This window comes from Silanimonas sp., assembly GCF_044377035.1.
GTDB lineage: Bacteria > Pseudomonadota > Gammaproteobacteria > Xanthomonadales > Xanthomonadaceae > Silanimonas.
Genome location: NZ_JBILJW010000001.1, coordinates 54,267 through 108,471 on the forward strand (window position 1 = coordinate 54,267; position 54,205 = coordinate 108,471).

The 54,205-nt window shown below is 69.9% G+C and carries 53 protein-coding genes and 2 tRNA genes (2 of these 55 only partly in view); 24 read left to right on the forward strand and 31 right to left on the reverse strand.

All coding sequences use genetic code 11. The features are described from left to right. The 4 genes in view from nagZ to ACIQ6S_RS00315 are tightly spaced (at most 25 nt apart) and all read left to right on the forward strand, a layout consistent with a single transcriptional unit that may run on beyond the window. A protein-coding gene (gene nagZ, locus ACIQ6S_RS00300; RefSeq protein WP_397606587.1) for a beta-N-acetylhexosaminidase crosses the window boundary here: on the forward strand, positions 1-696 show its 3' portion. It extends 312 nt beyond the left edge of the window; the window shows 696 of its 1,008 coding nt (coding positions 313-1,008); the start codon falls outside the window, past its left edge; the stop codon is at positions 694-696. Positions 697-705: 9 nt separating this feature from the next. Beyond that, positions 706-1,263, forward strand: a complete 558-nt coding sequence (locus ACIQ6S_RS00305) for a hypoxanthine-guanine phosphoribosyltransferase (protein WP_397606588.1) — start codon at positions 706-708, stop codon at positions 1,261-1,263. Continuing rightward, the gene (locus tag ACIQ6S_RS00310) at positions 1,260-2,006 is read left to right on the forward strand and encodes an S-methyl-5'-thioinosine phosphorylase (protein ID WP_397606589.1); all 747 of its coding nucleotides are present in this window, start codon (positions 1,260-1,262) and stop codon (positions 2,004-2,006) included. Before ACIQ6S_RS00305 ends, ACIQ6S_RS00310 begins: the two co-directional genes overlap by 4 nt. A 25-nt stretch (positions 2,007-2,031) precedes the next feature. Beyond that, positions 2,032-3,318 carry an FAD-dependent oxidoreductase gene (locus ACIQ6S_RS00315; protein ID WP_397606590.1) on the forward strand — a complete coding sequence of 429 codons (1,287 nt, stop codon included), beginning with the start codon at positions 2,032-2,034 and terminating at the stop codon, positions 3,316-3,318. A gap of 10 nt (positions 3,319-3,328) precedes the next feature. Here the strand turns inward: ACIQ6S_RS00315 and ACIQ6S_RS00320 are convergent, their stop codons facing one another. The 6 genes from ACIQ6S_RS00320 to ACIQ6S_RS00345 are packed head-to-tail and all read right to left on the reverse strand — an operon-like array spanning position 3,329 to position 10,156. Next, positions 3,329-4,381, reverse strand: coding sequence for a diguanylate cyclase domain-containing protein (locus ACIQ6S_RS00320; protein WP_397606591.1), 1,053 nt, complete (start codon positions 4,379-4,381; stop codon positions 3,329-3,331). An 11-nt stretch (positions 4,382-4,392) separates the two neighbouring features. Next, complete coding sequence (locus ACIQ6S_RS00325; RefSeq protein WP_397606592.1) at positions 4,393-6,216, reverse strand: ABC transporter transmembrane domain-containing protein; 1,824 nt, start codon at positions 6,214-6,216, stop codon at positions 4,393-4,395. Positions 6,217-6,248: 32 nt separating this feature from the next. Beyond that, entirely contained in the window at positions 6,249-6,803 is a 555-nt protein-coding gene (locus ACIQ6S_RS00330) for an IMPACT family protein (protein ID WP_397606739.1), read from the reverse strand. Between the two features lie 38 nt (positions 6,804-6,841). Beyond that, positions 6,842-7,732, reverse strand: coding sequence for a hypothetical protein (locus ACIQ6S_RS00335; RefSeq protein WP_397606593.1), 891 nt, complete (start codon positions 7,730-7,732; stop codon positions 6,842-6,844). Next, positions 7,729-8,322: an RNA polymerase sigma factor gene (locus ACIQ6S_RS00340; RefSeq protein WP_397606594.1), complete on the reverse strand. Its 594-nt coding sequence runs from the start codon at positions 8,320-8,322 to the stop codon at positions 7,729-7,731. The genes ACIQ6S_RS00335 and ACIQ6S_RS00340 overlap by 4 nt, the downstream gene beginning before the upstream one ends. A 25-nt stretch (positions 8,323-8,347) precedes the next feature. Beyond that, positions 8,348-10,156: a von Willebrand factor type A domain-containing protein gene (locus tag ACIQ6S_RS00345; RefSeq protein WP_397606595.1), complete on the reverse strand. Its 1,809-nt coding sequence runs from the start codon at positions 10,154-10,156 to the stop codon at positions 8,348-8,350. 88 nt (positions 10,157-10,244) lie between these two features. On the opposite strand from ACIQ6S_RS00345, the gene ACIQ6S_RS00350 reads away from it, so the two are divergent. Then, positions 10,245-10,721 carry a hypothetical protein gene (locus tag ACIQ6S_RS00350; protein ID WP_397606596.1) on the forward strand — a complete coding sequence of 159 codons (477 nt, stop codon included), beginning with the start codon at positions 10,245-10,247 and terminating at the stop codon, positions 10,719-10,721. 218 nt (positions 10,722-10,939) lie between these two features. Here the strand turns inward: ACIQ6S_RS00350 and ACIQ6S_RS00355 are convergent, their stop codons facing one another. Genes ACIQ6S_RS00355 through xseA form a run of 3 tightly spaced genes read right to left on the reverse strand, consistent with a single transcriptional unit; the run spans position 10,940 to position 14,335 of the window. Then, positions 10,940-11,473: a hypothetical protein gene (locus ACIQ6S_RS00355; protein WP_397606597.1), complete on the reverse strand. Its 534-nt coding sequence runs from the start codon at positions 11,471-11,473 to the stop codon at positions 10,940-10,942. A gap of 38 nt (positions 11,474-11,511) precedes the next feature. Continuing rightward, positions 11,512-12,945, reverse strand: a complete 1,434-nt coding sequence (locus ACIQ6S_RS00360; RefSeq protein WP_397606598.1) for an aldehyde dehydrogenase family protein — start codon at positions 12,943-12,945, stop codon at positions 11,512-11,514. Positions 12,946-12,976: 31 nt separating this feature from the next. Continuing rightward, positions 12,977-14,335, reverse strand: coding sequence for an exodeoxyribonuclease VII large subunit (gene xseA, locus ACIQ6S_RS00365; RefSeq protein WP_397606599.1), 1,359 nt, complete (start codon positions 14,333-14,335; stop codon positions 12,977-12,979). A gap of 87 nt (positions 14,336-14,422) precedes the next feature. Between xseA and ACIQ6S_RS00370 the strand changes: the two genes are divergently transcribed. The 3 genes from ACIQ6S_RS00370 (at position 14,423) to ACIQ6S_RS00380 (ending at position 17,754) form a co-directional block, all read left to right on the forward strand. Beyond that, positions 14,423-16,054 carry a hypothetical protein gene (locus ACIQ6S_RS00370; protein WP_397606600.1) on the forward strand — a complete coding sequence of 544 codons (1,632 nt, stop codon included), beginning with the start codon at positions 14,423-14,425 and terminating at the stop codon, positions 16,052-16,054. An 8-nt stretch (positions 16,055-16,062) separates the two neighbouring features. After that, positions 16,063-17,286, forward strand: a complete 1,224-nt coding sequence (ispG, locus tag ACIQ6S_RS00375) for a flavodoxin-dependent (E)-4-hydroxy-3-methylbut-2-enyl-diphosphate synthase (RefSeq protein WP_397606601.1) — start codon at positions 16,063-16,065, stop codon at positions 17,284-17,286. 72 nt (positions 17,287-17,358) lie between these two features. Beyond that, the gene (locus ACIQ6S_RS00380; RefSeq protein WP_397606602.1) at positions 17,359-17,754 is read left to right on the forward strand and encodes an energy transducer TonB; all 396 of its coding nucleotides are present in this window, start codon (positions 17,359-17,361) and stop codon (positions 17,752-17,754) included. Between the two features lie 60 nt (positions 17,755-17,814). On the opposite strand, the gene ACIQ6S_RS00385 is transcribed toward ACIQ6S_RS00380, so the two are convergent. From ACIQ6S_RS00385 to ACIQ6S_RS00430, 10 genes are all read right to left on the reverse strand, one after another. Continuing rightward, positions 17,815-19,854, reverse strand: coding sequence for a M13 family metallopeptidase (locus ACIQ6S_RS00385; RefSeq protein WP_397606603.1), 2,040 nt, complete (start codon positions 19,852-19,854; stop codon positions 17,815-17,817). A gap of 176 nt (positions 19,855-20,030) precedes the next feature. Next, complete coding sequence (locus ACIQ6S_RS00390) at positions 20,031-20,954, reverse strand: DMT family transporter (RefSeq protein ID WP_397606740.1); 924 nt, start codon at positions 20,952-20,954, stop codon at positions 20,031-20,033. A gap of 17 nt (positions 20,955-20,971) precedes the next feature. Beyond that, the gene (gene murB, locus ACIQ6S_RS00395; protein WP_397606604.1) at positions 20,972-22,048 is read right to left on the reverse strand and encodes a UDP-N-acetylmuramate dehydrogenase; all 1,077 of its coding nucleotides are present in this window, start codon (positions 22,046-22,048) and stop codon (positions 20,972-20,974) included. Continuing rightward, positions 22,045-23,094: a quinone-dependent dihydroorotate dehydrogenase gene (locus ACIQ6S_RS00400; protein ID WP_397571989.1), complete on the reverse strand. Its 1,050-nt coding sequence runs from the start codon at positions 23,092-23,094 to the stop codon at positions 22,045-22,047. Before ACIQ6S_RS00400 ends, murB begins: the two co-directional genes overlap by 4 nt. A gap of 27 nt (positions 23,095-23,121) precedes the next feature. Next, positions 23,122-23,418 carry a DUF4190 domain-containing protein gene (locus tag ACIQ6S_RS00405; RefSeq protein ID WP_397606605.1) on the reverse strand — a complete coding sequence of 99 codons (297 nt, stop codon included), beginning with the start codon at positions 23,416-23,418 and terminating at the stop codon, positions 23,122-23,124. After that, complete coding sequence (locus ACIQ6S_RS00410; RefSeq protein WP_397606606.1) at positions 23,415-23,918, reverse strand: hypothetical protein; 504 nt, start codon at positions 23,916-23,918, stop codon at positions 23,415-23,417. Before ACIQ6S_RS00410 ends, ACIQ6S_RS00405 begins: the two co-directional genes overlap by 4 nt. A 105-nt stretch (positions 23,919-24,023) precedes the next feature. Beyond that, positions 24,024-25,556, reverse strand: coding sequence for an aldehyde dehydrogenase family protein (locus ACIQ6S_RS00415; protein WP_397606607.1), 1,533 nt, complete (start codon positions 25,554-25,556; stop codon positions 24,024-24,026). A gap of 20 nt (positions 25,557-25,576) precedes the next feature. Further along, a tRNA-Arg gene (locus ACIQ6S_RS00420) sits at positions 25,577-25,653 on the reverse strand. Between the two features lie 126 nt (positions 25,654-25,779). Continuing rightward, a tRNA-Ala gene (locus ACIQ6S_RS00425) sits at positions 25,780-25,855 on the reverse strand. Between the two features lie 84 nt (positions 25,856-25,939). Beyond that, positions 25,940-27,031 carry a ribonuclease D gene (locus ACIQ6S_RS00430; RefSeq protein ID WP_397606608.1) on the reverse strand — a complete coding sequence of 364 codons (1,092 nt, stop codon included), beginning with the start codon at positions 27,029-27,031 and terminating at the stop codon, positions 25,940-25,942. A gap of 79 nt (positions 27,032-27,110) precedes the next feature. Between ACIQ6S_RS00430 and ACIQ6S_RS00435 the strand changes: the two genes are divergently transcribed. Then, a complete protein-coding gene (locus ACIQ6S_RS00435; protein WP_397606609.1) occupies positions 27,111-28,952 on the forward strand; it encodes a formylglycine-generating enzyme family protein in 1,842 nt (613 codons plus the stop codon). A gap of 23 nt (positions 28,953-28,975) precedes the next feature. On the opposite strand, the gene phaR is transcribed toward ACIQ6S_RS00435, so the two are convergent. Beyond that, positions 28,976-29,497, reverse strand: coding sequence for a polyhydroxyalkanoate synthesis repressor PhaR (phaR, locus tag ACIQ6S_RS00440; RefSeq protein ID WP_397606610.1), 522 nt, complete (start codon positions 29,495-29,497; stop codon positions 28,976-28,978). A 139-nt stretch (positions 29,498-29,636) separates the two neighbouring features. Further along, positions 29,637-30,533, reverse strand: coding sequence for a tRNA glutamyl-Q(34) synthetase GluQRS (gene gluQRS, locus ACIQ6S_RS00445; RefSeq protein ID WP_397606611.1), 897 nt, complete (start codon positions 30,531-30,533; stop codon positions 29,637-29,639). A 102-nt stretch (positions 30,534-30,635) separates the two neighbouring features. Here gluQRS and htpX point away from each other — a divergent pair, with 102 nt between their 5' ends. After that, entirely contained in the window at positions 30,636-31,547 is a 912-nt protein-coding gene (htpX, locus tag ACIQ6S_RS00450; RefSeq protein WP_397606612.1) for a protease HtpX, read from the forward strand. On the opposite strand, the gene ACIQ6S_RS00455 is transcribed toward htpX, so the two are convergent. Next, entirely contained in the window at positions 31,548-32,957 is a 1,410-nt protein-coding gene (locus tag ACIQ6S_RS00455) for a diguanylate cyclase (RefSeq protein ID WP_397606613.1), read from the reverse strand. 118 nt (positions 32,958-33,075) lie between these two features. Between ACIQ6S_RS00455 and ACIQ6S_RS00460 the strand changes: the two genes are divergently transcribed. The 3 genes from ACIQ6S_RS00460 to ACIQ6S_RS00470 all read left to right on the forward strand — a co-directional run bounded on the left by ACIQ6S_RS00460 (position 33,076) and on the right by ACIQ6S_RS00470 (position 37,375). Continuing rightward, a complete protein-coding gene (locus ACIQ6S_RS00460; RefSeq protein ID WP_397606614.1) occupies positions 33,076-34,629 on the forward strand; it encodes a YdiU family protein in 1,554 nt (517 codons plus the stop codon). Positions 34,630-34,712: 83 nt separating this feature from the next. Then, entirely contained in the window at positions 34,713-35,606 is an 894-nt protein-coding gene (locus ACIQ6S_RS00465; RefSeq protein WP_397606615.1) for an acyltransferase, read from the forward strand. 68 nt (positions 35,607-35,674) lie between these two features. Beyond that, positions 35,675-37,375: a M28 family metallopeptidase gene (locus ACIQ6S_RS00470; RefSeq protein ID WP_397606616.1), complete on the forward strand. Its 1,701-nt coding sequence runs from the start codon at positions 35,675-35,677 to the stop codon at positions 37,373-37,375. Between the two features lie 43 nt (positions 37,376-37,418). Here the strand turns inward: ACIQ6S_RS00470 and ACIQ6S_RS00475 are convergent, their stop codons facing one another. Beyond that, positions 37,419-39,554, reverse strand: a complete 2,136-nt coding sequence (locus ACIQ6S_RS00475; protein WP_397606617.1) for a prolyl oligopeptidase family serine peptidase — start codon at positions 39,552-39,554, stop codon at positions 37,419-37,421. Positions 39,555-39,695: 141 nt separating this feature from the next. Here ACIQ6S_RS00475 and ACIQ6S_RS00480 point away from each other — a divergent pair, with 141 nt between their 5' ends. Further along, complete coding sequence (locus ACIQ6S_RS00480; RefSeq protein WP_397572003.1) at positions 39,696-40,415, forward strand: pseudouridine synthase; 720 nt, start codon at positions 39,696-39,698, stop codon at positions 40,413-40,415. Positions 40,416-40,443: 28 nt separating this feature from the next. On the opposite strand, the gene ACIQ6S_RS00485 is transcribed toward ACIQ6S_RS00480, so the two are convergent. From ACIQ6S_RS00485 to ACIQ6S_RS00500, 4 genes are all read right to left on the reverse strand, one after another. After that, entirely contained in the window at positions 40,444-40,821 is a 378-nt protein-coding gene (locus ACIQ6S_RS00485; RefSeq protein WP_397572004.1) for a hypothetical protein, read from the reverse strand. Next, positions 40,814-41,155 (reverse strand): heavy-metal-associated domain-containing protein, encoded by a 342-nt coding sequence (locus ACIQ6S_RS00490; protein ID WP_397606618.1) that lies wholly within the window; start codon positions 41,153-41,155, stop codon positions 40,814-40,816. Before ACIQ6S_RS00490 ends, ACIQ6S_RS00485 begins: the two co-directional genes overlap by 8 nt. Before the next feature lie 17 nt (positions 41,156-41,172). Then, positions 41,173-41,820 (reverse strand): hypothetical protein, encoded by a 648-nt coding sequence (locus tag ACIQ6S_RS00495; protein WP_397606619.1) that lies wholly within the window; start codon positions 41,818-41,820, stop codon positions 41,173-41,175. Positions 41,821-41,900: 80 nt separating this feature from the next. Continuing rightward, positions 41,901-42,305: a hypothetical protein gene (locus tag ACIQ6S_RS00500; RefSeq protein ID WP_397606620.1), complete on the reverse strand. Its 405-nt coding sequence runs from the start codon at positions 42,303-42,305 to the stop codon at positions 41,901-41,903. Positions 42,306-42,559: 254 nt separating this feature from the next. Between ACIQ6S_RS00500 and ACIQ6S_RS00505 the strand changes: the two genes are divergently transcribed. The 5 genes from ACIQ6S_RS00505 (at position 42,560) to ACIQ6S_RS00525 (ending at position 47,366) form a co-directional block, all read left to right on the forward strand. Next, the gene (locus ACIQ6S_RS00505; RefSeq protein WP_297865894.1) at positions 42,560-42,769 is read left to right on the forward strand and encodes a cold-shock protein; all 210 of its coding nucleotides are present in this window, start codon (positions 42,560-42,562) and stop codon (positions 42,767-42,769) included. A 74-nt stretch (positions 42,770-42,843) separates the two neighbouring features. After that, on the forward strand, positions 42,844-43,326 hold the full coding sequence (locus ACIQ6S_RS00510) for a peptidylprolyl isomerase (protein ID WP_397606621.1): 483 nt from the start codon (positions 42,844-42,846) through the stop codon (positions 43,324-43,326). 143 nt (positions 43,327-43,469) lie between these two features. Further along, the gene (locus tag ACIQ6S_RS00515) at positions 43,470-45,758 is read left to right on the forward strand and encodes a TonB-dependent receptor (RefSeq protein WP_397606622.1); all 2,289 of its coding nucleotides are present in this window, start codon (positions 43,470-43,472) and stop codon (positions 45,756-45,758) included. Positions 45,759-45,925: 167 nt separating this feature from the next. Next, complete coding sequence (locus ACIQ6S_RS00520; RefSeq protein ID WP_397606623.1) at positions 45,926-46,408, forward strand: glutathione peroxidase; 483 nt, start codon at positions 45,926-45,928, stop codon at positions 46,406-46,408. Positions 46,409-46,484: 76 nt separating this feature from the next. Continuing rightward, entirely contained in the window at positions 46,485-47,366 is an 882-nt protein-coding gene (locus ACIQ6S_RS00525; RefSeq protein WP_397606624.1) for a GyrI-like domain-containing protein, read from the forward strand. A 21-nt stretch (positions 47,367-47,387) separates the two neighbouring features. Here ACIQ6S_RS00525 and ACIQ6S_RS00530 read toward each other — a convergent pair whose 3' ends face one another. The 3 genes from ACIQ6S_RS00530 to ACIQ6S_RS00540 form a co-directional block, all read right to left on the reverse strand. Then, positions 47,388-48,014 (reverse strand): SOUL family heme-binding protein, encoded by a 627-nt coding sequence (locus ACIQ6S_RS00530; RefSeq protein WP_397606625.1) that lies wholly within the window; start codon positions 48,012-48,014, stop codon positions 47,388-47,390. A gap of 81 nt (positions 48,015-48,095) precedes the next feature. Then, the gene (locus ACIQ6S_RS00535; RefSeq protein ID WP_397606626.1) at positions 48,096-49,037 is read right to left on the reverse strand and encodes a hypothetical protein; all 942 of its coding nucleotides are present in this window, start codon (positions 49,035-49,037) and stop codon (positions 48,096-48,098) included. A gap of 7 nt (positions 49,038-49,044) precedes the next feature. Next, entirely contained in the window at positions 49,045-49,824 is a 780-nt protein-coding gene (locus ACIQ6S_RS00540) for a ferredoxin--NADP reductase (RefSeq protein ID WP_397606627.1), read from the reverse strand. 404 nt (positions 49,825-50,228) lie between these two features. Here ACIQ6S_RS00540 and ACIQ6S_RS00545 point away from each other — a divergent pair, with 404 nt between their 5' ends. From ACIQ6S_RS00545 to ACIQ6S_RS00565, 5 genes are all read left to right on the forward strand, one after another. Continuing rightward, complete coding sequence (locus tag ACIQ6S_RS00545; protein WP_297865901.1) at positions 50,229-50,438, forward strand: cold-shock protein; 210 nt, start codon at positions 50,229-50,231, stop codon at positions 50,436-50,438. 97 nt (positions 50,439-50,535) lie between these two features. Further along, positions 50,536-51,171 carry a glutathione S-transferase family protein gene (locus ACIQ6S_RS00550; RefSeq protein ID WP_397606628.1) on the forward strand — a complete coding sequence of 212 codons (636 nt, stop codon included), beginning with the start codon at positions 50,536-50,538 and terminating at the stop codon, positions 51,169-51,171. Beyond that, the gene (locus ACIQ6S_RS00555; RefSeq protein WP_397572550.1) at positions 51,168-51,581 is read left to right on the forward strand and encodes a hypothetical protein; all 414 of its coding nucleotides are present in this window, start codon (positions 51,168-51,170) and stop codon (positions 51,579-51,581) included. The genes ACIQ6S_RS00550 and ACIQ6S_RS00555 overlap by 4 nt, the downstream gene beginning before the upstream one ends. A 48-nt stretch (positions 51,582-51,629) precedes the next feature. Beyond that, on the forward strand, positions 51,630-53,153 hold the full coding sequence (locus ACIQ6S_RS00560; RefSeq protein WP_397606629.1) for a fumarate hydratase: 1,524 nt from the start codon (positions 51,630-51,632) through the stop codon (positions 53,151-53,153). Continuing rightward, a complete protein-coding gene (locus ACIQ6S_RS00565; protein ID WP_397606630.1) occupies positions 53,150-53,539 on the forward strand; it encodes a hypothetical protein in 390 nt (129 codons plus the stop codon). The genes ACIQ6S_RS00560 and ACIQ6S_RS00565 overlap by 4 nt, the downstream gene beginning before the upstream one ends. Positions 53,540-53,549: 10 nt before the next feature. Here ACIQ6S_RS00565 and ACIQ6S_RS00570 read toward each other — a convergent pair whose 3' ends face one another. Then, positions 53,550-54,205, reverse strand: partial view of a DUF4197 domain-containing protein gene (locus ACIQ6S_RS00570; protein ID WP_397606631.1) — the 3' portion only. 121 nt of this gene lie beyond the right edge of the window; the window shows 656 of its 777 coding nt (coding positions 122-777); its start codon lies beyond the right edge, outside the window; the stop codon is at positions 53,550-53,552.

A 54,205-nucleotide genomic window follows, 5' to 3' on the forward strand; every position in this document is an offset into this window, starting at 1 on the left:
GCCAGCGAGATCCGCGCCATCGGCCTCGACCTCAGCTTCGCGCCGGTGGTGGACCTCGGGCGCGGCAACCTCGCCATCGGCGACCGCGCCTTCCACGCCGATCCGCAGGTGGTCGCCGCGTTCACCCGCGCCTACGTGCAGGGCATGCACGCCGCCGGCATGGCCGCGACGCTGAAACACTTCCCGGGCCATGGCTCGGTGCTGGAAGACACGCACTTCGATGAAGCCATCGACCCGCGGCCGCTCGACGTGCTGGAGCGCGAGGACCTCGTGCCCTTCGTGGCCGGCATCGAAGCGGGCGCCGAAGCGGTGATGCTCGCCCACGTCACGTACCCGGCGATCGCGCCGGAACCGGCCGGCTACTCGCCGTTCTGGTTGAAGGACGTGCTGCGCGATCGCATGGGCTTCCGCGGCGTCGCGTTCTCCGACGACATCGGCATGGCTGCGGCGGAATCGGCCGGCGGCATCAAGGCCCGCATCGACGCGCACCTCGACGCCGGTTGCGACGTGGTGCTGGTCTGCGCCCCGGCGCTGGTCGAAGACAGCCTGAAGGCCTGCGACGGCCGCGGACCGGCCAACACGGCCGCGCTCACCGGCCTGATGGGCCGCGGCGCGCTCGGCTGGCAGGGGCTGCTCGCCGATGCCCGCCGCCCCGCCATCCAGTCCGCGCTTGGCGCGCCCCCGTTCATCGCCTGAGACCTCCGAATGACCCGCCCCCTGCTGGCCGACGCCCTGCGCGATTCGCGCGTGATCCATGACCGCGCGGCCATCGACGCCGCCATCGCCCGCGTCGCCGCCGAGCTCCGCACGGTGTATGCCGATGTCGCCGAGCCGCCGCTGTTCCTGACCGTGATGAACGGCGGGATGCTGTTCGCCACTGGCCTCGCGCTGGAAGCCGGCCTCGACTTCGAGTTCGACTACCTGCACGCCACGCGCTATCGCGGCAAGACCACGGGCGAGACGCTGGTGTGGCTGCACCGCCCGCAGACGGCGTTGAAGGGCCGTCGCGTGCTGGTCGTCGACGACATCCTCGACGAGGGCAACACGCTCGTCGGCATCACCCAGTGGTGCCGCGACCAGGGCGCCGCCGAAGTGCGCGTGGCCGTGCTCTGCCGCAAGGTCCACGACCGCTGCGCGCCTGATGCGAAGGCCGAACACATCGGTCTCGAGGTGCCCGACTACTACGTCTACGGCTACGGCATGGATTTCCACGAGCAGGGCCGCAACCTGCCGGCCATCTACGCGTGGGAGCCGAAGGCATGAGCCGTGCGATCGACTTCGCCGTCATCGGCGGCACGGGCCTCTACAAGCTGGCGGAACTCGACGGCGTCGAGACGCACACCGTCGACACGCCCTACGGCACGCCGTCGGCGCCGGTGCGCGTCGGCGGCTTCGGCCCTCATCGCATTGCCTTCATGGCCCGCCACGGCGAGGGCCATGCGATGCCGCCGCATCGCATCAATTACCGCGCCAACCTGTGGGCGCTGAAATCGATCGGCGCGACCCGCATCGTCGCGGTCAATTCGGTGGGCGGCATCACCGAAGCCTGGGGCCCCCGCGTCATCGGCGTGCCCGACCAGATCATCGACTACACGCACGGCCGCACGGTGAGCCTGTGGGACGGCGAGGGCGAGGCCCTGCACGTCGACTTCGGCGACCCGTACACGCCGGCGCTGCGCCGGGCTCTCGTGGAGGCCGCAAAGGCCGCCCGTGTGCCGGTGGTCGATGGCGGTTGCTACGGCGCCACGCAGGGCCCGCGCCTCGAAACCAAGGCGGAGATCGAACGCCTGCGCCGCGACGGCTGCGACCTCGTCGGGATGACCGGCATGCCGGAAGCCGCGCTCGCGCGTGAACTCGGGCTCGACTACGCCTGCCTCGCCATCGTCGCGAACTGGGCGGCCGGCCGCGCGCGGACCGATGAGGTAATCACCCTCGAGGACGTGCTGGCGAACATGGCCGCCGCCACGGAGCCGCTGCCCGGGCTGCTGCGGGCCTTGAAAGCCTGAGCCTCGATCGCGGCCCCCGACGCGCATGAGGCCACTCGACATCGCCATCGTCGGCTACGGCACCGCCGGCCAGGCGCTGGCGGTGCTGCTCTCGCGCGACGGTCATCGCTTGCAGGTGTTCGAACAGGCCGAGGCCCCGCGACCGGTCGGCGCGGGCTTCCTGCTGCAACCCACCGGGCTGGGTGCGCTCTGGCAAATGGGTTTGCTCGAGGCGGTGATGGCGCATGGCCGGCGCATCGATCGGCTTTTCGGCGACACGCCGCATGGCGGCGGCCATCGCGCCGTGATGGACATGCGTTACGCCGGGCTCGACGCCCGACTGTTCGGCTGGGGTCTGCAGCGCGGCGCGCTGTTCGAAGCCCTGCGTGCCGCGTGGCCGGACCACGACCGCATCACCACAGGCACGCGGATCGAGCGCGTCGACGACGACGGTACGCTGGTCGATGCCCGTGGCCAGCGCCACGGCCCCTTCGATCTCGTCATCGCTGCGGACGGTGCGCATTCCGCACTGCGGCAGGCGACGGCGGGCGTGGCTTCGATGGACGCCGTGTACCCGTGGGGCGCGCTGTGGTGCCTGTGCGAGGACCGCGGTTGGGCGCATGCCCATGAGTTGCGGCAACGCTACCGCCAGGCCCGGAAGATGGTCGGCGTGTTGCCCGTGGGCACGCGGCCCGGCGACACGCAGCCGATGCTGAGCTTCTTCTGGAGCCTGCCGCGCGAGGCTTTCGAGGCGTGGGAGCGCGAGGGCCTCGACGCATGGAAGGCGGAACTCGTTGCGCTGTGGCCGGAAGCGGCCGAACTCGTGGCCGGCATTTCCGAGGCGGGAACGCTCGCCCGCGCGACCTACCGCGACGTCGTGATGGATGGCCCCTGGCATCGCGGCCGCTTGGTGTTCTGCGGCGATTCCGCCCACGCGATGAGCCCGCAGCTGGGGCAGGGTGTGAACATGGCCCTGCTCGACGCGCTCGCGCTGCGCGATGCGCTGAGGACGATGCCCGATGGCGCCTCGCCGGAGGCGAAGGCCCTCGATGCCGCGCTTCGCACCTTCGCCCGCGAGCGCCGCCGCCACGTGGGCATCTACCAGTTCTGGAGCCGCTGGCTGACGCCGGTGTTCCAAGGCGAGCGGGACGCCATTGCCGCGCTTCGTGACGCGCTGTTCGTGCCGATGGGGCGCCTGCCCGGTGGACGCGGTCAGATGCTGCGTGTGCTCACCGGCACGCAGCGGGGTTGGCTCGGACGGCAGGCCTTGCCCGAGCGGCTGCTCGAGGCACTGTCCACGGCCGGCAGTGGGGACCCCGCCATCCCGCGCTGAGCTTCCGCGCTCAGCGGCGGTCGGTCTTCTCGGCGTGCAGCGCGTGCTCGGCGTCGCGCATCACGCGCTCGGCGTTGAGGCCCGCGCGGTCGATCAGTGCCGCGCCGATGCACAGCTCGATGCGCGGCATCGACTCGTTGGTGAGGTTGTCGGCGAGCACGGCATCGATGATGCGCTCGGCGGCGACGGCGGCCTGCAGCTCGGGGTTCGACAGGCGGTTCAGCAGCACGGCGAAATCATCGTCGCCGAGGCGCGCCACGATGTCATGGCCGCGGGTGCAGCGGCGAAGCACGTCGGCCACGCGCTGCAGCACGGTATCGCCCACCGCGTGGCCATGCGCCTCGTTGATGCGATGGAAGCGGTCAAGGTCGATGAACAGCACGGCGCTGTTCTGGCTGGGCGACCAGTGGGCGGCGCTGGTGCTCAGCGCCGTCTGGAAGGGTTCCAGCTTGAGCAGGCCAGTGAGGACGTCGAGGTCGCCATGGCGACGCTCGCCGGCTTCGCGGTGGCTGGTCTGCGAGAAGGCGCTCGCGAGCAGGCGCTCCGGGTCTTCGGGGCGATCGGCGAGCAGCGTGCGCGCGACACTCGCGGCGATGATGCCCGCGCCGATGCGCAACAGGTTCACCGCGGCGTCGGAGTAGCCGTGCGCCGTTCGCCAGCCGGCCATCAGCACGCCAGCCGGCGTGCCGGAGACATCGACGGGAACGGCGACGAGCGCCGCCGACTCGCTGCGCAGGCAGAGACCGCGATCGACGCGCGCGTCGGTCATCGTGTCGGGGGCCAGGGCCACGTTGCGGCTGAGCAGGGCCGAACCGCCGAGGCTGCCGGTCACGCCGCCGCGCGAGCCGACGAGGGTGGCGAAGCTGCCGACGGTGGCGACATGCACGAGTTCATCGCCCTCGCGCCGCTCGAAGGCCAAGCCGTCGGCGCCGCAGGCGTCCTTCAGCTCGGCCAGCAGGCGGGGCAATACATCGGCGGGGCGACCGCGGAGTTCGGCGAGGGCGGCCATCGCGCCGAGGGCGCGGGCCAGTCGATCAGCGTCGGACAGGGAGGCGTCGAACATCGGGGCCACCGTCAAGGAAGTGGGCCAAGCGTAGTCGAAGCCGGGGCGGCGGGCGACGGCCCATGCCCGAACTGGAGCCGCGCCAGCTCGGCGTACAGCCCGCCTTTGGCCTGGAGCTCCGCGTGCGTGCCGATGTCGACGATGCGGCCGCCGTCCATCACCACGATGCGATCGGCCTTGAGCACGGTGGCTAGCCGGTGGGCGATAACGAGGGTCGTGCGCCCGGCCATGAGGCGCTCCAGCGCCTGTTGGATCATGTGCTCGCTCTGTGCGTCCAGCGCCGAGGTGGCTTCGTCCAGCAGCAGCACCGGCGCGTCCTTGAGCAGGGCGCGGGCGATGGCCACGCGCTGCTGCTGGCCACCGGAGATCCGCGAGCCGCGCTCGCCCAGCTCGCTGGCATAGCCCTCGGGCAGCGCGCGGATGAACTCGTCGGCCTCGGCCAGTCGCGCCGCGTGCGCGATGTCGTCGTCGGTGGCTTCTAGGCGACCGTAGCGGATGTTCTCGGCGGCACTCGCCGCGAAGATCATCGGGTCCTGCGGCACGAGGGCGATCGTGCTCCGCAGCGCCTGCGGGTCGAGGGTGCGCAGGTCGATGCCGTCGAGGGTGATGCGGCCTTGCTGCGGGTCATGGAAGCGCAGCAGCAGCTGCAGCACGGTGCTCTTGCCGGCACCCGAGGGGCCGACGAGGGCGACGGTCTCGCCGGGCCGGACATCGAGGTCGAGACCGTCGAGCGCGGCGTCGTCGGGGCGCGTGGGGTAGTGGAAACGCACGCCTTCGAAGCGGATCGCACCGCGCACCGGTGCGGGCAGGGGCGTCGGCACGGCCGGCGTGGTGATCGCAGCCTCTTCGGCGAGCAGATCGGCGATCCGCTGCATGCCGCCGCCGGCGCGCTGCACTTCGGCCCAGACCTCGGTGAGCGCACCGACCGAGCCGGCGCCGATCAGCGCATAGAGCATGAACTGGCCGAGCGTGCCCGCGCTCATGCTGCCAGCGATGACGGCCTGCGCGCCGCTCCAGAGCACCAGCACGATGGCGCCGAAGAACAGGACGATCGCCGTGGCCGTCAGCAGCGCTTGCAACCGAACGCGCTTGGCGGCGGCATCGAGCGTGGCGCGTAACGCATCGCCGAAACGCTGCCGCTCGTAGGCTTCGCGGGCGTAGCTCTGCACCGTGTGCATCGCGCCGAGGGTTTCGCCGGCACGGGTGTTGGCCTCGGCGACGCGGTTCTGCGAGGTTTCGCTGGCCTTGCGCACGCGCCGGCCGCCGAGCGCGATCGGCAGCACCGCGAGCGGGATGCCGACCACCGCGAGTCCCGCCAGCTTCGGGCTGGTAACCACGAGCATCGCGAGGCTGCCCAGCACCGTCACGACGCTGCGCAGTGCCACCGACATGCTGGAGCCCACGACGCTGCGCAGAAGCTCCGTGTCGGCGGAGAGGCGCGACACCAGCTCGGCGGAGCGCGAGCGGTCGTAGAAGGCCTGGTCGAGCGAGAGGAAGTGCCCGTAGAGCTTGGCGCGCAGGTCGACCACGACGCGCTCGCCGAGGATCGACACGAAGTAGAAGCGCAAGGCAGTCGCGAGCGCGAGCAGCACCGCCACGCCGAACATCAGCAGGAACCAGCGGTCGATGTCGCCGCCGGCGCTGAAGCCCTGGTCGATCATGTGCTTCACGGCGACGGGGAGCGACAGCGTTGCGGCCGATGACAGGGCGAGCGCGCCCAGCCACGCCGCGAGCAGGCGTCGGTGGGGCGACAGGAAGGGCAGCAGGCCGCGCAGCGAATTGACGCTCTGGCGCGGGCTGGGCTTGGGCGTGGGGGCCGGTGCGGGATCGCTCATGCCGCCATTGTCGCATTGCCCCGGGCGCGGGCTCAGCGTTCGCGGAAGACCTTCGACAGCCCACGGGTGGCGTCCCGCAGGCGCTCCTCGAAGGCCTCGACGGCGTCGGTCGGCAGGTCACAGGCGATCCGCAGGCCTTCGGCGTCGAACTGCTCGTCGCGCTTCACCGCCCCGAAAGCCGCCAGCGCCGCGTGGAGGACCTGGACGTGGCCGAATCCGACCTGCACGACCAGCGATTCCCAGTGGACGATGGCCTTCCGCGGCGCGGTGCGCAGGGCCTCGGCTGCGGCACCGCCGTAGGCGCGCACCAACCCGCCGGCGCCGAGCTTTATGCCGCCGAACCAGCGGGTGACCACGACGGCGACGCCATCGAGCCCTTGCCCGTCGATGGCAGCGAGGATGGGCTTGCCGGCGGTGCCGGACGGTTCGCCGTCATCGCTGAAGCGGTAGGCGGCGCCGATGCGATAGGCCCAGCAGTTGTGGGTGGCCTCGACCACCGACACGCGCTCGATGAAGGCGAGGGCGGCCTGCGGGGAATCGACTGGCTCGGCGCGAGCGAGGTGCCGGCTCTTCTTCACTTCGAGCATCGCTTCAGCCGGCCCGGCTAGGGTTTCGCGAGGCGCGCTCACTCGTCGTCGCGGGAGAGGCCGTCGATGCCGGCCGCCTGGCCGAAGTCGATCAGGTCCTGGGGCAGCGGTTTGCGCGGATGGCGTTCGATGAAGCCCTCGAGGCTCTGTCGCGCGCCCTCGGTGTCGCCGCGGTCGATGCGCGCGCGGATGCGCTGGATCCACGTCTGCGGACCCGCACTGCTGTCTTCCGCCACCACGGTGGCGGCCTCGACGCCGCCCACGCGCGAGCCGAACACGGTGATGCTTTCGAGGGCGGCGGGCTCCGAAGCGTCGGCGGACCAGGCGCCGGCGGGCGCGGGCTCGGGCGCCATGCGCATCGACGTTTGTTCGCGGGCGCGTTCGGCTTCGGCCGGCGGTGCAGGCGGTGCCGGAGGCGAAGCGGCAGGCGCGCTGGCAACGGCCGCCTGCGGAGCGGGCGCTTCCATCGGAGGCGGTGGCGGGGGAGGCGGCGGTGGCGGTGCGATCGTGCGCGCGGGAGTCGCCGCCACGCCGATCTCCACGCTGATGTGCTCCTCCGGTGCGGGTGGCAGCGGCGCGGCGGGCTGTACGTCGGGCTCGGCATTCGCCGCGCTCGGTGCCATGTCCTCGCGCAGTTCGGTGCCGACGAGGTCGAAGGACTCGGTGCCGAAACCGCCCATGCGCCACACGAGGCCGGCGGCGAAGACGCAACTCGCGGCCACGCCCAGGCCCCAGGCGATGCGCGGAGCGCGGCGTGGACGCGGCTGGGCCTCGTCCTTCTGCAAGGGCGTGGTGACGACGGCATCGCGGGCCATCGCGAGGATGCGCGCATCGAGGGCCGACGGCGGTTCGCCAGCCGGCAGGGCGCGCAGCACGCGGGCGAGCTCGCGCTCGTCGGCGTCCAGCGGGTCGTGGCGGTCGGTGCTCATCGGTTCGATCCTGTCGCGGCTTGCGCCTCGGGGCCATCGCGCTGGCCGCCGAGGCGGGCTCTCAGTTTGTCCATCGCATAGCGCAGCCGCGACTTCACCGTTTCGCGGCCGGCGCCGGTGATCTCGCCGATCGCCTCCAGCGAGAGTTCCTGTTCAAGCCGCAGCACCACGACCTCGCGCTGGTCGGGCGGCAGTGATTCGAGCGCACGTTGCAGGCGGCGGCGCTCTTCGAAGACGGAGAGCGTGTGCTCGGGCGTTTCCGGATCTGCCTCGCGCTCCAAGCGCGCCATGTCGTCCTCGCTGGCCATCGGGCGGTGCGTCGCCGCGCGCCAGTGGTCCGTCAGCCGGTTCGTCGCGATCTGGTAAAGCCAGGTGCTGAACTTCGCCTCCGGCCGGTAGCGGTCGCGCGCGGTGACGACCTTCTGCCACACGTCCTGGAAGAGCTCCTCCGCCGTGGCCTGCACGCGCACCTGGCGGAGGATGAAACGGAACAGCGGGCCGCGGTGGCGCGCGTACAGCGGCTCGAAGGCCTCGGCCTCGCCGGCCGCATAGGCCAGCATCAAGGCTTCGTCGCTGCGCTCGGCATCCATGCGCGGGAGGGTAGGCGAATTCGCGTCATTCGGACACCGCCAGCGCGGGCCGTTCGGCCTCGGGCAGCGTCTCGCCGTCGAGAGCGGCGACCTGGCGAACCATCCGCCGCAGTTCGTCGCGACTCGCCGCATCGCGGGCGTCGGGTGCTGCACCGAAGGCCCCGTCGACCCATCGCACCACCTCGTTCCAGCCGGCGCCGCCCAAGGCTTCGCCGCCGCGTAGGCGCTCGCCGTAGGCCGTCACCGCGGCGGCCCACTGCAGTGCGGGCGATGCAGTGGTGGCGATGTCGGCGCGGCGGACCGGGCGCTCCAGCAGTTGGCTCGCGCCACCTTCCGGGGCCTTGTAGCGCAGCCGCACGGTGGCCAACTCGCCCTCGGCACCGGTGCCAGGCGTGCGCGCTCCGGCGGCGTACTTCAGCGGCGCGTTCCATTCGCCGCCACTGCCCACGAGCGCGATCTCGTACAGGGCGGTGACGTCGTGGCCCGCGCCGATCTCGCCGGCATCAACGGCGTCGTTGGCGAAGTCCTCGCGCTTCAGCTGGCGGTTCTCGTAGCCGACGAGGCGGTACTCGGCCACCTGCGCCGGATTGAACTCGACCTGGATCTTCACGTCCTTGGCGACGGTCAGCAGGGTGCCGGCCATCTCGTCGCGCAGCACTTTGCGCGCCTCACGCGGGCTGTCGATGTAGGCATGGTTGCCATCGCCGATGTTCGCGAGCTGCTCGGCCATCGCGTCGTTGTAGTTGCCTTGGCCGAAGCCGAGCGTCGACAGCGCGATGCCGTGCTTGCGCTGTTCGGCGACGAAAGCCTCGAGCGTGGTCTGGTCCGTGGTTCCGACGTTGAAGTCACCGTCGGTGGCCAGCACGATGCGGTTCACGCCGCCGTCGATCTTCGCCTCGCGGGCGATGCGGTAAGCGAGTTCGATGCCGGCGCCGCCATTGGTGGAACCGCCGGCTTCGAGGCGATCCAGAGCTTCGAGGATGGTGCCGCGCTCGGCACCCGACGTGGGCGGCAGCACGAGGCCGGCGCTACCCGCGTAGACGACGAGCGCCATGCGGTCCTGTGGGCGCATTTGCAGCACCAGTTCGCGCAGGGCCTGCTTCACCAGCGGCAGCTTGTCGGCGTCCTGCATCGAACCGCTGGTGTCGACGAGGAAAACCAGGTTGCTTGGCGGCAGCTCCGTGGCCGGCACCTCGTAGGCCTTCAGCGCGACGCGCATCAGCAGGCGGCGGGCGTTCCACGGCGCCGGGGCCACCTCGGTGTGCACCGCGAACGGCTGGCTTCGCGAAATGGGGGCGGTATCGCCGTAGTCGAAATAGTTCAGAAGTTCCTCCACGCGCACCGCGTCGGCGGGCGGGCGCTGGCCCCAGCCGATCATCCGGCGCAGGTTGCTGTAGCTGCCGGTGTCGACGTCGATGCTGAAGGTGGACACTGGCTGCTCGGCGACGCGCTGCACCGGGTTCGGCGGAACATCGGCATAACGCTCGGCGTTGGGCTCGGCGAGCGCGGCGAAGTTCGCGGCCGGCGCGGCCACGGACGGCGCGGCGTAGCCCAGCGGCGCCGAACGCGCAGGCGGTGCGGGCGGCGGGGCGGGCGCGTAGGCGACGTCGGCGATGGCGTTCGCTTCGGCGCCGCGGATCCGCGTGCCGGTCACGACCACCGATTCGAGCCGCCGGGATTCCTGTTCGCGGCTGCGCTCTTGCAGGACGGCCGGTTCCTCGGGCGGTGGAGGTGCGCTGCCGGCGACGTCGCTCGAGGATTGGCAGCCCGGAAGGGCCAGCAGCACGGCGGTGGCGAGCAGGGTGGGGGCGATGCGGGTGGGACGGGTGGACATGGCGGTGCTCCGGGGTGGGTGACGACTTCAACGCCCGAAGCCAAGGAACGGGGTTGAAGCCGCCCGCGCTCCGGCGCAGGCTTCCCGCATGCGCTTCCTTCTCGCTCTCTTGCCGCTCTGGCTGGCCCTCCTCGCCGCGTCCGGGCTTCAGGCCCGGTCGTCGGAATGCGGCTTCATCAAGGACCCCGATCACCGCGCGGCCTGCCGTGCGGAGGCGGGCGGAAGCAGCAGCGAATGCGGCTTCATCCGCGATGCCGACCAGCGGGCCTACTGCCGGGCCAAGCAGGAGGGCAGCGAAGCGCAGTGCGGCTTCATCGGCGATGCCGACCTCCGTTCGCGCTGTCGGGCCGAGACGGGCGGCGGTGGGAGCCAGTGCGGCTTCATCCGCGATGCCGATCAGCGCGCATTCTGTCGCGCCACCACGGATGGTGAATCGAGCCAGTGCGGCTTCATCCGCGACGATGATCTGCGGGCCCACTGCCGCGCCCGAACGGGCGGTGGCGAAGCGCAGTGCGGGTTCATCCGCGATCCGGATCGCCGGGCAGCTTGCCGGGCTGGAGGTTGAGGAAAACGGCCATTGCGTGATGCGGCGGTCTTCGGTGCGCCCCAGCGGTCTCGATGAGGCTGCTCGATAGCGGACAGACTGCCTAGGCCAGCAGGATCGCGGTGGCGAGAAGGGTGGGGGTGATGCGTGAACGACGGGTCGGCATGGAGGGGCTCCGCTCATTGGCAGGCCCTTCTTGTGTCGGATGGAGCAGCGTTTCGGTTTGCGCCCCGGTTGCGCTAGCCATCAAGAGGTGCACGCCTCTCCTGGACGTATCCATCCAGCAGCTTGGCGATCTTCCTCGCCAAGCGGAGATTCTCTGCCGAGTAGGGAAGTCGGATGCCGGGCTGAGGATGGAATTCCTCCGGAAGGTCATCCGGAACCGTTGGCATCCAGTGAGCCCTTGACGCAGCATCCGGAAACGCCTTCAGGACAGTGTTCCAGTCCTTAGCCTCGAGGGCGTCGTCTCTGACCACCCAATACGCCTCAACGGCCGTTCCGCGAAAGTGCGCGGTCAGCGGTCCAAGAAGCGGGAACAATGCGAAAGCGAGCAGTCCGACAACGAGAGCCCCTCCGCCCGTGATCGCGAGCCAAATGCCGGCGAAAACCATTATCGGCAACAGAGCGCCGACACCCCCCGGAGTGATCCAGAAGCCAGCTTCCACATCCTCTCGCGATGGCGGGAAAGAATGAGCAACGAAGATGGTCAGCGCGATCAGGGTTATCCCGGCACACAGAAGCGAGAACAGAAGTCGCTTGATGAGGCGGGGCATCGCTTGTTTTCCGAAATCGGGGCTGAGGTGATGATCGCCTAGTTGCGTGTAGTGACCAACAGCCGCGTCTCGCTGAAATCATCCATGGCCCACCGCGGCCCTTCGCGGCCGAGCCCACTGTCTTTCACCCCGCCGTAGGGCATGCGGTCGACGCGCACCGTGGGCACGTCGCCAATCACCACGCCGCCGACGTCGAGCGCGTCCCACGCGCGCATCGCGTGGTCCATGCGCGTGGTGAACACGCCGCACTGCAGGCCGAAGCGGCTGTCGTTGGCGCGTTCGAGGGCGTGGTCGAAATCCTCCGCGGCTTCGAGCAGCAGCACCGGCCCGAAGGCTTCCTCGCGATAGAGCGGATGGTCGCGGGGAACGTTCTCCAGCAGCGTCGGCCCGAGCAGGGAAGGGCACTCATCACGCCGTGCTCCGCGGACGAGGGCCGTCGCTCCCGCGGCGATTGCGCTGGCGATCGATGATTCGAGACGATCCGCGGCCGCGGCACTGATCATCGGTCCGACGACGGTGCGCGGGTCGCGCGGATCGCCCTGGGGCAGGGCACGCACGACGTCCGCCAGTTTGTCGCGCAAGGCCGGCAACACCCCGCGATGGACGATCAGGCGCTGCACGCTGATGCAGCTCTGTCCGGCTTGGCCATACGCGCCAGAAACAATCCGCGACACCACGTGGTCGAGGTCGGCGCCGGGATCGGCGTCGACGATGCAGGCCGCGTTGCCTCCCAGTTCCAGCACCACGCGCTTCTTGCCGGCGCGGGCTTTCAGGTCCCAGCCGACCAGCCCGCCGGTGAAGCTCAGCACCGCGATGCGCGCGTCCTCGACGAACGGCGCGGCGTGCGTGTTCGCGCAGGGCAGGATCGAGAACGCGCCTTCGGGCAGATCGCACTCGGCCAGCCACTCGCCGAGCTTCAGGGCGGTGAGCGGCGTGGCCGGGGCGGGCTTGAGAAGAACGGGGCAGCCCGCGGCGAGGGCCGGCGCCAGCTTGTGCAGCACCAGATTGAGCGGGAAGTTGAAGGGCGTGATCAGGCTCGCCACGCCGGCCGGAACGCGCCGGGTGAAGCCACGCCAGCCGCGGGTGGCGGCGTCGCGGTCGAGGTCGAGGGCCTCGCCATCGAGGCGGCCGGCCTCCGCGGCGGCTTCGCGCAACGTGGCCTGCGCCCGGGCGACCTCGGCGCGTGCGGCAGCGATGGGCTTGCCGCCTTCCGCCGTGATGGTTTGGGCGAGCGATTCTGCGCGTTCGCGCACGCGGGCCAGCAGGTGCTCCAACACATCGCGGCGAAGCCATGCGGGCAGGGCGGCCATCGCCGGCCGCGCGGCGTGGGCCGCGGTGATCGCCTGCTCGATCTCGTCGGGGCCGGCCTGCGCGACCTCGGCGATCGTCTCGCCGCTCCACGCATCGCGCATCGGCAGCGAGCTGCCCGTGTGCACCGCCCGGTTCGCCAGCCAGAGGGGGGCAGCCGTCATGCGCACGTCCCGTGGGGGCCACCCGCAGGGTTCACGGCGTGTCTCCATCGTTCGATTCCACCCGCAGGCGCAATCCACCCTCGGCGAGCCGCGCGCGCAGCGTGTCGCCGGCCGCGACTTCATCGGCGCGGCGCACGGCATGACCGTCCTCGCGCTGCAGGATGGCGTAGCCGCGGCCCAGGGTGGCGAGTGGGCTCACGGCGTGCAGGCCGCGGCCGAGTTCGCGAAGCAGGCCCAGCCGCGCCTGCAAACCTCGCCGCAGCGAGGTGTCCTGCCGCGCGCCGAGCAGGGCGAGCCGTTGTCGGAGTCGCTGGAGGCGAAGCGCAGGGGCCTGCTGCTCCAGCCGCTTCGACATCGTCGCCAGCCCGCTGCGTTGTGTCGCGAGCCGACCGGCGAGGGCCGCCGCCAAGCGCAGTCGCAGCGATTCCGCGCGATCCCGCCCGCGCTCGAAGCGGCGCTGCGGGCGCTCGGCCTGCAGCCGGAGCCCGGCGTGGTCGGCGCGCTGGCGGGCCCGATCCAGCGACTCCTGAAGCCGACGTTGCAGGCGCAGGTGCAGATGATAGACACGCGCCTGCATCTCGGCGCGGTCCGGCACCAGAAGCTCGGCCGCCGCAGAGGGTGTGGGGGCGCGCAGATCGGCGACGAAATCCGCCAGCGTGAAATCAACTTCGTGCCCCACGGCCGATACCACCGGTACCGGCGAATCGGCGATGGCGCGCACCAGCGCCTCGTCGTTGAAGCACCAAAGGTCCTCGAGGGAGCCGCCGCCGCGTGCCAGAAGAAGCACGTCATGGCGCCGCGCGGCATAGGCAGCGCGCAGGGTCTGGATGATGGCCGGCGCGGCATTGGCGCCTTGCACGGGCACCGGCAGCAGCTCGACCTCGAGCATCGGCCAGCGCCGCGACAGCACGCTCTGGATATCGCGGATCACCGCGCCGCTCGGCGACGTGAGCACGCCCAACCGGCGCACGAAACGCGGCAGCGGGCGCTTGCGGCTCTCGGCGAACAGGCCTTCGGCATCGAGCTTCGACTTCAGGGCGTCGAAAGCCCGGCGCAATGCGCCTTCGCCGGCCTCTTCCATGTGCTCCAGCACCAGCTGGTAGTCGCCACGGGGCTCGTACAGCGTGAGCTTGGCGCGGACCAGCACCTGCATGCCGTCGCGCGGCAGGAATCGCAGGTACTGCGCCTTCATCTTGAACATCGCGCAGCGCACCTGCGCGCGCTCGTCCTTCAGGGTGAAGTACAGGTGCCCGGAGGCCGGTCGCGCGACACCGGAGAGCTCGCCCTCGACCCAGATGGACGGGAAGCTGCCTTCCAGCAGGTCGCGGGCCAGGGTGTTGAGCTGGTGCGGCCGCAGCGTGGGGCGGCCTGCCGGGCCAGTGGCGCTCACGATGCGGCCCCGCCGGCCTTGCTCCGTGCCATGCGGCGGCCGTGGGCGCGACGGTACACTGGGGGCCTTGGACGGAGGCGATGGCGCATGGGCGAAGTGTATCGACGTTTGGGCGAAACCCTGCCGCCGGGCTTGCGCGCGGAGCTGCCGTTCGGCCCCGACGCGAAGCGCGCCGCCGGCTGGATCGACACCTTGCCGCGCGCCGATGTGGCCGCCACGCGACGCGCCCTTCTCCGTGCGCTGGAGGCGCTGTCGTCGACGCACGCGCTGAAGGGCGCCACGCGCCGCGAGATCGCCGAAGTGCTGCGCCCAGCGATCCTCGACAACGCGCTCTCGACGCAGCGCCTGTTCGCCGGCAAGCCGCTGCCGTTGGCCGGTGACCTCGCGGGTCTTCCGGTCGAACTCGAGCAACTGCATCTTCGCCTTGCCCATGCCTACCGGATGGCCGCGGCCGACCAGTGCGGGCCGTCGGGCAGCCTGCCGTGGCTGCGCGGCGGGCAGGTCGCCGAGGCCGTGCAGCGCGCCGCTTACCACTACGGCGAGGCCTTGCTCGTGGCTTGGCGCGTCTATGCCGATCTTCCCGTCGACGCCTGGCGCGGCCTGCATCGCACCTATCGCTTCGCCGTGGAGCGCGAACTCGAGCGCCGTCCCTCGTCCGATCCGCTGGTGTCCGGGCTGCCGAGCGTCCAGCAGCGCTACGTCGAGCTGCTGCTGATGCACGTGGTGAATCCGCGGGCCTTTTCGCAGCCCGAGCAGGAGCGCGTGTGGGCGATGTGCGAAGCCTTCGCCGCCCGCACGCCGTTGCGCGACACCCCGTCGGCCACCGCGGTCGGCGTGGCCGACGATGCCGATGAAGGCCCCGGCGGCAAGGCGCCGCCGCGCCAGTACCTCGACCTCGTGGGCTTCGCCGCGGCCGTCGAAGCCGCCCTCGCGGCCAGCGACGGCGAGAGCGCGACCGTGATGCCCGAGCACGGCGTGCCGGTGAAGATGAGCGCTGATGGCCTGCGCAAGCTGCGCCGCGCGTTCTCGCACGCGGCCGCGCGGCAGTTCACCCGGCTCGACGCCGGCCACACCGTAGAGACGGTGTTCGGCCTGTCGGGCCTGCACTACCAGGCCAGCGGCGAGCGTGATTTCGACGCCTTCGCGAGGCAGGTGCTCGGCGACGCGTTGACGGAGACCGCGCGGGCCTCGTGGTCGGCGGGCGGCGCGGAGGTCTCCGCGCGTTCGGCGCGTATCCCTGCCCTGGTCGTCGACCAGAGCCTCGGTGGCTACCGGATGCGTTGGGCCCAGGACAACCAGCTGCGCCTGCGCGTCGGCGAGGTCGTCGGCATCCATGTCGGCGACCAGGAAGACCCGTCCGACTGGATGCTCGGCATCCTCCGCTGGTTGCGCTACGAGGCCGATGGGCAAGTGATGGCTGGCGTCGAGCTGCTCTCTCGCGCGGCCACGGCTGTCGCGTTGATGGGCACCGGTGCCGCGAGCCGCGCGCCGCTTCGTGCGCTGGAATTGCGTCCTCCCTATGGCGGCGGCGACTGGCTGTATCTCGCCGGCCAGCGCCTGCCGCAGGGTGAGCCGCTGCGCATCGGGCGGGAGCAGGAGCCCGTGGACCAGCTGCTCGACCGCCGCCCCGAAGGCCGCCTGAGCGACCTTCGCCTCGTCCAGACCCTGGGCGACTATTTCCTTTACCGCTACGCGCCGGCGACCGCCGGGCATTCCTGAGTGATCCGATGAGTTCCGCTGTTCCCTCGCCGCGTCGCCGTTCCATTCCCGTCCGTGTCGGCAAGGTCGTCGTCGGTGGCGACGCCCCCGTCGTCGTGCAGTCGATGACCAACACCGACACCGCCGACATCAAGGGCACCACGCAGCAGATCGCCGAGCTCTGGCGCGCGGGTTCCGAGAAGGTGCGCATCACCGTCAACAACGAGGAGTCGGCCGCCGCCGTGCCGCACATCCGCGACCGGCTGGCGATGATGGGCATCGACGTGCCGATCATCGGTGACTTCCACTACAACGGGCACACCCTGCTCGAAGCGCATCCCGCTTGCGCCGAGGCGCTGGCGAAGTACCGCATCAACCCCGGCAACGTCGGCTTCGGCAAGAAGAAGGACACGCAGTTCGCCTCGATCATCGAGAAGGCGCTGCAGTACGACAAACCCGTGCGCATTGGCGCGAACTGGGGCTCGCTCGACCAGAACCTCGCCGCCGTGCTGATGGACGAAAACGCGAAGCGCGCCGCCCCCTGGGACGCCGCCCGCGTGCTGCGCGAGGCCCTCGTGCGCTCGGCGCTGGATTCGGCCGAGAAGGCCGTCGAACTCGGCCTGCCGAAGGACCGCATCATCCTTTCCGCGAAGGTGAGCGGCGTGCAGGAGCTGATCGCCGTCTACCGCGACCTCGCGGCGCGCTGCGAGTACCCGCTGCACCTCGGCCTCACCGAGGCCGGCATGGGCAGTAAGGGCATCGTCGCCAGCACGGCGGCCTTGTCGGTGCTGCTGCAGGAAGGCATCGGCGACACCATCCGCATCTCGCTGACGCCGGAGCCCGGCCAGTCGCGCACGAATGAAGTGATCGTCGCGCAGCAGCTGCTGCAGACCATGGGCCTGCGCGCGTTTACGCCGATGGTCACCGCCTGCCCGGGCTGCGGCCGCACCACCAGCACCTTCTTCCAGGAGCTGGCGAAGACGGTCGAAGAACACGTGCGCGAGAACATGCCGGTGTGGAAGCTGAAGCACCCCGGCGTCGAGAACCTCACGCTCGCGGTGATGGGCTGCGTGGTGAACGGCCCCGGTGAATCGCGCCACGCGAACATCGGCATCTCCTTGCCCGGCACCGGTGAAGCGCCGAGCGCGCCGGTGTTCATCGACGGCGAGAAGGCGATGACGCTGAAGGGCGAGAACATCGCCCGCGAGTTCGTCGGGATCATCGACGACTACGTGGCTAAGAATTACGCTTGAGATCCCCCCCATCATCGCGAGCGTTCAAGGATGCGTAGCCCGAACACCCCCCGAGTCGTCGCCTTGCTGTCATTGATCGCCCTGCTCGCGGGATGTGCGTCCTCCGGGGCGCCCTACGCAGGCGGAAGCCTCCGCGAGGACGAGTTCAACGCGAGGATGGCGTCGCAGGGAACGGAGTACTACTGCGCCAGCGGCGATTGCGACACGGCGCCGCGTCTCATCCGCGGACGTGTCCCGGAGTTTCCGGCCGTCGCTGTCCTCGAGCGGCGGGGAGGCTTCGCGTCCGTTGCCTTCGTGATCGCGAAGGATGGCTCGACCCGGGATATCGAGGTGCTGCGGGCGTCCGAACCCGTGTTCGGCGAGGTGTCCAAGCGCGCGGTGAAGCTATGGCGCTTCGAGCCCGCCACGAAGGACGGTGAGCCGGTCGACTTGCGCGTCATCCAGCAGTTTCCCTTCACCATTCGCTAGCCCGCTGAAAACGGAACGGCCACCTCGCGGTGGCCGTTCTCGTTCACGCGCCGCGGCGGATCACCAGATCCGCACGCGCTCTTCCGGCTTCACGTACAGCGCGTCGTCCGGCTGCACGTTGAAGGCCTTGTACCACTCGTCGAGGTTGCGCAGCGGGCCGTTGATGCGGAACTGCGGCGGCGAGTGCGGGCCCACCTTCACCTGGTTGATCATCGCCTCATCGCGGTACTTCGACTTCCAGATCTGCGCCCAGGCGAGGAAGAAGCGCTGGTCGCCGGTGAGGCCGCCGAGTACCGGCGCGGGCTGGCCGTTGAGGCTCATCTGGTAGGCCGTGTAGGCCATCGACAGGCCGCCGAGGTCGCCGATGTTCTCGCCGAGTGCGAGCTGGCCGTTCACGCAGTGGCCTTCGAGCGGGCAGAACTGGTTGTACTGCGCCACCAGTGCCTTGGTGCGCTCCTCGAAGCGCGCGCGGTCCTCGTCGGTCCACCAGTTGCGCTGGATGCCCTGCCAGTCCGACTTCGAGCCCTGGTCGTCGAAGCCGTGGCCCATCTCGTGGCCGATCACGCCGCCGATGGCGCCGTAGTTCACGGCCGGATCGGCGTTCACGTCGAAGAAGGGCGGCTGCAGGATCGCCGCCGGGAACACGATCTCGTTGAAGGTCGCGTTGTAGTAGGCGTTGACGGTGTGCGGCGTCATGAACCACTCGTCGCGGTCCGGCACGGTGCCGAGGCGGCGGTTCTGGTCGTTGGTATAGAACTGGCGCAGGGCCAGCACGTTCGCCATGAAGTCGTTCGGCACGATGGTGACCGACGCGTAGTCGCGCCACTTCGTCGGGTAGCCGATCTTCGGACGGAAGCTCTCGAGCTTCTTGTAGGCCTCTTCCTTGGTGGCGGCGCCCATCCAGTCGAGGTTGTCGATGTTCTGGCGCAGTGCCTTGCGCAGGTTCTCGACCAGCGCGTCCATGGCCGCCTTGGCTTCCGGCTGGAAGTGGCGGGCCACGTACACCTTGCCCACGGCGTCGCCGAGGCCCTGGCCGCCGCCGACCAGCGCCACGCCGCGCTTCCACGGTTCGCGCTGGGCGCGCTGGCCGGAAAGCACGGTGCCATTGAAGGCGAATGCGGCCTGGTCGATTTCAGTCGAGAGCAGGGGCGCGTGGTTGTCGACGGCGTGGAAGGTGAGGTAATCGCGCCACACGTTGAGCGGCGTCTTGCCGACGATCTCGAGGATCGGGCCGACGGCGCTCGGCGTGGTCACGTTGACTTCGGCCGGCGTGGGCAGGCCCTGCGCGGCGAAGTGCGCGGCCCAGTCGTAGGACGGGAACTGCGCCTTCAGGTCGTCGAACGACGTGAGGTTGTAGGTCTTGTCGCGATCACGCAGCTGCGCGCGGTCCCAATGGTTCTTCGCGATCTCGGTCTCGAGCGCGAGGATCGCCTCGGCGCGCGGCTTGGTGTCGGTGAGGCCGGCGAAGCCCAGCATCTTCTCGATGTGGGCCAGGTAGGCCGCGCGGATCTGCACGAAGCGCGGCTCGGGGTTCAGGTAGAAATCCTTGTCCGGCAGGCCGAGCCCGCCCACGCCGACGCCGACGAGGTAGCGGTTCGGGTCCTTGCGGTCGAGGCCGACGCCGCCGCCCACCGGGGCGTTGCTGCCGTCCATGCCGGCGCGGCCGAAGGCGGCCGTCAGCGCGGCAACCGAATCGATCTTCGCGATGCCGTCGAGGATCGGCTGGATCGGCGTGATGCCGGCGGCGTCGCGCGCCGCCGTGTCCATGTAGCTGGCGTAGAGGTCGCGGACCTTCTGCTCGTCGCTGCCCGGGGCAAGGTCGGAGCGAGCTTGCAGCTCCTCGATGATCGCCTTGACCTGCAGCTCGGCCTGGTCGCTCAGGGTGTTGAACGAGCCGTAGCGGGTCTCGTAGTCCTTGAGCGTGTAGTTGTCGAACCAGGTGCCGTTGGCGTGGCGGTTGAAGTCGTCGCCGGGCTGCACGGTGTTGTCGCGATTGCCGAGCTCGATACCGAACGTGCCGAGCTTGGGCGCCTCGGCGGCGAAGGCCGACGGCGCGGCGAAGGCGAGCGCGAGGCTCAGCGAGAGAAGCGTCTTCTTCATGGATTCCCCGGGTCTGTTACTGGATAACGCGGTGTGTCGGCGCCAGCGCGGCGGCCAGTCCCGGAGCCTAACCGGGCAGGCGGTACCGGCATGTGCCGAAGGTCGGGGGCAAGGCGATGTCGATCACGCGGCAACGACACTCCGCCGGCGCGCGGGTCTCGGTCCGGAAGGCCGGTTCAGCGCTTCTGCGTCTCGGGGCTGATCTCGGCGTCAGTGACGGCCCGCGAGGCGACCTGCGCCTCGCGGTGGGCGATGTAGGCGTTCGCCACGAAGATGATGGCGGCGCCGGCGGCCGTCCAAGCCGTCACCGTCTCGTCGAACAGCCACCAAGCGAGCAACGCGACGATCGGCACCTGCATGAAGCTGATCGGCGTCAGCATCGAGGCGTCGCCGCGCTTCAGCGCGCGAGTCCAGAACATGTGGCCCGCGGTGCCGAAGAACCCGGCGGCCACGATCCAGGCCCAGGTCCAGCCGGTCGGCCAGGTCCAGACGAACAGGGCCGGCACCAGCGACAACGGCACCCACAGCATCGTCGTCCACAGCACGATGGCGTCGGGCTTCTCGGTGCGCGACAGCACCTTGATGCTGATGGCGACGATGGCGCTGAGCACGGCGGCCGTCAGGGCGACGAGGGTGTTGCCGTCGAAGGTGTCCGCGCCGGGCCGCATGATCACCAGCACGCCGATGAAACCGAGGCCTACGGCCGTCCAGCGGCGCAAACGCACCATCTCGCCGAGGAACAGAACCGCGAGGATGGTGACGAACAGTGGCGTCGAGTAGCTGATGGTCACCGCCTTCGCCAGCGGCAGGTGCACGATGGCGTAGAAGCCGCACAGCATCGAGACGATGCCGATCAGGCAGCGGCCCACGTAGAGGCTCAGCTTGTCGGTCTTCAGGATGCCCATGCCGTGGTGCATCAGCAGCGGCAGGGCGAAGACGAAGCCGAAGAAGTTGCGGAAGAAGGCGATTTCGAACGCGTGCAGCTGCGACGATGCAAGCCGGATCATCACCGCCATGCAGGCGAACATGGCCGCGCTGCACACCATGTACCCAACCGCCTTCAGCAGTTCGCTGCGCGCGCGCTGGCCGGACGACGTGATCGTGTCCGGCAGGCCGCTCATGCGAGGGCCTGGTCCGGAGCGATGGGCTGGAAGCGCCCGCCAAGGATCCGCGGCTCGGGCTCCAGCGCCACGCCGAAGCGCGCCTGCACCGAGCCGGCGATGCGGCCCGCGAGCCTCAGGAGATCCGCGCCAGTCGCGTGGCCGTGGTTCACCAGCACGAGGGCGTGCTGCGGCGCCACGCCGGCATCGCCGTCGCGGAAGCCTTTCCAGCCGGCGGCGTCGATCAACCAGCCCGCGGAGAGCTTGCGCGTCGCCGGAGAATCGCCGGGGAAGACCGGCAGGGCGGGGTGTGCCGCCTTCAGCGTGTCCGCCACCGCCGCATCGATGATCGGGTTCTTGAAGAACGAGCCCGCGTTGCCGAGCACGGCCGGGTTGGGCAGCTTGCGCGAGCGCAGGCGGCTGATGGCTTCGGCCACCTGGCGGTGCGTGGGCGCGCCTTCGATGCCCATGGCGGCGAGTTCTTCGTCGACGCCGGCGTAGCCGGTGCGCACGGCGCGCGCCTTCGGCAGGCGGAAGCGCACTTCGGTGATCACGTTCTGTTCCGGCGCGCGCTTGAACACGCTGTCGCGGTAGCCGAAGCGGCAGTCCTCGCGCTCGAACTCGCGCAGGCGCAGGGTCTCGCGATCAAAAGCCTGCACCGAATCGATGAACTCGCCCACCTCGGTGCCGTAGGCGCCGATGTTCTGGATCGGCGAGGCGCCGACCGTGCCCGGGATCAGCGCGAGGTTCTCGAGGCCGCAGAGGCCGCGGCCGAGCGTCCAGTGCACGAAGTCGTTCCAGTTCACGCCGGCATCGGCGGCCACCAGCGCCGAGTCCGCGGCGTCCTCGATGACGGCGATCCGCGCGCGCGTCAGTGAGAGCGTCAGGCCCGGCACGTCACCGGCCAGCAGCACGTTGCTGCCTTCGCCCAGCACCAGCAGCGGCGCGAACTGCAGCCAAGGCTCCGACATCAGCGCGGGAAGGGCGAACGGGTCGTGCACGTCGGCCAGCATCTCGGCCTTGGCGTCCACGCGGAACGTGTTGCGGCCGGCCAGCGAGACGTTCTCGCTGATCCGGTATCCAGCCTCGCTCATCCGCGCACGCCGTCGCGGCGATGCCGCAGCGCCTGCACGCACTCGCCGATGAGGGCCGGGCCGCGGTAGATCAGGCCGGTATAGAACTGCACGAGCTGCGCGCCGGCGGTCATCTTTCCCGCCGCGTCGGCCCCGGAGAGGATGCCGCCCACGCCCACCAGCGGGATATGCGCCGGCAGGCGCGAGCGCATGCGGCGCAGCACGGCGGTCGACTTGCCGTACAGCGGCTTGCCGGAGAGCCCACCCTGTTCCTTCGCCAAGGGGTGGCCATCGATGGCGAGGCGGTCGACTGTGGTGTTGCTGACGATCACGCCGTCGACGTTCAGTTCGCCGAGCACGCGCGCAGAGGCGTCGATGTCGTCCTCGGTCAGGTCGGGCGCGATCTTGACGAGGACCGGCACCCGGCGGCCGTGGCGCGTGGCCAGCCGTTCACGGGCATCGAAGATCTCGCTCACCAGCGCGCGCAGCGCCTTCTCTTCCTGCAGTTCGCGCAGGCCCGCTGTGTTCGGCGAGGAGATGTTCACCGTCACGTAGTCGGCCAGCGCGTACACGCGGCCGAGGCAGTGCAGGTAATCGGCCGCCGCCTGCTCGTTGGGCGTGTCCTTGTTTTTGCCGATGTTGATGCCGAGGATCGTGTCACCGCCCACGCGCCGGAGCTTCGAGGCCTCGACATTGCGAACGAGCGCATCGACGCCTTCGTTGTTGAAGCCCAGCCGGTTGATGACAGCCTCGTGCTCCGGCAAGCGGAACATGCGCGGCTTCGGGTTGCCGGCCTGCGGCCGCGGCGTGGTCGTGCCGATCTCCACGAAGCCGAAGCCGAGGGCGGCCAGCGCATCGATGCAGGCGCCGTTCTTGTCGAGGCCGGCGGCCAGGCCCACCGGGTTGGGGAAGGCCAGCCCCATCACCGTCGTCGGCAAGGGCTTCGGTCGCGAGGCCAGCAGCGGGTTCAGGCCGGCGCGCCAGGCGGTGTCCAGCGCCTTCAGCGCGAGTTCGTGGGCGTGTTCCGCATCGAGGCGGAACAGCAGCGGACGGGCGAGTCCATACATCGTCGGAGCGTCTTCCTTGCGGCGTGGTCAGGCCGATATGCCGGCGGCGAGAGCGGCCAGAGCCGCCAGACCGCCGAAGAACAGCACGATGGCGAGGACGGTGAACACGCTGAGGAGGATCATCGCCCAGCCCAGCACGAGGCCGGCGACGGCGAGGCCATCGCCTTCGAGGCCTGCCGGATCGCGGCGGATCTCGGCGCGGGCCATGTGGCCGGTGATGATCGCGATGATCGAGCCAAGCCAAGGGGCAAAGGTCCACCCGAGGAGTCCGGCGACGAGGCTGACGATCGCCATCGACGACGTGCGGCGAACAGGATGGGTCATGGCTGGCTCACCGTGGCGTCGGGAATGCGGTCACCGAGTCGGGCGATGAACGCGCCCATCTGGTAGGGCTCGGCCTGCAGCATCACGACCGGACCGGCGCCGTTGTAGGTGAGCGTGACGCGGTACAAGCGGAATGCCTGCGGGCCGAACATCCAGGCGCTGCAGGGCTCGCCGCGGGCGATCGGGCAGGTCGGGGCCTGCAGCTCGAAGCGCGAGCGGCGGAAGCCGGCCCCGGGCAGGCTTTCCGGGACCGGTGCCTCGACGATCACCACGGGCGCGGCGAGCGTGATGTCCTCGACGCGAACGCGCACCGGCTGTTCGCCGCCTTTGAACAGGAACGTGAAGCGATCGGTGAGCGACGGCGCGCCACTGGTGTCGATGTCGAAACCGGCCGCTTCGAAGGTGGCTTCATCCGTGGTGGCGCGGGCGGGCACGCCGCCCTCCATGGGCAGGCTGAAACGCGTGCCGTCGCCGGCGACGAACTCCTGTTCCTGAGCCACCGCCCCTGAAGCCCACAAGGCGGCCCAAACGGCCACCGCCCCCATCACCCTGCGCATTGACACATCCCTCTTGGCCCCCGGAAAGCCCAGTGTAGGGGCAAAAAACTAGAGTTCGAACTTGATGCCCTGGGCCAGCGGCAGCGAATCCGAGTAGTTGATCGTGTTGGTCTGACGACGCATGTAGGCACGCCAAGAGTCCGAACCCGACTCGCGGCCACCGCCGGTCTCCTTCTCGCCGCCGAACGCGCCGCCGATCTCTGCGCCCGAGGTGCCGATGTTCACGTTGGCGATGCCGCAATCCGAGCCGGCTGCCGACAGGAACGCTTCGGCCGCCTTCAGGTTCTGCGTGAAGATCGCTGAGGACAGGCCCTGCGGCACGGCGTTCTGCATCGCGATGGCTTCGTCCAGCGTCTTGAACGGCATGGCGTACAGGATCGGGGCGAAAGTTTCGGTCTGAACGGCTTCGGCCGAGTTGGCCACGCCGGTGATCAGGGTCGGCAGCACGTAGTTGCCCGGGCGTTCGATGGCCGCGCCGCCGCTGCGGACCACACCGCCCGCGGCCTTGGCCTTTTCGATGGCCGACAGGAAGGCCGCGACAGCGCCCTTGTCGTTCAGCGGGCCCATCAGCGTGCCTTCGGCGTTCGGGTCGCCGATCTTGCCCTCGACCTGCTTGTAGGCGGTGGCGACCTTGGCGATGACGTCTTCGAAGATCGATTCGTGGATGAAAAGACGGCGCGTGCTGGTGCAGCGCTGGCCGGCGGTGCCGACGGCGCCGAAGACGATGGCCGGGATGGCCAGCTTCAGGTCGGCCGTGGCGTCCACGATGATGGCGTTGTTGCCGCCCAGCTCCAGCAGCGACTTGCCCATGCGGCGGGCGACGCGCTCGCCGACCTGGCGGCCGATCTTGGTGCTGCCGGTGAAGCTCACCAGCGCCACGTCGTGATCGTCGACGAAATTGCTGGCCAGCTCAGTGCCGGCGTCGTTGAACAGGAAGAACAGGTCCGGGAAGCCGCCGGCGCGCAGGGCGTCGTTGCAGATCTTCATCGAGGCCACGGCGCAGAACGGGGTCTTCGGCGAGGGCTTCCAGATGGTGATGTTGCCGCAGATGGCGGCGATGAAGCTGTTCCAGGCCCACACGGCGACCGGGAAGTTGAAGGCCGAGATCACGCCGACGATGCCGAGCGGGTGCCACTGCTCGTACATGCGGTGGCCGGGGCGCTCTGAGTGCATGGTCAGGCCGTAGAGCTGGCGGGCGAGGCCGACGGCGAAATCGCCGATGTCGATCATCTCCTGCACTTCGCCGTCGCCTTCGGCCTTGATCTTGCCCATCTCGAGCGAGACCAGCGCGCCCAGCGCCGACTTGTGCTGGCGCAGGGCTTCGGCGCAGAGGCGGATGGCTTCGCCGCGCTTCGGCGCCGGCGTGGTGCGCCAGATCGCGGCGGCGGCCTTGGCGCGCGCCTTGATCGTGGCGTAGTCGGCTTCCGACGACGCGTAGACCTTGCCCAGCACTTCGCCGGTGGCCGGGTTCACCGGCTCGAGCACGCCGGCATCACGCGTGGCGGACCACTCGCCGTGGCCGAGGTAGGTGCCGGATTCGTGGTCGGTGAGGCCGAGGGCGGCGAGGACGGGGTGCGTCATGGGGATTCCTTGGATGGCGATGGCGTCCCCGACACGATTCGAACGTGCGACCTCGCCCTTAGGAGGGGCGCGCTCTATCCAGCTGAGCTACGGGGACGGGTAGGGATGGAGTCGGAGGGCCGGTGGTGCGCCGTTCCGGGGCGCGAAGTCTACCAAGCGGCGGCCCCGGCACCGGAGGGCGGAAACGAAAAAAGCCGGGCAATGCCCGGCCTTTTCGATGCGTTGGTGGAGAGGATGGGGATCGAACCCACGACCTCGTCGATGCGAACGACGCGCTCTCCCAGCTGAGCTACCCCCCCGCGCAGGGGCGGAAGTATAGGCTGCCGCCGGCAGGCTTGCCAAGCCGAGCCGCGCCATCGACGGGCGTCAAGGCGGCTCGGGCGTCAGCCGAGGCGCTCCAGCGCTCGGTGCATCGGGGTTTCGAGGACCTCGCGCCGCCAGCCGTGCAGGGCGGCAGGCCACTGCCCGTCGACCAGGAAACTCTCGAGGTGCCGCCGTGCGCAGACGAGCCCCTCGGGCAGGTCGAGCGCGGCTGCCCTCTCGGCCACCACCGCCTGAAGGGCCTTCAGGCGGGCCCGATCCGCGCGCTCGTTGTCCGTGGCCAAGGGCATCGTCGCCTCGTCATCGTCCATCGGCGCGGCGAGCAGTTCGGCGATCTGGTCCTGCAGCCGCTTGGCCGAACGCGCGCTCTCGAGCACCGCGGCCAGCGCCTGCGGCGTGGACGGCGGGCGTCGGGCGAGCGTCAGGGCGACCTCGTTGTCGAGCAGCCAGCGCTTGGGCAGGTCCTTCTCCCGGGCCATCCGGTCGCGCCAGCGGAGCAGGCGCCGCAGGCGGGCCTGCGACAGCCGGTCGAACTGCGCGGCCGGGCGCATGCCCAGATGAGGCTGCGGGTCGTCGCGGTCTTCGCGGGCGTTCTCAAGCATGCGGGCCATGTCGGCCAGCGCCCGCTCCCGATGGCCGCGGTGCTGCAGCTTCTCGTCGAGTGCGGCGACCGCGGCATGCAGGTGCCGGACATCGTCGGCGGCGTACTCGAGCTGCTGCGCGCTCAAGGGGCGGCGCAGCCAGTCGGAGCGGGTCTCGGCCTTCGGCAGTTCGACGCCTAGCAGGGTCTTCACCAGCGACTGGTACCCGACACCCGGTCCGAGGCCGGCGAAAGCCGCCGCGATCTGGGTGTCATAAAGCGTCTTCGGCAGCACGCCAAGCGCATGGCGGAAGGCGACGAGGTCTTCGCTGGCGCTGTGCATCAGCGCATCGGTGGCGCCGACGAAGGCCGCCATCGGGGCACGCATGCCCGGATCCAGCGGATCGACGAGGGCGACGCGGCCGTCGGTATCGGCCGCCTGCACCAGCGCCAGTTGCGGGAAGTAGGTGCGCTCCCGCATGAATTCGGTATCGAGGGCGAGCGGTGCGCCCGCCGAAAGGGCCGCCAGCGCCGCCTGGGCGGCGTCGGGGCGGTCGACCGCAGTGACACTCATGCCTGTCCTTGCAGGGGAGGGGGGCTTAGCCTAACGTCTCCGCCGCGCGCGCCGCGCTGTCCACGACGTTGTTTCCCGCGTGCCTTTCCGATCGTCCGCGCCTGCCATCGCTTCCGCCCTGGCCCTGCTGCTCTGCGCCTGTGGCGGGAACGACGCCGAATCCCCCGCGCCGGCCGCGGACGTCGCGGCGGAAACGGTGGCCGCGGCGCCGGCCGAGGCTGACACCGCCGAACGCCAGCCGCTGAAGGCGCGCACGGCGTGGAAGCCCACCCCGCTGCTCGTGCCCGCCGAGGCGCGCGACGCGCTGCTGATGCAGGCCACCGAAGCCGAGCGCCAAGGCCTGTGGTACGGCAACGAACCGCTCGGCGCCCTCGATTTGTACGCCGCCCTCGCCGACGCCGACCCGCCGATGCCGGAGGCGCAGGTCGGCCGCGACCGCATCATCGGACGCCTGCGCGAGCGCTTCGAGGCGGAGCGGATCGCAGGGAATCTCGACACCGCCGAGGAGATCGACGCGGTACTCGATGTCGTGTCGCCGGCCGATGCCGCGGGTCGTGAGGAAGCCCTGGCCGCGGCCCGTGTGGCTGCGACGGCCACCGCATCCGGCGATGCCCGCCGCGAGGCCGGGCAATGGCTGGCCCCGCGCGGCGCTAGTGCCGCAGCGGCCTACCGCGAAGCGCTGGCGGCGGTGCCCGGGTTCGCCCCGGCGTCGGCCGGCCTCGAAGGCATCGAGAAGGCCCTGCTCGATCGGGCCACGGCGTCGGTCGCGAAGGGCGAGTTCGATGCGGCGGAGGCCGATCTGCGGCGTGCCGCGCGCGTGGGGCTGGATCCCGATGCCGTGCAGGACGCTCGCGCCGCGCTGGCGCAGGCGCGGGCCGCCGCCGCCGCCGTCGCGGTGGATGAGGCCAACGAGGCCATCGATCGCCTCGACCTGCAGCGTGCGGCGACGCGCCTCGCGGATGCGCAACAGATCGATCCCCAGGCGCCCGGTCTCGATGAACTCTCCAGCCGCCTCGCCTTGGCCCGTCGCTACGGCCACTTCCGTCCCGGCCAGCGCTTCGCCGACGCCCTCGGTGGCGGCATCGACGGACCGGTGATGGTGGTGGCGCCGCACGGCGAATTCTCGATGGGCGCGGCCGATGACGAAGCGGGTGCGCGCGACAACGAGCGTCCGGCGCACGGTGTGCGTTTCGAGCGCGGCTTCGCGCTGGCAGTCCGCGAAACCAGCGTGGCGGAGTTCGCCCGCTTCGTCGCGGCCACGGGCTACCGCACCGTCGCCGAGCGACGCGGTCGTTCGACCGTCTACGACGAGCGCGGTGGCGCCATGCTGGAGTTGCGCGGCGCGCACTGGCGCCGTGGCTACCAGGGCCGCACGCCGGCCGCTCCGGACGAACCGGTGATCCATATCGCCTTCGACGATGCCGTGGCCTATGCCGAATGGCTGTCGGTGCGCACGGGCCTGCGCTACCGGCTGCCGTCCGAGGCGGAGTTCGAGTACGCCCTTCGTGGCGGCCGGGCCACGCCCTGGGCCTGGGGGGACCGCGCGCCCACGCGCGCCGTCGCCAACCTCACCGGCGAGGGCGACCAGTCACCGCAGGGTCGGCGCTGGGGGCGGGCGATCCGCGCCTGGTCCGACGGCCACTGGGGTCCCGCCCCCGTCGGAACGTACACGTCCGAGGGCTTCGGCACGCACGACCTGATCGGCAACGTTTCGGAATGGGTCGAAGACTGCTGGCACGACAGCTACCGTCGCGCGCCGGGTGACGGCCGTGCCTGGGTGAATCCGGGCTGCGAGGAGCGCGTGGTGCGCGGTGGCAGCTGGGCCAGCACGCTGGAGCAGAGCCGTTTGGCCTTCCGCCTTCAGGTGCCCGCCGCGCTCACGTCGGCGCGCATCGGTTTCCGCGTCGCGCGTGATCTGTAGGCCCGGCGCCGCCGGGCCCCGCCTCAGCTGCGGACTTTCTTCGTCGGGGCCTTGGCGGCCGGCTTCGCGCGCGGCGCCTTCTTCTTCGCCGGGGCGCTGCCCAGCGTGCCGCCCTTCAGCACGCCCTGCTGGAAGTTCTTCCAGAGCTCGAGGTTGCGCTCGGCGATCTGGTTGAGCATGGCGAACGGCGAGTTGCTGATCAGACCGCCGAGCTGCTTGCGCAGCGTGTGCTGCTGTTCGAGGAAGAGCTGCAGGCTGCGTTCGATGTAGCGGCTCATGAAGCCGTGCAGCGGGTCGCCGTAGAAGCGGATCATCAGCTGCAGCGAGGCGGTCGACAGCATCGGCTGCCCCTCTTCCTCGCGCTCCGCGATGATCTGCAGGAGCACCAGGCGGGTGATGTCCTGGTCGCTGCGGGCATCACGGACCTCGAACTCCTCCCCGTCGAGCACCAGCTGGCGCACGTCCTCCAGCGTCACGTAGCTGGAGATGCGCGTGTCGTACAGACGGCGGTTCGGGTACTTCTTGAGCAGGCGCGGCGAATCCATGGGGTGTCGATGGCGTTGTCCGAGGCGCCCAGAGTCGATGCCGCGCCGCACAACGGCAAGTGAAGACTTGTCAAGGCCATTGCCGGGGGGCGGATCTGTGCGCGGTTTCTCGGCGGCCCTGGGCCGCGGCCCGGGGGTTTCAGGCCGAGACAGGGCGTTCCCGCGGGATCCGGGCCGGGTCGAACGCCGCCGCCGCCGCCGCGACCGTGGCCTCCGCGCCCTGCCATTCCGGCCAGGCCTCGAGCGGCTGGCCCAGCGATAGCCAGCAGCGCCGCAGCACTGCTTCCGGTGGCTGGCCGTCGATGGCCTCTGCACCCTCGGATTTCGAGAGCTTCCGGCCCTCGGCGTCGCGCCACAGCGGCAGGTGCAGGTAGGCGGGCGTCGCCACGCGGAGCGCGTGTTGCAGTGCGATCTGCCGCGGCGTCGAGTCAAGCAGGTCGGCACCGCGAACGACGTGGGTGATGCCCTGCGCGGCATCGTCGACGACGACCGCCAGCTGGTATGCCCAGAGCCCGTCGGCGCGGCGCAGCACGACATCCCCGACGTCGCGCCGCAGATGCTGTTCGAAGCGGCCATGAACCGGATCGTCGAAACCCACGACGGCCTCGGGCACGCGCAGCCGGAAGCTGCGGGTGCGCAGCGCGTCGTCCGGGACGGCCACGCAGGCGCGGTGGATGCCGTCGCTGGCGGCGAGATCGGTGCGACTGCAGCGGCAGGCGAAGGCGAGTCCGGTGTCGAGCAGCGTGTCGAGTGCGCGCCGGTAGAGCGCGTTGCGCCGGCTCTGGAAGAGGATCTCGCCGTCGGCGTGGAGGCCGAGGCTGGCCAGCGTGGCCAACTGGGCGGCGGCGGCTCCCGGCCGCTCGCGCGGCGGGTCGAGGTCCTCGATGCGCACCAGCCAGCGGCCACCGTGGTGGCGCGCATGCAGCCAGCTGCCGAAGGCCGCGAGCACGGAACCCCAGTGCAGCGGGCCGGTCGGCGACGGCGCGAAGCGCCCGATGTAGGGCGCCGGCGGCGATGGTGGTGAAGGCTGCGTCACGGCGAGGGCGTGAATCGTCCGGGGATGCGTGGCTTTTCGCTTGAACTTTACCTTTCCAAGCCACACTAAGCGCTCGAACCAACTTGTTCCGGTGTCCCCGCCATGAAGCGTATTGCTCTATTCCTCGCCACCAACCTCGCGGTCCTGCTGGTGTTCTCCGTGGTCTGGATGATCCTCAGCACCTTCTTCGGGCTGTCCACCTTCGCGGGCGGCAAGGTGAACTACACCGGCATGCTGGTGTTCTGCGCCATCTTCGGCTTCGGCGGCGCCTTCGTGTCGCTGTTCCTGTCGAAGTGGATGGCGAAGCGCTCCACCGGCATGCGCGTGATCGACCAGCCGCGCAACGAGATCGAGCAGTGGCTGTACTCGACGGTGAAGCGCCAGGCCGAGAAGGCCGGCATCGGCATGCCGGAAGTCGGCATCTACGAGGCGCCCGAGATCAATGCCTTCGCCACCGGTGCGTCGCGCAACAGCAGCCTCGTCGCGGTGTCGACCGGCCTGCTCCGCGCCATGAGCCGCGACGAGGCGGAAGCCGTCCTCGCCCATGAGGTCAGTCACGTCGCCAACGGCGACATGGTGACGCTCACGCTGATCCAGGGCGTGGTGAACACCTTCGTGATGTTCCTCGCCCGCATCATCGGCAACATCATCGACCGCGTCGTGTTCAAGAACGAGGACGGCCCGGGCATCGGCTACTTCGTCACCGTGATGGTGCTCGAGATCGTCTTCGGCATCCTCGCCTCGACCATCGTCATGGCCTTCTCGCGCTGGCGCGAGTTCCGTGCCGACGCCGGCGGTGCCGACCTCGCCGGCCGCGAGAAGATGATCGCGGCGCTCGAGCGCCTCGCCCACAGCTACGGCCAGAGCACCCTGCCTTCGGAAGTCCGCGCGTTCGGCATCTCCGGCGGCGTCGCCGGAGGCTTCAAGAAGCTGTTCATGAGCCACCCGCCGCTGGCCGAGCGCATCCAGGCGCTGCGCGAGTACACCCCGCGCCGCCTTCCGACGGTGGCCTGATCAGGCCACTACGAGGCGGCCGCGACCGTCCCGTTTCGCCTTCATCAGCGCGTCGTCAGCGCGCTGCAGCAGGCTGGCGTAGGTGTCGCCGTCCACCAGGGTGGCGAGGCCGATGCTCGCGGCCAGCGGCAGGGTCGGCGTGCTCGCCAAGCCGAGCGTGGTGAGCAGCATGCGAGCGCGCGCCTCCGCGACCTCGACGGTGGCTCCGGGCAGGCAGGCGGCGAATTCATCGCCGCCCAGCCGTCCCAGCAGGTCCTCCGCCCGCAGTTGCTCGCGGCACAGCGCCGCGAATCGGCGGAGGGCTTCGTCGCCGGCGCCGTGGCCATGACCATCGTTGATGCGCTTGAGGTGGTCGAGATCGAGCATCAGGACGGTCAGGGGCTGGCCGAGGCGCTGGGCCTCGCCGATCGCCCGCGTGACGATGGCGGCGAAGTGCGCACGGCTCGCGGCGGCCGTCAGCGGGTCGGTGCTGAGCAGGGCCTTCAGGCGCTGGTTGTCGTCGCGGAGTCCGAGGAAAGACAGCGCCGAGTACGCCGTCAGCGAGAGCGCGATCAGTGCGAACTGCAGCTTCAGCGCATGCTGGCCGAGGCCGAGGCTGGCCACGAGTACGGCGATGGCGACGGCCGCACAGGCCAGCGCACCGAGGGCCTGCCGCGGAGTCTGGGTGTGGCTGATCCACTGCTGCACGACCAGTGCGAAGAAAACGGTGAACACGATGGCGTCGTCATCGGGCCAGACAGCCGCGGCGGCGAGCGTGCCGGCGATGAGGCCGATAAGGATTGTGAGCTTCGGCCACAGCGGCGGCGGTGCGCTGGCCGCGGCCTCCGGTGCGACACGTTGGCGCACGACTTCGACCAGCAGCGGGCCGAGGGCCAGAAGCCCGGTGTAGTCGCCGATCAGCCAGGGCACCACCGACCAGCGCAGGTCGATGCTTTCCGCCATCCCCGCGCCCACCAGCGCAGCACTCCCGCCCAGCGCCGACGCCGCACAGGCGGCCACGCCGCCGCCCAGCAGGACGAACAGCGTGGTCGGCCCGAAACGCCCCAGCGGGTCGCGTTTCGCGACGCGCTGCAGGGCGACGGCCAGCAGGGCCATCGGCACGGTGTGGGCGAGGGCGAAACCGAATCCCCCCACCAGAACGCTGGCGGTCGTCCACTCGAGGCCGAGCCGCTCCAAGGTGTAGGCGTGGCCGAGGAGGGCGGCGATGAGCACCGGCGGGATGCCGCGGATGCCGAACAGCACCAGCGCGGCGAAGGTCACCGCCGTCGGCGGAAACCAGAGGCTGGCGAACGGCGCGTACTCGAGCAGGCGGGCGGCCGCGAAGGCCGCCAGCCAAAGCGGGACGGTCGCCCACAGCCATGCCCGCCGCCCATGGCGGATCGGGAAAGTACGGGGCAGGGCGGCATCCAAGGGGCGATTGCCTGGTCAAGGGAAGACCCGAGTCTAGGGGTGCCGCGCCCCGTGATTCGTGCCTTGCGGCGCAGCTGCGTACACCCATTCGTAAACTGATGAAAACTCTGGAGTCGTGATGCGCATCGAAACCGCCCGAATGGTGAGCGAGCTGCCCGGCGAGGCTGCGCCGCGCCCCGGGACCCGCGACGTTCGCGGTATGGCCTGGTCGGCGACGGTGCCCACGCCCGTCTCGGCCCCCCGACTGCTCGCGTTCCCGCCGGCGATGGCCGAGGAGCTCGGACTCGACGCGGCGGCGATGGGCTCGCCGTCGTTCCTCGACCTCATGGCCGGCAACGCCGTTCCGTCGGGCGCAACGACGGTCGCCACCAACTACGGCGGGCACCAGTTCGGGCATTGGGCCGGCCAGCTCGGCGACGGCCGTGCCCTGCTGCTGGGCGAGGCGGCCGGGCGCGACGGCCGGCGCTGGGAGATCCAACTCAAGGGTGCGGGCCCCACGCCGTACTCGCGCCGCGCCGACGGCCGCGCGGTGCTGCGTTCCAGCCTGCGCGAATACGTGGCCTCCGAGGCCATGCATGCGCTGGGCGTGCCGACCACGCGCGTGCTCAGCCTGGTGGCGACCGGCGACGCCGTGGTGCGCGACATCCTCTACGCCGGCGACCCGAAACCCGAACCGGGCGCCATCGTCTGCCGCGTGGCCCCCAGCTTCCTGCGTTTCGGCCACTACGAATTGCCGGCCTCGCGCGGCGAGCGCGATCTGCTTGAAGGCCTCGTCGATCACACCATTGCGAGCCACTTCCCCGAGCTCATCGGGCCGAACGCGCGCGCCGACTGGTTCTCCGAGGTGGCGAAGCGCACCGGCGTGCTGATGGCCCACTGGATGCGTGTCGGCTTCGTGCATGGCGTGATGAACACCGACAACCTGAGCGTGCTCGGCCTCACCATCGACTACGGTCCCTTCGGCTTCCTCGACGACGCCGACCCGCACTGGACGCCCAACACCACCGACCTGCCGGGACGCCGCTACCGCTATGCCGCGCAGCCGCAGGTCGCCCACTGGAACCTCTCGGCCCTGGCCTCGGCGCTGGCGCCGTTGTTCCCCGACGCCGAGCCGCTGACGGCGGGCACGAACGCCTATGTCGAAGCCTTCCAGTCGGCGCAGGCGCGGATGTGGGCCGACAAGCTCGGCCTCGCCGACTGGCGCGACGAGGATGCGGCGCTGGTGTCGGGCCTGTTCGGTGCGCTGCAGGCGGCGGAGGTCGATTTCACGATCTTCTTCCGGACGCTCGCGGCCCTCGAAGCCGCCGCCGTCGTCGATCCGGTGGCAGCGCTCGCGCCGGCGCTTTACGACCGAGCCAAGGCCGAACGCGAAGCCGCCACGCTTGGCGACTGGCTGGCCCGCTACGCCGCGCGCCTCGCGACCGATCCGCAACCCGCTGAAGCCCGGCGCGCCCGGATGGATGCCGCGAATCCCTGGGTCGTGCCGCGCAACTGGCTGCTGCAGCAGGCCATCGACGCGGCCGAGCAGGGCGATACCGCCGAGCTGCACGCCCTGCTCGAGGTGCTGCAGCGGCCCTACGACGCGCAGCCCGACGCCGAGCGCTTCGCGGCGCGCCGCCCGGAGTGGGCCAAGGACCGCCCCGGTTGCTCCGCGCTGAGCTGCAGTTCCTGAATCGCCCTCCCCGAGGGCGTCGCGCTCACGCCGATTCATCCCTCCCGTCCTAAACTGCACTCGTGTCCCGAAATCCGTCGCCCATGCGCTTCGCCCCGATCACCTGGCTTCGTGCCGCCGCCGCTGGCGTGCTGGTCGCCATCAACACCGTCCTCCATGCCACGCCGATCCTCGCGCTGGCCGTCGCCAAGGGCATGCTGCCCTTCAAGCGCGCGCGAGCTGCGGTGTCGCGCTGGATGCCGGCCTTCGGCGAGAGCTGGATCGCCGTCAACGGCTGGGCCATCGCCACGTTCACGCCGACGCGCTGGGTCATCACCGGCGACGCCGCCTTCAGCCGCGCGCGCCGCTACCTCGTGCTCAGCAACCACCAGAGCTGGGTCGACATTCCGGTGCTGCAGAAAGTGTTGAACCGCCGCATCCCGTTCCAGCGCTTCTTCCTGAAGGACTCGCTGATCTGGGTGCCGGTGCTCGGCCTCGCGTGGTGGGCGTTGGACTTCCCCTTCATGAAGCGCGCCAGCAAGTCGCAGATCCAGAAGAACCCCGAGCTCGCGCGCCGCGACCTCGAAACCGCGCGCGCGGCCTGCGCGAAGTTCCGCGAGATCCCGGTGTCGGTGATGAACTTCGTCGAGGGCACGCGCGCCAACGCGAAGAAGCTGGCGCAGAGCAGCTACCGGCACCTGTTGAAGCCGAAATCCGGCGGCGTGGCGCAGGTGCTGAACTCGATGGGCGAACTGCTCGACGGCATCGTCGACGTCACCATCGTTTATCCGCAGGGACGTCCGAGCATCGTCGACCTGTTCGCCGGCAAGGTGCGCGAGATCCGCGTCGATCTGCGCCTGCGTGAGGTGCCGCAGGATCTCATCGGCGGCGATTACGAGAACGACCGCGACTACCGCATCCGCTTCCAGCACTGGCTCAACGCCCTGTGGGAAGAGAAGGACGCGCGCATCGACGCGCTGCTCGCCCAGCCGGCCTGAGTCGCCCGCGTCTGCGGCTTGCGCCTTCCGGTAGGCTCGGGGATTCCCGATCCCGCCGTGGAGTGCCGATGTCCCCGAGCCGTCTTCCTGTCTTGTCGCCACTGGCTGTTGGCCTGGCGACGGCCCTTCTGCTGAGTGCCTGCACGCCGCGCGAGGAGGCCGCCGCACCGGCGGCCGACCCGCTGCCCGAGGCCTCCGCGCCGGCCATCCGCGCCCACGTCGAGTTCCTCGCCGACGACCTGCTGGAAGGCCGGCTCTCCGGCACGCGCGGTTACGACATCGCCGCCGGATACGTGGCCAGCGAGTTGGCCCAGATCGGCCTGCGCCCCGGCGCCGCCGAGGGGTCGTGGATGCAGCCGGTCGCGCTGGTCGAATCGCTTTCCCTGCTGCCGGCCTCGCGGCTGGTGCTGCGCCCGGCGTCCGGTCCCGCCGTCACGATGGCGCCGGGCAAGGACTTCCTGCCCGTGGCCAGCCTCGACAAGGCCAAGGTGCTCGCCGAGGCCCCGGTGGTCTTCGCCGGCTTCGGCGTGTCGGCCCCGGACCACGGGCATGACGACCTCGCCGGCATCGACGTGAAGGGCAAGGTGGTTCTGGTGTTCGGCGGCGCGCCTTCGAAGTTCCCGCCGGAAGTGCGCGCGCATTACTCGGCCGGGCTCACCAAGACGCAGGCGCTGGTCGACCGCGGCGCGGTCGGCATCCTGCAGATCCAGACCCGCGACGACCAGCAGCGCACGCCGTGGGAGCGCCTCGTGCAGCAGAGCTGGCGCTCGCGCATGGCCTGGGCGGATGAGCAGGGCGTGCCGAATGGCGCGTGGCCGCAGTTGGCCGTTCGCGCGTCGATCAGCCCGGACAGTGCCGCAGCGCTCTTCGCCGGCGCGCCCCAGACCCTGGACGAGGCCTACGCCGCGGCCGAAGCCGGAACGCCGCAGGCCTTCGAACTGCCGATGACGGTCGAGCAGGAGCGCCACTCGATGATCCGCCAGCGGCAGAGCGCGAACGTCGTCGGCGTGCTCGAAGGCGCCGACCCGGCCCTGAAGAACGAGTACGTCGTCATCTCGGCCCACCTCGACCACGTGGGCAAGGGCGCGCCGATTGGCGGCGATGCGATCTACAACGGCGCCTTCGACAACGCCTCGGGCATCGCGGTGATGCTCGAAGCCGCGCGCCTGCTCGCCTCCGGGCCGGTGAAGCCGCGCCGCAGCGTGATCTTCCTCGCCGTCACGGCCGAGGAGTCGGGCCTGCAGGGCGCCGATTACTTCGTGCAGCACCCGACCGTGCCGCGCGAAGCCATCGTCGCCAACATCAACATCGATATGCCGGTGGCGCTGGCGCCGTTGGCCGACATCACGGCCTTCGGTGCGGAGAATTCGACGCTGGGTGCGGTGGTGGAGCGCGCGGCCGCAGCGGAAGGCGTGGCGGTGACGCCCGACTCGAAGCCGGAGGAAGTGATCTTCGTGCGCAGCGACCAGTACGCCTTCGTGCGCGCCGGCATCCCGGCGCTGTACATCGACGAGGGCATGCGCTCGACCGACCCGACGCAGGACCAGGCGGCGCGCGTCGAGGCCTTCCGCAAGGAGCGCTACCACCAGCCGGGCGACGACCTCTCGCAGGCCATCGACTGGCCGTCGCTCGCCATGCTGGCGCGCCTCAACGCGCGGGTGATCAACGAAGTCGCCAACGACGACGCTCGGCCGTCGTGGCATCCGGGCAACTTCTTCGGTGAGACCTTCGCGAAGCCGGCGGAAGCACCGCCGGCACCCACGCCCTGACGTTTCGGAAAGAGAAAGGCCCGGCATCGCCGGGCCTTTCGTTTCAGGGGTTGCCGGATTCCCAACGATCCAGCCACTGGTCCAGCTCGCGGTAGAAGGTGCGGCTGTTCTCGCCCTTCAGGATCCAGTGGTTCTCGTCGGGGAACACCAGCAGGCGGCTCTCGACGCCGCGGCGCTGCAGCAGCGACCAGTACTCGAGCGTGTTGTTGAGCGGCACGCGGAAGTCCTGTTCGCCGATCGTCACCAGCACCGGCGTCTGGAACTCGGCGGCCTTGAGCATCGGGTTCTGCGACACCCACACGCCGCCGCGCTCCCACACCGGGCCGCCCGCGTTCTGCTCGCGGCCGAAGATCACGTCGGAGGTGCCCCACTGGGCTTCCGAGTTGACGAGGCCGGCGTGGCTCACGAGGCAGCGGTAGCGCGTGGTCGTGCCCTGCAGCCAGTTCGAGAGATGCCCGCCGTAGCTGGCGCCGCCGGCGCACTGGCGGGTGCCATCGATGAAGCCGAAGCGCTCGATGGCGACGTCGGCGGCCTGGTTGATCTCATTGGCCGGGCCCTCGAACGGATCGCCCTGGATGCCCTGCGCGAAGGCCGTGCCGAAGCCGGTCGAGCCGGTGTAGTTGGTCAGCAGCACCACGCGCTCGGTGCCGGCGATCAGGTGGTAGTTCCAGCGGGTGAAGAAGCTGTCGCGCCACATGATGTGCGGGCCGCCGTGGATAAGCACGAACAGCGGGTACTTCTTGGCCGGGTCGAAGCCGGCCGGCTTCACCAGCAAGTTGTGGATGCGTGCGCCGCGCTCGCTCTCGAACCAGAAGGTCTCGGCGGGCGCGAGGTCGAGCGTCGCGGCTTGGGCGCTGTTGAACGCCGAAATCGCGCGATGGCCGCCGCGCAGGTTGATGCGCACGACTTCCGGCGGATTCACCGCGCTGTCGAAGTTCGCCACCAGCACGCCGCGAGCGGCATCGGCCACTTGCAGGCCGGTGTACACGCCACGGTCCATTTCGAATGCACGGCGGGCTTCGGTGTCGCCGATGCGGGCGGTGAACAGCTTCTCGTGGCCGGCCTCTTCGGCCGTCAACCACACGGTTCGGCTGTCGGCGTCGATGCCGAAGCTGGACACGGCGAGGTCGCCGGGCAGGGTGACCGTCGGACCCGCCTTGGCCTCCGGCCACGAGAATGTGGCGAGGTGCGTGGGCTGGTAGACCTTCTCGCCGCGGGGCGTGAACTGCGCCAAGAGGTGGCGGCCGTCGGCGCTGAACTGCGGACGGCCATGGCTGTCCTGCGCGCCGATGGCGCCGCTGCCGGTGAGGCGCTCGGCCTCACCGCCGGTGGCCGGCACGCGGTAAAGGTCGGTGTGGGTGTTGGCGAAGGCGGCGCGGTGGCGGTTCACCGTGGCCGCGAAAACCACGGTCTGGCCGTCCGGCGTCCAGGTGGCGTCGATCTCTTCGCCGGTCTCGGTGAAGCGGCCGCCGAAGCCGGGCTGCTTCACCAACGTAGAGGTCGCGAGCAGGTCCTTGGCCTCGCCGCCGGTCGTCGGCACCACGAAGATCCGCTGCTGGCGGTCGTCCAGCCAGCGGTCCCAGTTGCGGATCGGGAAGCCGGTGTAGATGCGGACGTTGTCCTTCCGCGCCTTGCGCTCGGCGGCGATGCGCACGTTGTCGGCATCATTCATCGTGCCGGGGAACACCGTGCTGATGAACAGGATCCGCGAGCCGTCCGGCGAAAACTGCGGCGTGCGCGCACCCGTCGAGAGTGAGGTCACGCGGCGCGGCTCGCCCCCCTGGGCCAGGTCGATCACGTACACCTGCGGCGCGGTGTCGCCTTCGCGTTGCACGGTGTAGGCGAGCCGCGAGCCGTCCGGGCTGAACACCGGGCCGGCTTCCGCGGCCTTGCTGAAGGTGAGCTGTCGCGGCTCGCCCTTGCCGTCGGTGGGCAGCAGCCAGAGGTCGGCCGTCTGTTGGGTCGGGTCGTAGGCCGGCCGGGTGGCGACCACGGCGGCGTAACGACCATCGTGCGACAGCGCCGGCGGCGACAGGCGAGCGAAGCCCCAGAGGTCTTCATGGGTGATCGGCCGGCCCGCCGCGACGGCGACGGTGCTGGCGGCCGCGGCCGCGAGGGCGAGCAGGGCGGTGGTGGCGCGGGTGGCGCGGGGCAGGGCGAGGCGACGCAGCAGGCTCATGCGGGGTCCCGTGGGTTGGCGAGCCGCCGAGGATCGCCGAAATCCTCGCGTCGCGCGTAGGCCTGAAGTGAGGGGTCGGGTTCAGGTGCCCGGCCCGGCCGGGGGGTATCCTGCGCGCCCTTTCCCTTTCGGCACGCAGCGATGCGCCTGAACAAACACCTCTCCGAGGCGGGCTACTGCTCGCGCCGCGAAGCCGACCGCCTGATCGGCGAAGGCCGCGTCACCATCAACGGCATCCGCGCCCGGGTTGGCGCCGAACTGGGCGAGGGCGACAAGGTCGCCGTCGATGGCCAGAACGTCGCGCAGCGCGCCGCCGGTGCCGCGAACAAACGCCGCCACGTCTACATCGCGTACCACAAGCCTGTCGGCGTCACCTGCACGACCGAGGCCGACGTGGCCGGCAACATCGTCGAGGCCATCGGCCACGAGCAGCGCATCTTTCCGATCGGCCGCCTCGACAAGGACAGCGAAGGCCTGATCCTGCTCACCAGCAACGGCGACATCGTCAACGAGATCCTGCGCGCCGAGAACAGCAAGGAGAAGGAGTACCTGGTCGGCGTCAACAAGGACGTGACCATGGAATTCCTCCGCGGTATGGCCCGCGGCGGCATCGCGATGCACGGACAGACCACGCTGCCGTGCAAGGTCTCGAAGATCGGGCCGGTCGGTTTCCGCATCGTGCTGACGCAGGGCCTCAACCGGCAGATCCGCCTGATGTGCACGCACTTCGGCTACCGCGTGAAGCGCCTGTTCCGCAGCCGCATCGTCAATATCCAGATGGGCCACCTGAAGCCGGGCCAATGGCGCAACCTCACCGACGCCGAGCTGCGCGGCCTGCTGCCGAACCGCACGGAGTGGTGAGATGGCGGCCCGAGGGCCGCCGCTTTGCTCAAGTCAGCGCCGGCAGCACGAAGGCGAACAGTGCGCCGGTGATCGTGGCGAGCACCGAAAACACATAGAGCCCGTTCGACCAGCGGCGCAGCCTCGTGCAGGCACGGGCCAGCGCTGGATCGGCCGGACAGGGCGCCGAGCGCGCCCGCCAGAGCAGCGTGCCGGCGATGGCGAGCGCGAGCGCCGCCACGCCGAACACCAGACCTTTGCGCTCCGAGAGCCAGATCAGCTGCGGCACGGCGGTGACCAGCCCGGCGAGGGTGGCCCCCGCGCCGACGCTGACCATGACCGCCGGCAGCACGCAGCAGACCAGCGTGCCCGAGCTGGCCAGCAGGGCGCCGAACGCGCCCCACAGGCCCTGCTTCAACTCATTCACCGCCGACCTCGGCCTTGATGGCGGCGACCGTGGCGTCGGTGCGCTGGATGCCCACCACGGTGTAGCCCGCGTCGGTGAGCAGCTTCGTCGCCGTGGCATCGGCGATGTCCTGCCCGTCCTTGAGGCCCACGGCGACCAGCTTGCTCTCGAGGCTGACGAACACCTCGGCGGTGGCGGCGTCCTTCTTGAACGCACGGGTGATGCCGTCGGCGCAGAACGCACAGACGAGGCCGTTGACTTCGATGCGGAGGCTGCGTGCCTCCAGCGTCGAGGTGGCGAAGGTGGCGCCGAGGACAAGGGCGGCGGTGGCGAAGGAAAGGAACGAACGGTTCATGGGGTGGCTCCTGGGAATCAAAGGTTGATCATCACGTTGGCGAGGGGCTGTCCGTCGGCATCCGCGCCTACCTCCAGCCACCAGCGGGTGGTGAAGAAGCGCAGGACCGCGACGGGCTTGATGTCGTCGTCGATGGCGTTCGTGGTGCGCATGCCCTTCAGCACCACCCAGGTCGCGACCCGGTCGATGTCGTGCTCGTAGGGTGCCCAGCCGATCGCGGCGGTGTCGAAGCGGTGCGACCAGCCGTCGCCTTCGTGCAGTTCGGTGACCAGCGAGGTGTAGATGCGGCGGGTTTCGTAGTCGAGCTGCAGGCCGACGTGCCGCGCCAGCCCGTCGCCGAGCGCGGTGCGGCCTTGGCCAACTCCGCCCCAGACGAAGGCGTTGGCTTGCGCGGCGGGCAGGTTCCAGCGATGCAGCAGACGCGAGGCACGGACATAGCCCAGTTCGAGCTCGTTGGTGCGCTCGAGGCCGTCGGCGCGGACGCCGCCCGCAGAGACCGACCAGCGATGGCTGGGTGAGTAGGTGTAGCTGAAGCGGTCGACATCCGGCTCGTGCTCGACCATCAGCATGTGCCCGCCGGCGTAGGAAATCGGGCGGGCGAGAGAGGGCGAGGCGAGAACGACGCCGGCGAGGGCCATCAGGCCCACCGAAAGGATGCGTGGCATGGGAACTCCGTGCGGCAGGCGGGGACGCCTGCGTTGCAGGTCCGTCGCGCAGTGGGCGCGACGGTGCGGCGCGAACGGGTTCAGCCGATGGGCGGGCGAAGCGGGGACTGCGCGGTCCAGCGGAGGGCGGGCAGGATCGGCGTCGCGCTGGGGCCGGCGGCCAGCAGGTGCTGGCTCGTGAGGACGAGCAGAGGCGTCATGCCGAGCGCCTGTGCACACGCCCAGCGGCAGGATTCACCGAGCGCCGAATCACCGCAGCAATCGGCCGCTGTGGCCGGGTTGGCGTCCACCACCGCGGCCACCAGCGCGTGGCAGGGCGGCAGCGTGGTTGCGGCTTCGGTCGCCACCGGGGCTGGCGTGTCGCCCGTCGCCCCCGCCACCGGTGAGGCATGCATCGCGACGGCCACGCTGGCCTGCAGCAGCACGGCCAGCGCCAGAAGGGCGTGCAGAGCGACTCGCAGCAGGGGCGGACAGGCGACGGTCATTGAGGCTCCAGTCTAGCGGGCCTAGGACCCCGCCTGAACCGCGGAGTTCCCCTCCCAGACAAAAAAGTTGGCTTTCGTCAAGAAAAGGTTTAAGGTCGGCCTCGCTGAGCTTGCCGGGTCACGGTGAATTGTGTCCCGATGCGGTAGATCGATGATCCGCTACATCGCCCTTGTGTTGCCTCCCTGCAGACAGCCGCCGGTCCCAAAACCGGTGAAAACCTCAAAACATCGAATCTGTTCCTAGGAGACAACTCATGTCCGATCGTCAGACCGGCACCGTCAAGTGGTTCAACGACGCCAAGGGCTTCGGCTTCATCTCGCGCGAAGGCGGCGAAGACCTGTTCGTGCACTTCCGCTCGATCCAGGGCTCGGGCTTCAAGACGCTGAAAGAAGGCCAGAAGGTCAGCTTCACCGTCGTGAAGGGCCCGAAGGGCCTGCAGGCCGACGCCGTCCAGGCGCTCTGAGCCGCACCCACGCGTTTGCGTGACGAACCCCGGGCTTGCGCCCGGGGTTTTTCATTTCTGAAGGAGAATCCCCCATGCAGATTGCCGAGCGCACCGTCGCTTCCTTCCACTACACGCTGACCAGCCCCGAAGGCCAGGTCATCGACAGCTCCCGCGGCCGCGAGCCGCTGCCCTACCTCCACGGCGTCGGCCAGATCGTGCCGGGCCTCGAGAAGGCCATGGCCGGCCGCGTCGCCGGCGATGCTTTCCAGGTCGTCGTCCCGGCCGCCGAAGGCTACGGTGAGAGCAACCCCGAAATGATGCAGGCCGTGCCGCGCGCCGCGTTCCCGCAGGACGTCGACGTCCAGCCGGGCATGCAGTTCGAGGCCAACGGCCCGATGGGCCCGATCACCGTGGTGGTGAAGTCGGTCGATGCCGACACCGTCACCATCGACGCCAACCACCCGCTCGCCGGCATGCCGCTGCACTTCGACATCGAAATCGTCGAAGTCCGCGAAGCCTCGGTCGAGGAAGTGCTGCACGGTCACGTGCACGGCGCCGGCGGCCACCAGCACTGAGCCCCGCGGGGCCGCGGCTTTCGAGCCGCGGCTCCAGCACGATCCGGTTAAGCTTCCGTTACCCCGCGCTCCGCGCGGGGTTTTGCGTTTCCCGGCCAGGATGGCCCCGAATCCCAATCCCTTTTCGTCTCCAAGGAACCGAGATGCGCCGCACTCAGCCCACCCGTTTGAACCGCCACGCGCTGGCCCTCGCCATCGCCCTGACCCTGCCGGCCCTCGCGTCGGCGCAGGATGCCGCCCCCGCGGACGCCAACACCGACGCCACGACGCTGGACACCATCACGGTGACCGCCACCCGTCGCGCCGAGAACGCCCAGCAGGTGCCCATCGCGGTCAGCGCGGTCGACGGCGAGAAGCTGGACGCGATCCGCTCCGGCGGCGACGACATCCGCTTCCTGGCGGCCCGTTCGCCCAGCCTCAATGTCGAATCCTCGTTCGGCCGCGTGTTCCCGCGCTTCTACCTGCGCGGCCTCGGCAACACCGATTTCGACCTCAACGCCTCGCAACCGGTGTCGCTGGTGTACGACGACGTCGTGCTCGAGAACGTCACGCTGAAGGGCTTCCCGGTGTTCGACGTCGACCGCATCGAAGTGCTGCGCGGTCCGCAGGGCACGCTGTTCGGCCGCAACACGCCGGCCGGCCTCGTCAAGTTCGACTCGGTGCGCCCGGACTTCGAGACCTCGGGCTACGGCCGCCTCTCGTACGGTGAGTACGACACGATGAACGCCGAAGCTGCCATCGGCGGCAGCCTCACCGACACGCTGGCCGGCCGCGCTTCGGCGCTGTACCAGCGCCGCGGCGACTGGGTGGACAACACCTTCGCCGGCACGCGCCGCAACAATGCGGTCGAGGGTTACGAAGACATGGCCTTCCGCGGCCAGGTGCTGCTGCAGGCCAGCGAGGACTTCGAAGCCCTGCTGAGCGTGCAGATGCGCGACCTCGAGGGCACGGCCCGCCTGTTCCGCGCCAACATCCTCGGCGCCGACGGCCGCCTGGTGCCGGGTTTCGACCCGGAGAAGGTCGCCATCGACGCGCTGAACCAGCAGGACCTGGACACCGACGGCGCCTCGCTGCGCATGAGCTGGAACCTCGGTTCGGCCACGCTGTTCTCGATCACCAGCCTCAACCACGGCGAGCTCGCCTCGCGCGGTGACATCGACGGCGGCTTCGGCGCCGTCTTCCTGCCGAGCGGCGGTGGCCCCGGCCTGATCCCGTTCCCGGCGGAGTCGGGCGACGCGGCCGAGGTGAAGCAGGCCACGCAGGAGCTGCGCCTCGCTTCGAACGGCGACAACGCCATCGACTGGCAGGCCGGCCTGTACTGGTTCAAGGACCAGGCCGACATCGAGAGCATCAGCTACGACACCCTCGGCGGTGGCGTGGTCAACGCCCTCGCGACGCAGCGCCAGGACAACACCGCGTGGGCGGCCTTCGGCTCGGTGGACTGGGCCGTGAGCGAGACCTTCGTGCTGCGCGCCGGCCTGCGCTACACCGAGGACGAGAAGGACTTCACCGCCCGTCGCGTGTTCGGCGCCTTCGGTGCGCCGGCGATCGCGCCGATCACCGTGAACCCGTCGGACGAGAACGTGAGCTGGGACCTCGCCGGCACGTGGACGGTGGCCGATGACGTGAACCTCTACGCCCGCGTGGCGAAGGGCTTCCGCGCGCCGTCGATCCAGGGCCGTCTCGCGTTCGCGAACGCGGCGCTGCCGGCCAACCAGCTGGTCACCGTTGCCGATTCGGAAGAAGTGCTGTCGTACGAAGTCGGCATGAAGGTGGCGCTGTTCGACAACCGCGCCCGCCTGAACCTCGCCGCGTTCAACGCGACAGTCGACAACCAGCAGCTCACCGCCGTGGGCGGCACCGCCAACTTCAACAGCCTGCTCAACGCCGACGAATCGTCGCTGCGCGGCTTCGAAGCCGACCTCGAGGCCTACCTGACCGACCAGCTGCTGGTCACCTTCGGCACCGGCTACAACCGCACCGAGATCAAGGACGCGAACCTGACGACGGCGATCTGCGGCAACCCGCTGGGCTGCCTCGTCACCGACCCGACGGTGGTCGTTGGCGGCGCCACGCTGGCCCGCATCAACGGCAACCCGCTGCCGCAGGCGCCGGAGTGGACGACCAACCTGACCGCCCGCTACGGCATCCCGCTGTCGGACGACTCGGAGCTGTACGTCTACACCGACTGGGCCTACCGCAGCGAAGTGAACTTCTTCCTGTACGAGTCGACGGTGTTCACCGGCGCCCCGCTGCTCACCGGCGGCGTGCGCGTGGGTTACAGCTGGGGCCTCGGCCAGTACGAAGTGGCCGCGTTTGGTCGCAACATCCTCAACGAGATCGAGGCTGTCGGCGGCATCGACTTCAACAACCGCACCGGCTTCATCAACGAGCCGCGCACGTGGGGCGTGGAGTTCAAGGCGAGCTTCTGATCCCGCGCCGCGCGAGCGGCGAGATCGTGGCAACGGAGACGGCCCGGTGACCCCGGGCCGTTTCCTTTTCCGCGCCGGCGCGGAAAAGGCGGGGCGGATGGCCGCCTTCTCGCGCCGCCGAGGCGAGGCACGCTAGTCTTCACCTCCCCATCCCGGAGCCCGCGCCCATGACCACCGCCTTCGACTTCAAGGCCATCGACATCGACGGCAAGGAACGCACGCTCGACGAGTTCAAGGGCAAGGCCGTGTTGGTGGTGAACACCGCGAGCAAGTGTGGCTTCACCCCGCAGTACACCGGCCTTGAGCAGTTGTGGAAGGACTACGGCGACAAGGGCCTCGTGGTGCTGGGCTTCCCCTGCGACCAGTTCGGCCACCAGGAGCCGGGTGACGAGGCCGAGATCAAGAACTTCTGTTCGCTCACGTACGACGTGAGCTTCCCGATGTTCAAGAAGGTGGACGTCAACGGCCCGAAGGCGCACCCGCTGTTCAACTGGCTGAAGAGCGAGAAGTCGGGCTTCCTCGGCACCGAGGGCATCAAGTGGAACTTCACAAAGTTCCTCGTCGGCCGCGACGGCCGGGTGCTGAAGCGCTTCGCGCCCACCGACAAGCCCGAGAGCATGCGCAAGGACATCGAGAAGGCGCTGGGCTGAACTGCGCAAGATCGGGCACGCGGCTCCCACTCCCGGTAGGCAGGCTGGCACCACCTTCCCGCACCGCAGTTCGCCGATGGACACGCTCGAGACGTCCCCGATCAACCCGCGCCTGCAGCGCGTCCTCGACCGCATCACGGCGGCGCTCGCCCAAGGCGACGCCCCGCCGGAGCTCGATGCGCTGGCCCGCGAGGCGCACTTCTCGCCGTTCCATTTCCATCGCCTGTGGCGCGCGCTGACCGGCGAACCGATCGGCGCCACGGTGGCGCGCCTCCGCCTGCGTCGTGCCTTGGGCCTGCTCGCGCAGCCTGGGGCCAGCATCACCGACGTGGCCTTGGCCGTCGGTTTTGAATCGTCACAGTCCTTCGCCCGGCTGGTTCGCCAGCACCTCGATACGACACCCGGGGCCTTGCGCGATGACGCTGGGGTGCGCGACGAGGCGGAGCGCCGGCTCGAGCGGCCACTGCGTGCCCCGGCGACGCTGCCGCGGCTCGACGTCAGCGTGGTCTCGGTGGCGCCGTTCGAAGCCGTGCTGGTTTCGGCCACCGGCGACAACGAAGCCTTGGCCGAAGCCTACGGCGCGCTGTTCGCCTGGGCGGCGGAGGCAGGTCTGGTCGAGGCGATCACGGGTCTTTGGGGCATCGATCACGACGACCGGCGCGATGTTCCGGCTGAGCAGTGCCGCGCTGAAGCGATCATCGCCTTCCCGACGGGCACCGCCATCGCCTTGCCGGAGGGGCTACGCCGCGGGCAGGAAGCGGGCGGACGCTACGCGCGGATCCGCGTGGTCGGGCCTTACGACCGGCTGGAGCCGGCGCTCGATGGCCTGTTGGCCGACTGGTGGCCAACCAGCGGTTACGCGCTGGCCGAGCGTCCCATCCTCTTCCAGTACCTCGACGATCCGGAAACCACGCCGGCCGACATCCTGCGCACCGACATCCACCTGCCGCTCGCCTGAGCCCAGCATTGGCCTGCGGCCTCACTCCCTGCGCTGGACCGGCACCAGGATTTCGTTGCGGCGCATCGGGCCCGGCACCCAGGGCGCGTCGTACTGCGCGGACTGGGGTTCGGCGGCGGCGACCCAGCCGGCCTCGGCCAGCTCGCGTTCGAGCAGGCGCAGGTTCTCGGCGTATCGGATCGGGCTCCAGCGCCCGCTGAAGCGGATGGCCGCCACCATCCGCGACGGCACGCCGACGATCCGGATGCGCGGATCGCGCGGCAGCGGCAGGGTCTCGGCCGTGTAGCGGGCCGGCATCACGAAGCCCACCACCCAACTCTGCGGTGAGCCGGACTGCGTGACCGGGGCTGTCATGCCGATGCGTTCGCCTTCGCGCTCCTGCGTGACCGGCGCGGTCATGCCGATGCGCTCGCGCCGCGTGTTGTTGCCGAAGATGTAGTCGGCCAGCGGCTGGAATCCGAGGCTTCCGGCGCGGCCGAAGTCCTCGGTGGCCACCACCACTTCGGCGACCAGCATCGGCGCGTACTCGCGCACTTCGACGCCGGCATCCATCGACTCGGCCACGGTGTAGGCGGGTTCTTCCGCACGCGATTTGGCGGGCATCAGCGCCACGGCGAGCGCGGAAAGGAGGAGCAGGGCGGAACGCATCGGGGCACGGCTCGGCGGGATCAACGGAGGGAGCCCCACATTGAGGCCCATGCCGTCGCCGCCGCGTGGTGGCGCCGTGCTTCAGCGAGGACCGGCCGCCCGGCGCGTGCGCACCAGCCCCGCGAGTGCACCGAGGCTGCCGAATGCGATACCCGCGAGGAGCAGCGCCACGAGGCCGGCGACGATGAGGACGGGCAGGCCGCTGTCGCCCATCAAGTAGGCGATCGCCACCGCGAGCACACCGACCCCCGCACCCAAGGCGAGGGTGATCGGCAGGACGGCCAGCGCGGCCCAGGCATCCCCCGACCAGGCCAGTGCCGCATCCGTCCGAAGTCGTCGCCACGCGTAGCCCAGGGCGACGTTGGCGCCGACCAGCAGCGCCAACAGCGGCGACCATTGGGCGGTCGTGAACATGCCGGAACCGAGGGTGTCGTGCAGCAGGCCGGGTAACGCGCCGCTCACCAGATCAATGCCGAACGCGAGGAGGGTGCCGAAGATCGCGGCGCCAGCCCAGGCGTGGCGCGAAGGCGTGGCCGGCATGGGAGCCGTACCCGGCTTCAGCAACAGTGCGGCGCCCACGGAGGCACCGAGCGCGGCGACAGCGACGTGCAGCAAGGACATGGCGACGCCGACCACGGCGAAGCCGATCGGTGACTGCAGGGCGGGGATAAAGCTGTAGGCCAGGGCGGAGGCGAGGCTCACCGCGGCCCAGGCGCCGAAAGCCGCCAGCAGGCCGGTGGCCGCTGCCGCGCCCTGCGCGTGGCCGACGCGGTCAGGCGCCCGTCGCTGCCGACGCGTCGCGACAACGAAGACGAGGGCGGCCAGCAGCGCCGCGCCGAGCAGGCTCTGGCCGACGAGGCCGGGGAGCAGGTCGCGCAGCACGTCGGGCATCGCGCTGTCGCCCATGTAGCGGCCGAAGGTGATGCCGGTGCTGACCAGGCTCGCGGCGAAGGACCCCGCGACCGCCCACAGCGAGGCGGCCAACGGAAAGGCGAAGGTGTCCCGGGGGGAGGACTGGGGCATCAGGGGCTCATTTTTCGACGAAGGCGCGTTCGAAGACGTAATGGCCCGGCTGGCCGATCTTCGGCGAGGCCACGAGGCCGCGCTCGTCGAGCAGCTTCCGGAAGTCCGCGAGCATCTGCGGGCTGCCGCAGATCATCGCCCTGTCGTTGGCGGGGTTGATCTCCGGAAGGCCGAGGTCGCGCTGCATGGCGCCGCTGGCCATCAGGTCGGTGATGCGGCCGTGGTGCTTGAACCCTTCGCGGCTGACGGCGGGGTAGTACAGCAGCTTCTCGCGAATCTGTTCGCCGAGGTACTCGTGCTGCGGCAGCTCGCGCTCGATGTAGTCGCGGTAGGCGAGATCCTCGGCCTTGCGGACGCCGTGGGTCACGATGACCTTGTCGAAACGCTCGTAGGTGGCCGGGTCGCGGATGATCGACAGGAAGGGGGCGAGGCCGGTGCCGGTGGCGAGCAGGTAGAGGTTGCCGCCGGGATGCACGTCGCTGATCAGCAGGGTGCCAGTGGGCTTGCGTGACAGCAGCAGGGTGTCGCCAGGCTTCACATGCTGCAGTCGGGACGTGAGCGGCCCGTTCTGCACCTTGATGGAGAAGAACTCCAGGTGCTCATCCCAGTTCGGGCTGGCGATGGAGTACGCGCGCATCAGCGGCTTGCCGTCGACTTCGAGGCCGATCATCACGAACTGGCCGTTCTCGAAGCGGAAGCCGTCGTCGCGGGTACAGGTGAAGCTGAAGTAGGCGTCGGTCCAGTGGCGGACGTCGAGGATGGTTTCGGAGATGAAGGCGCTGGACATGCCGGAGAGCGTCGACGGGAATGAGCCATTGTCGCATCCGGGGCCGCGGCGACGTTGATCGAGGTCGTCCCCCGCAGGCGCGAGGGGTTGGCCTCTAGGGCCGCCCGAAATCGCCCAGGAGCGGTTCGATCCGCGCATTTTCCTGCTGCAATGCAGCAGCCGATGCCCGGGATTCAGCCCCGGCCCCCTGTTTTCGAGAACTGGATCACGGCTTCACGGGGCCTTACTTTTCGTTCAGGCACGGGTTACTGTAGGGCCGCTGCTGCGCTTGGGTCACAGTGAACCGTGGCCGCGTGTGCTGATCCGACCGATCCGCTGCATCGACGCAACGATTCCCCGGGCAAGCAGTCATGGCGTGAGGCCTGCGCCGTTCCCAACCAGCCAATGTTCGAGGACGCATAGCAATGTCGGATCGTCAGTTCGGGACCGTGAAGTGGTTCAACGATGCCAAGGGCTTCGGCTTCATCACGCCGGAGAACGGCCAGGACGTGTTTGTCCACTTCCGTTCCATCATGGGTAACGGCTTCAAGACCCTCAAGGAAGGCCAGCGCGTGAGCTTCAAGGTCGTCGCCGGCCAGAAGGGCATGCAGGCCGACGAGGTGCAGGTGGCCTGAGCCGTCTGCTCGGAAGCTGCCGAAGAACCCCGGGCCCGTCCCGGGGTTTTTTTCACCCTCGCCGGCGCACACTGCCCCCTCGCCCTCGGAGATCGCCATGGACCTGCTTTACTTCGCGCCCGGCAGCGCCAGTCTGTGCGTGCACTGGCTGCTGCTGGACATCGGACGCCCACCGGAGTTGCGTCGCGTCGACCTCGCCGCTGGCGAGCAGCGCGGTGCCGAATACCTCAAGCTCAATCCGGCCGGCGTCGTGCCAACCCTCGTCCTCGATGGCGTGGCGTACAACGAGTCGGGCGCGTTGCTGCTGATGCTGGCCGACCGCTACCCCGACGCCGGCCTGCTGCCGCCGCCCGGAACCGCCGCGCGCAACGCCGCCTACCAGTGGCTGGTGTTGATGGCGAATGGCCTGCAACCGCCCTTCCGGACCTGGTTCTACCCGCACGAGCCTGCGGGCGAGGCGGCCAGCGACGCGGCGAAAGCCGAGGCGGGCCAACGCATCGGCGCCTTCTTCGATCGCGTGGAGGCCCACCTCGCCGCCAACGGTCCCTACCTGCTGGGCGAGCGGGTTTCCGCGCCCGATTTCTTCTTCGCCATGCTGTGCCGCTGGTCGCGCAACATGCCGAAGCCGGCCACCGAGTGGCCCGCAATCCGCGGCTTCATCGATCGGATGCGCGCGCGCCCGAGCTTCAAGCTGCTGTGCGAACGCGAAGCCCTGACGGAGTGGCTTGCGTGAGTGGCGTGGCGCCGATGCAGGCCATCGCGGGCCTCGAGCCCGCGGACCTGCGTTGGCGCATCGATGTCGACGTGCTGGTGGTGGAGTTCCGCGGTCGTCGGCACACCCCCGCCCACATGGCGGGCTGCTGGCGCGCCGTGCAGGGCCTCGCCGCCGAGCGGGGCCTCGCCAAGGTGCTGGCCATCGATCTGATGGACGACGACCCGCTGACCGGCGAGCAGCGCTCGAGTTTCATCCGCCAACTCGGGATGGATGTCTTCGCCGGACGCCGTTGGGCCTATGTCGCGCGCTCCGTGGACCGCGTCGGCGCCTACGAGGCCACCCAGCTCGACGCGCAGGAACAGGGCCTCGACGTGCGGGTCTTCAGTTCCTTGGCCGAAGCGGAGCTCTGGGTGCGTTTCCCCGGCTGACTTAAACTGGCGGCCTTTCCCCAGCCCGCGGCGCCGCGCCGCCATGCCATGACCGTCATCAAGCAAGAGGACTTCATCCAGTCCGTCGCCGACGCTTTGCAGTACATCAGCTACTACCACCCGGTCGACTACATCAAGGCCTTGGCGGCCGCGTACGAGAAAGAAGAAAGCCCCGCGGCCAAGGACGCGATGGCGCAGATCCTCATCAACTCGCGCATGTGCGCCGAAGGGCATCGCCCGATCTGCCAGGACACCGGCATCGTCACCGTGTTCCTCGAGATCGGCATGGACGTGCGCTGGGACGCCACGATGAGCGTCGAGGACATGTGCCACGAGGGCGTGCGCCGCGCCTACCACCACCCGGACAACAAGCTGCGCGCTTCCGTTTTGGCCGATCCGGCGGGCAAGCGCATCAACACCAAGGACAACACGCCTGGCGTCGTGAACATGAAGGTCGTGCCGGGCGACAAGGTCGACGTGATCGTCGCCGCGAAGGGCGGTGGCTCGGAGGCGAAGTCGAAGTTCGCGATGTTGAATCCTTCGGATTCGATCGTCGATTGGGTGCTGAAGACCGTGCCGACGATGGGTGCCGGCTGGTGCCCGCCGGGCATGCTGGGCATCGGCATCGGCGGCACCGCCGAGAAGGCCATGCTGCTGGCGAAAGAATCCTTGATGGAAGAGATCGATATCCAGGACTTGATTGCGCGCGGGGCGTCCAATCGTGCCGAAGAGCTGCGCATCGAGCTCTACGAGAAGGTGAACCGGCTGGGCATCGGTGCTCAGGGTCTTGGCGGCCTGACCACCGTGCTCGACGTCAAGATCAAGGACTACCCGACCCACGCGGCCAACCTGCCGGTGGCGATGATTCCGAACTGCGCGGCCACCCGGCATGCGCACTTCACGCTCGATGGCAGCGGCCCGGTGATGCTGGAGCCGCCCTCGCTGGAGGACTGGCCGGAGCTCACCTACGACGCCTCGAAGGGCAAGCGCGTCAACCTCGATTCGATCACCAAGGAAGAGATCGCGAGCTGGACGCCCGGCGACGTGCTGCTGCTCAACGGCAAGCTGCTCACCGGTCGCGACGCTGCTCACAAGCGCATGGTCGACATGCTCAACAAGGGCGAGGCGCTGCCGGTGGATCTGCGCGGCAAGTTCATCTACTACGTCGGCCCGGTCGATCCGGTGCGCGATGAAGTCGTCGGCCCGGCCGGCCCCACCACGGCCACGCGCATGGACAAGTTCACCGGCCAGGTGCTCGAAGCCACCGGGCTCTTTGGGATGGTGGGCAAAGCGGAGCGTGGCCCGGTGGCCATCGAAGCGATCAAGAAGCACCAGAGCGCCTATCTGATGGCGGTCGGCGGCGCGGCCTACCTCGTGTCGAAGGCGATCAAGGCGGCCAAGGTCGTCGGTTTCGCTGACCTCGGCATGGAGGCGATCTACGAGTTCGAGGTGAAAGACATGCCGGTGACCGTCGCCGTGGATTCGCGCGGCGAGTCGGTGCACACCACCGGCCCGGCCGAGTGGAAGGGCCGCATCGCCAAGAGCCTCGGCATCCCGGTGGTCGTCGAGTGAGGGCCCGCGAGCCGTCGTCGCGCCTGCGGCGGCTGCTCGTCCTCGATGCGGCGGGCGCGGCGCTCACCGCCGCGATCACGTTGGGGTTGCTGGCGAGCGGCGTCGTCCAGAGTGGCGTGCCGTCGGTCGTCTGGTGGGGGCTTGGTGGCGTCGCCGTCGGCATGGCCGCTGTTGGTGCGATGGCGCTGTGGCGGCAGTCGCCGCCCGCGCCCCGACTTCGGCGGCTCGCATTCGCGAACTTCGCTTATGCGCTCGCCTCACTGATCGCGGTCTGGGCATTCCGCGACACGGTGACGAACGTCGCCGCGGCCTACGTGATGGTCGAAGCACTCGTGTTGGTGGTCCTCGCGGGCGTCGAGTGGCGCGAAGCCCGCGGCGCGCCCTGAATCGCCGGGCTCAGCCGAACACTCGCCGGAGCAGGTCGGTGTTGCGCGAGGTGGGGTTCGAGCGGATCGCCTGCTCCTGCCCGCCGATGACGTGGAACAGGCCGTCGATGGACCGGTTCGTCACGTAATCGTCGAGGTCCAACGCCGAACGGCCGTCGCGACCGCCGCCGCCGAGCAGCGCGCCCAAGGCGCCGCCACCCGCACGCTCGCTGAAGGCCTTGTACTTCTCGGTGACGCCGACGCTGGCGGTCTGTCGCGCCACGATCGGGCGGAATGATGCGAACAGGGCTTCGCCGCTGCTGCGTTTGAAGTAGTCGGTGGCCGAGGTGCCGCCACCGCGAACGATGCCGATGGCGTCCTGCACCGTCATGGCGCGCACCGCGTCGGCGAGGATGCCGGCGGCTGCGGGCACGGCTTTCTCGGCGGCGCGGTTCATCGATTCCTCGAAGGCGTCGACGCGCGCGCCCTGGCCGGCTTTGCGCGCGAGGTCGGCGAGCTGCTTCAGGCGATCCGGCACGAGGATCTTGACCGCCTGGTCGCGGAAGAAACCGTCCGGCCGGCCCAGTTGCCGCACCGAGCGGTCGACGCCTTGGGCGAGTGCTTCCTTGATGCCGCCGGCAGCGTCCGACGACGTCAGGGCCCCCGCGCTGCCGCGCGAGCCGCCGA

What these genes read in the sequence shown, in the direction of transcription:
- ACIQ6S_RS00305 (WP_397606588.1), top strand. Translation starts at nt 706, where the DNA reads ATGACCCGCCCCCTGCTGGCCGACGCCCTGCGCGATTCGCGCGTGATC.
- ACIQ6S_RS00310 (WP_397606589.1), top strand. Translation starts at nt 1,260, where the DNA reads ATGAGCCGTGCGATCGACTTCGCCGTCATCGGCGGCACGGGCCTCTAC.
- ACIQ6S_RS00315 (WP_397606590.1), top strand. Translation starts at nt 2,032, where the DNA reads ATGAGGCCACTCGACATCGCCATCGTCGGCTACGGCACCGCCGGCCAG.
- ACIQ6S_RS00320 (WP_397606591.1), bottom strand. Translation starts at nt 4,381, where the DNA reads ATGTTCGACGCCTCCCTGTCCGACGCTGATCGACTGGCCCGCGCCCTC.
- ACIQ6S_RS00325 (WP_397606592.1), bottom strand. Translation starts at nt 6,216, where the DNA reads ATGAGCGATCCCGCACCGGCCCCCACGCCCAAGCCCAGCCCGCGCCAG.
- ACIQ6S_RS00330 (WP_397606739.1), bottom strand. Translation starts at nt 6,803, where the DNA reads ATGCTCGAAGTGAAGAAGAGCCGGCACCTCGCTCGCGCCGAGCCAGTC.
- ACIQ6S_RS00335 (WP_397606593.1), bottom strand. Translation starts at nt 7,732, where the DNA reads ATGAGCACCGACCGCCACGACCCGCTGGACGCCGACGAGCGCGAGCTC.
- ACIQ6S_RS00340 (WP_397606594.1), bottom strand. Translation starts at nt 8,322, where the DNA reads ATGGATGCCGAGCGCAGCGACGAAGCCTTGATGCTGGCCTATGCGGCC.
- ACIQ6S_RS00345 (WP_397606595.1), bottom strand. Translation starts at nt 10,156, where the DNA reads ATGTCCACCCGTCCCACCCGCATCGCCCCCACCCTGCTCGCCACCGCC.
- ACIQ6S_RS00350 (WP_397606596.1), top strand. Translation starts at nt 10,245, where the DNA reads ATGCGCTTCCTTCTCGCTCTCTTGCCGCTCTGGCTGGCCCTCCTCGCC.
- ACIQ6S_RS00355 (WP_397606597.1), bottom strand. Translation starts at nt 11,473, where the DNA reads ATGCCCCGCCTCATCAAGCGACTTCTGTTCTCGCTTCTGTGTGCCGGG.
- ACIQ6S_RS00360 (WP_397606598.1), bottom strand. Translation starts at nt 12,945, where the DNA reads ATGACGGCTGCCCCCCTCTGGCTGGCGAACCGGGCGGTGCACACGGGC.
- ACIQ6S_RS00370 (WP_397606600.1), top strand. Translation starts at nt 14,423, where the DNA reads ATGGGCGAAGTGTATCGACGTTTGGGCGAAACCCTGCCGCCGGGCTTG.
- ispG (WP_397606601.1), top strand. Translation starts at nt 16,063, where the DNA reads ATGAGTTCCGCTGTTCCCTCGCCGCGTCGCCGTTCCATTCCCGTCCGT.
- ACIQ6S_RS00385 (WP_397606603.1), bottom strand. Translation starts at nt 19,854, where the DNA reads ATGAAGAAGACGCTTCTCTCGCTGAGCCTCGCGCTCGCCTTCGCCGCG.
- murB (WP_397606604.1), bottom strand. Translation starts at nt 22,048, where the DNA reads ATGAGCGAGGCTGGATACCGGATCAGCGAGAACGTCTCGCTGGCCGGC.
- ACIQ6S_RS00400 (WP_397571989.1), bottom strand. Translation starts at nt 23,094, where the DNA reads ATGTATGGACTCGCCCGTCCGCTGCTGTTCCGCCTCGATGCGGAACAC.
- ACIQ6S_RS00405 (WP_397606605.1), bottom strand. Translation starts at nt 23,418, where the DNA reads ATGACCCATCCTGTTCGCCGCACGTCGTCGATGGCGATCGTCAGCCTC.
- ACIQ6S_RS00415 (WP_397606607.1), bottom strand. Translation starts at nt 25,556, where the DNA reads ATGACGCACCCCGTCCTCGCCGCCCTCGGCCTCACCGACCACGAATCC.
- ACIQ6S_RS00430 (WP_397606608.1), bottom strand. Translation starts at nt 27,031, where the DNA reads ATGAGTGTCACTGCGGTCGACCGCCCCGACGCCGCCCAGGCGGCGCTG.
- phaR (WP_397606610.1), bottom strand. Translation starts at nt 29,497, where the DNA reads ATGGATTCGCCGCGCCTGCTCAAGAAGTACCCGAACCGCCGTCTGTAC.
- htpX (WP_397606612.1), top strand. Translation starts at nt 30,636, where the DNA reads ATGAAGCGTATTGCTCTATTCCTCGCCACCAACCTCGCGGTCCTGCTG.
- ACIQ6S_RS00460 (WP_397606614.1), top strand. Translation starts at nt 33,076, where the DNA reads ATGCGCATCGAAACCGCCCGAATGGTGAGCGAGCTGCCCGGCGAGGCT.
- ACIQ6S_RS00465 (WP_397606615.1), top strand. Translation starts at nt 34,713, where the DNA reads ATGCGCTTCGCCCCGATCACCTGGCTTCGTGCCGCCGCCGCTGGCGTG.
- ACIQ6S_RS00470 (WP_397606616.1), top strand. Translation starts at nt 35,675, where the DNA reads ATGTCCCCGAGCCGTCTTCCTGTCTTGTCGCCACTGGCTGTTGGCCTG.
- ACIQ6S_RS00475 (WP_397606617.1), bottom strand. Translation starts at nt 39,554, where the DNA reads ATGAGCCTGCTGCGTCGCCTCGCCCTGCCCCGCGCCACCCGCGCCACC.
- ACIQ6S_RS00480 (WP_397572003.1), top strand. Translation starts at nt 39,696, where the DNA reads ATGCGCCTGAACAAACACCTCTCCGAGGCGGGCTACTGCTCGCGCCGC.
- ACIQ6S_RS00490 (WP_397606618.1), bottom strand. Translation starts at nt 41,155, where the DNA reads ATGAACCGTTCGTTCCTTTCCTTCGCCACCGCCGCCCTTGTCCTCGGC.
- ACIQ6S_RS00495 (WP_397606619.1), bottom strand. Translation starts at nt 41,820, where the DNA reads ATGCCACGCATCCTTTCGGTGGGCCTGATGGCCCTCGCCGGCGTCGTT.
- ACIQ6S_RS00500 (WP_397606620.1), bottom strand. Translation starts at nt 42,305, where the DNA reads ATGACCGTCGCCTGTCCGCCCCTGCTGCGAGTCGCTCTGCACGCCCTT.
- ACIQ6S_RS00505 (WP_297865894.1), top strand. Translation starts at nt 42,560, where the DNA reads ATGTCCGATCGTCAGACCGGCACCGTCAAGTGGTTCAACGACGCCAAG.
- ACIQ6S_RS00510 (WP_397606621.1), top strand. Translation starts at nt 42,844, where the DNA reads ATGCAGATTGCCGAGCGCACCGTCGCTTCCTTCCACTACACGCTGACC.
- ACIQ6S_RS00515 (WP_397606622.1), top strand. Translation starts at nt 43,470, where the DNA reads ATGCGCCGCACTCAGCCCACCCGTTTGAACCGCCACGCGCTGGCCCTC.
- ACIQ6S_RS00520 (WP_397606623.1), top strand. Translation starts at nt 45,926, where the DNA reads ATGACCACCGCCTTCGACTTCAAGGCCATCGACATCGACGGCAAGGAA.
- ACIQ6S_RS00525 (WP_397606624.1), top strand. Translation starts at nt 46,485, where the DNA reads ATGGACACGCTCGAGACGTCCCCGATCAACCCGCGCCTGCAGCGCGTC.
- ACIQ6S_RS00530 (WP_397606625.1), bottom strand. Translation starts at nt 48,014, where the DNA reads ATGCGTTCCGCCCTGCTCCTCCTTTCCGCGCTCGCCGTGGCGCTGATG.
- ACIQ6S_RS00535 (WP_397606626.1), bottom strand. Translation starts at nt 49,037, where the DNA reads ATGCCCCAGTCCTCCCCCCGGGACACCTTCGCCTTTCCGTTGGCCGCC.
- ACIQ6S_RS00540 (WP_397606627.1), bottom strand. Translation starts at nt 49,824, where the DNA reads ATGTCCAGCGCCTTCATCTCCGAAACCATCCTCGACGTCCGCCACTGG.
- ACIQ6S_RS00545 (WP_297865901.1), top strand. Translation starts at nt 50,229, where the DNA reads ATGTCGGATCGTCAGTTCGGGACCGTGAAGTGGTTCAACGATGCCAAG.
- ACIQ6S_RS00550 (WP_397606628.1), top strand. Translation starts at nt 50,536, where the DNA reads ATGGACCTGCTTTACTTCGCGCCCGGCAGCGCCAGTCTGTGCGTGCAC.
- ACIQ6S_RS00560 (WP_397606629.1), top strand. Translation starts at nt 51,630, where the DNA reads ATGACCGTCATCAAGCAAGAGGACTTCATCCAGTCCGTCGCCGACGCT.